Source organism: Acinetobacter sp. IRS14, from assembly GCF_034650275.1.
GTDB lineage: Bacteria > Pseudomonadota > Gammaproteobacteria > Pseudomonadales > Moraxellaceae > Acinetobacter > Acinetobacter oleivorans.
This window is the reverse complement of record NZ_JAOVFN010000025.1, coordinates 1-42,609: the sequence shown is the minus strand read 5'-3', so window position 1 is coordinate 42,609 and position 42,609 is coordinate 1. Positions and strand designations below refer to the sequence as shown.

46 protein-coding genes and 2 pseudogenes are annotated in these 42,609 nt (G+C 39.4%); 16 read left to right on the top strand and 32 right to left on the bottom strand.

Annotated elements, in window-relative coordinates; all coding sequences use genetic code 11:
- Positions 1-192: 192 nt before the first annotated feature.
- A pseudogene (locus ODQ17_RS16885) lies at positions 193-763 on the bottom strand (TetR/AcrR family transcriptional regulator).
- Between the two features lie 88 nt (positions 764-851).
- On the opposite strand from ODQ17_RS16885, the pseudogene ODQ17_RS16880 reads away from it, so the two are divergent.
- Positions 852-2,066: pseudogene (locus ODQ17_RS16880) on the top strand (oxygenase MpaB family protein).
- 70 nt (positions 2,067-2,136) lie between these two features.
- Here the strand turns inward: ODQ17_RS16880 and ODQ17_RS16875 are convergent.
- The 4 genes from ODQ17_RS16875 to def all read right to left on the bottom strand — a co-directional run bounded on the left by ODQ17_RS16875 (position 2,137) and on the right by def (position 5,584).
- Positions 2,137-2,343 carry a hypothetical protein gene (locus ODQ17_RS16875; RefSeq protein ID WP_049838257.1) on the bottom strand — a complete coding sequence of 69 codons (207 nt, stop codon included), beginning with the start codon at positions 2,341-2,343 and terminating at the stop codon, positions 2,137-2,139.
- Positions 2,344-2,397: 54 nt separating this feature from the next.
- Complete coding sequence (locus ODQ17_RS16870; protein WP_322905057.1) at positions 2,398-4,512, bottom strand: TonB-dependent copper receptor; 2,115 nt, start codon at positions 4,510-4,512, stop codon at positions 2,398-2,400.
- Between the two features lie 72 nt (positions 4,513-4,584).
- Complete coding sequence (locus tag ODQ17_RS16865; RefSeq protein ID WP_005309169.1) at positions 4,585-5,010, bottom strand: DUF2946 family protein; 426 nt, start codon at positions 5,008-5,010, stop codon at positions 4,585-4,587.
- Positions 5,011-5,053: 43 nt separating this feature from the next.
- Positions 5,054-5,584, bottom strand: a complete 531-nt coding sequence (def, locus tag ODQ17_RS16860) for a peptide deformylase (protein ID WP_004795267.1) — start codon at positions 5,582-5,584, stop codon at positions 5,054-5,056.
- 122 nt (positions 5,585-5,706) lie between these two features.
- Here def and ODQ17_RS16855 point away from each other — a divergent pair, with 122 nt between their 5' ends.
- The 3 genes from ODQ17_RS16855 to ODQ17_RS16845 are packed head-to-tail and all read left to right on the top strand — an operon-like array spanning position 5,707 to position 8,634.
- Positions 5,707-6,861, top strand: coding sequence for a LysM peptidoglycan-binding domain-containing protein (locus ODQ17_RS16855; RefSeq protein ID WP_191900723.1), 1,155 nt, complete (start codon positions 5,707-5,709; stop codon positions 6,859-6,861).
- Between the two features lie 20 nt (positions 6,862-6,881).
- The gene (gene dprA / locus ODQ17_RS16850; protein WP_322905054.1) at positions 6,882-8,015 is read left to right on the top strand and encodes a DNA-processing protein DprA; all 1,134 of its coding nucleotides are present in this window, start codon (positions 6,882-6,884) and stop codon (positions 8,013-8,015) included.
- 49 nt (positions 8,016-8,064) lie between these two features.
- On the top strand, positions 8,065-8,634 hold the full coding sequence (locus ODQ17_RS16845) for an L-threonylcarbamoyladenylate synthase (RefSeq protein ID WP_013199176.1): 570 nt from the start codon (positions 8,065-8,067) through the stop codon (positions 8,632-8,634).
- Positions 8,635-9,025: 391 nt separating this feature from the next.
- On the opposite strand, the gene ODQ17_RS16840 is transcribed toward ODQ17_RS16845, so the two are convergent.
- Both ODQ17_RS16840 and ODQ17_RS16835 read right to left on the bottom strand, forming a co-directional pair.
- Positions 9,026-9,946, bottom strand: a complete 921-nt coding sequence (locus ODQ17_RS16840) for a DMT family transporter (RefSeq protein WP_322905052.1) — start codon at positions 9,944-9,946, stop codon at positions 9,026-9,028.
- Between the two features lie 111 nt (positions 9,947-10,057).
- Positions 10,058-10,711: a TetR/AcrR family transcriptional regulator gene (locus ODQ17_RS16835; RefSeq protein WP_322905050.1), complete on the bottom strand. Its 654-nt coding sequence runs from the start codon at positions 10,709-10,711 to the stop codon at positions 10,058-10,060.
- Between the two features lie 135 nt (positions 10,712-10,846).
- Between ODQ17_RS16835 and ODQ17_RS16830 the strand changes: the two genes are divergently transcribed.
- The 4 genes from ODQ17_RS16830 (at position 10,847) to ODQ17_RS16815 (ending at position 14,254) form a co-directional block, all read left to right on the top strand.
- Positions 10,847-12,061: an MFS transporter gene (locus ODQ17_RS16830; RefSeq protein WP_198308392.1), complete on the top strand. Its 1,215-nt coding sequence runs from the start codon at positions 10,847-10,849 to the stop codon at positions 12,059-12,061.
- A 21-nt stretch (positions 12,062-12,082) separates the two neighbouring features.
- A complete protein-coding gene (locus tag ODQ17_RS16825) occupies positions 12,083-12,847 on the top strand; it encodes an AraC family transcriptional regulator (protein WP_322905046.1) in 765 nt (254 codons plus the stop codon).
- 121 nt (positions 12,848-12,968) lie between these two features.
- The gene (locus ODQ17_RS16820) at positions 12,969-13,514 is read left to right on the top strand and encodes a glutathione peroxidase (RefSeq protein WP_322905044.1); all 546 of its coding nucleotides are present in this window, start codon (positions 12,969-12,971) and stop codon (positions 13,512-13,514) included.
- 143 nt (positions 13,515-13,657) lie between these two features.
- A complete protein-coding gene (locus ODQ17_RS16815; RefSeq protein WP_322905042.1) occupies positions 13,658-14,254 on the top strand; it encodes a hypothetical protein in 597 nt (198 codons plus the stop codon).
- A gap of 57 nt (positions 14,255-14,311) precedes the next feature.
- Here the strand turns inward: ODQ17_RS16815 and ODQ17_RS16810 are convergent, their stop codons facing one another.
- From ODQ17_RS16810 to ODQ17_RS16765, 10 genes are all read right to left on the bottom strand, one after another.
- Positions 14,312-14,731 carry a F0F1 ATP synthase subunit epsilon gene (locus ODQ17_RS16810; RefSeq protein ID WP_004795288.1) on the bottom strand — a complete coding sequence of 140 codons (420 nt, stop codon included), beginning with the start codon at positions 14,729-14,731 and terminating at the stop codon, positions 14,312-14,314.
- A 17-nt stretch (positions 14,732-14,748) separates the two neighbouring features.
- On the bottom strand, positions 14,749-16,143 hold the full coding sequence (gene atpD / locus ODQ17_RS16805) for a F0F1 ATP synthase subunit beta (protein WP_004795290.1): 1,395 nt from the start codon (positions 16,141-16,143) through the stop codon (positions 14,749-14,751).
- A 30-nt stretch (positions 16,144-16,173) separates the two neighbouring features.
- On the bottom strand, positions 16,174-17,043 hold the full coding sequence (atpG, locus tag ODQ17_RS16800; RefSeq protein ID WP_002114131.1) for a F0F1 ATP synthase subunit gamma: 870 nt from the start codon (positions 17,041-17,043) through the stop codon (positions 16,174-16,176).
- A gap of 77 nt (positions 17,044-17,120) precedes the next feature.
- Complete coding sequence (gene atpA, locus ODQ17_RS16795; RefSeq protein ID WP_004795293.1) at positions 17,121-18,665, bottom strand: F0F1 ATP synthase subunit alpha; 1,545 nt, start codon at positions 18,663-18,665, stop codon at positions 17,121-17,123.
- Positions 18,666-18,711: 46 nt separating this feature from the next.
- Positions 18,712-19,248 carry a F0F1 ATP synthase subunit delta gene (locus ODQ17_RS16790; RefSeq protein WP_004795294.1) on the bottom strand — a complete coding sequence of 179 codons (537 nt, stop codon included), beginning with the start codon at positions 19,246-19,248 and terminating at the stop codon, positions 18,712-18,714.
- Positions 19,249-19,260: 12 nt separating this feature from the next.
- Positions 19,261-19,731: a F0F1 ATP synthase subunit B gene (locus ODQ17_RS16785; protein WP_004795296.1), complete on the bottom strand. Its 471-nt coding sequence runs from the start codon at positions 19,729-19,731 to the stop codon at positions 19,261-19,263.
- Between the two features lie 38 nt (positions 19,732-19,769).
- Complete coding sequence (gene atpE, locus ODQ17_RS16780; protein ID WP_000424060.1) at positions 19,770-20,015, bottom strand: F0F1 ATP synthase subunit C; 246 nt, start codon at positions 20,013-20,015, stop codon at positions 19,770-19,772.
- A gap of 84 nt (positions 20,016-20,099) precedes the next feature.
- Positions 20,100-20,975 (bottom strand): F0F1 ATP synthase subunit A, encoded by an 876-nt coding sequence (gene atpB / locus ODQ17_RS16775; RefSeq protein ID WP_004795298.1) that lies wholly within the window; start codon positions 20,973-20,975, stop codon positions 20,100-20,102.
- 104 nt (positions 20,976-21,079) lie between these two features.
- A complete protein-coding gene (locus ODQ17_RS16770; RefSeq protein ID WP_004795299.1) occupies positions 21,080-21,478 on the bottom strand; it encodes an ATP synthase subunit I in 399 nt (132 codons plus the stop codon).
- Between the two features lie 170 nt (positions 21,479-21,648).
- A complete protein-coding gene (locus tag ODQ17_RS16765) occupies positions 21,649-22,488 on the bottom strand; it encodes a metal ABC transporter solute-binding protein, Zn/Mn family (RefSeq protein ID WP_215903578.1) in 840 nt (279 codons plus the stop codon).
- A 127-nt stretch (positions 22,489-22,615) separates the two neighbouring features.
- Here ODQ17_RS16765 and ODQ17_RS16760 point away from each other — a divergent pair, with 127 nt between their 5' ends.
- From ODQ17_RS16760 to znuB, 3 genes are read left to right on the top strand one after another with little or no spacing between them, the layout of a single operon-like run.
- Positions 22,616-23,113: a transcriptional repressor gene (locus ODQ17_RS16760; RefSeq protein ID WP_005309148.1), complete on the top strand. Its 498-nt coding sequence runs from the start codon at positions 22,616-22,618 to the stop codon at positions 23,111-23,113.
- Positions 23,086-23,874, top strand: a complete 789-nt coding sequence (gene znuC / locus ODQ17_RS16755; RefSeq protein WP_322905038.1) for a zinc ABC transporter ATP-binding protein ZnuC — start codon at positions 23,086-23,088, stop codon at positions 23,872-23,874. Before ODQ17_RS16760 ends, znuC begins: the two co-directional genes overlap by 28 nt.
- A gap of 3 nt (positions 23,875-23,877) precedes the next feature.
- Positions 23,878-24,687, top strand: a complete 810-nt coding sequence (znuB, locus tag ODQ17_RS16750) for a zinc ABC transporter permease subunit ZnuB (RefSeq protein WP_004795302.1) — start codon at positions 23,878-23,880, stop codon at positions 24,685-24,687.
- A 1-nt stretch (position 24,688) separates the two neighbouring features.
- Here the strand turns inward: znuB and ODQ17_RS16745 are convergent, their stop codons facing one another.
- Entirely contained in the window at positions 24,689-25,315 is a 627-nt protein-coding gene (locus ODQ17_RS16745; RefSeq protein ID WP_199943899.1) for a LysE family transporter, read from the bottom strand.
- Positions 25,316-25,474: 159 nt separating this feature from the next.
- Between ODQ17_RS16745 and ODQ17_RS16740 the strand changes: the two genes are divergently transcribed.
- Positions 25,475-26,389 carry a Dyp-type peroxidase gene (locus ODQ17_RS16740; RefSeq protein ID WP_322905036.1) on the top strand — a complete coding sequence of 305 codons (915 nt, stop codon included), beginning with the start codon at positions 25,475-25,477 and terminating at the stop codon, positions 26,387-26,389.
- A gap of 53 nt (positions 26,390-26,442) precedes the next feature.
- On the opposite strand, the gene ODQ17_RS16735 is transcribed toward ODQ17_RS16740, so the two are convergent.
- On the bottom strand, positions 26,443-28,140 hold the full coding sequence (locus ODQ17_RS16735; RefSeq protein WP_013199187.1) for an NAD-dependent malic enzyme: 1,698 nt from the start codon (positions 28,138-28,140) through the stop codon (positions 26,443-26,445).
- A gap of 496 nt (positions 28,141-28,636) precedes the next feature.
- Between ODQ17_RS16735 and argS the strand changes: the two genes are divergently transcribed.
- Together argS and ODQ17_RS16725 are read left to right on the top strand one after the other, a co-directional pair.
- Positions 28,637-30,427, top strand: a complete 1,791-nt coding sequence (argS, locus tag ODQ17_RS16730; RefSeq protein WP_322905033.1) for an arginine--tRNA ligase — start codon at positions 28,637-28,639, stop codon at positions 30,425-30,427.
- Positions 30,428-30,581: 154 nt separating this feature from the next.
- Entirely contained in the window at positions 30,582-31,196 is a 615-nt protein-coding gene (locus tag ODQ17_RS16725; RefSeq protein ID WP_322905031.1) for an SPOR domain-containing protein, read from the top strand.
- A gap of 39 nt (positions 31,197-31,235) precedes the next feature.
- Here the strand turns inward: ODQ17_RS16725 and ODQ17_RS16720 are convergent, their stop codons facing one another.
- The 7 genes from ODQ17_RS16720 to guaA form a co-directional block, all read right to left on the bottom strand.
- On the bottom strand, positions 31,236-31,904 hold the full coding sequence (locus ODQ17_RS16720) for a glutathione S-transferase family protein (RefSeq protein ID WP_322905029.1): 669 nt from the start codon (positions 31,902-31,904) through the stop codon (positions 31,236-31,238).
- Positions 31,905-32,016: 112 nt separating this feature from the next.
- Complete coding sequence (locus tag ODQ17_RS16715; protein WP_005309135.1) at positions 32,017-32,424, bottom strand: OsmC family protein; 408 nt, start codon at positions 32,422-32,424, stop codon at positions 32,017-32,019.
- The gene (locus tag ODQ17_RS16710; protein WP_322905026.1) at positions 32,421-33,368 is read right to left on the bottom strand and encodes a pirin family protein; all 948 of its coding nucleotides are present in this window, start codon (positions 33,366-33,368) and stop codon (positions 32,421-32,423) included. The genes ODQ17_RS16715 and ODQ17_RS16710 overlap by 4 nt, the downstream gene beginning before the upstream one ends.
- A gap of 161 nt (positions 33,369-33,529) precedes the next feature.
- Positions 33,530-33,835, bottom strand: coding sequence for a DUF3861 domain-containing protein (locus ODQ17_RS16705; RefSeq protein ID WP_016144037.1), 306 nt, complete (start codon positions 33,833-33,835; stop codon positions 33,530-33,532).
- Between the two features lie 21 nt (positions 33,836-33,856).
- Positions 33,857-34,246: a transcriptional repressor gene (locus ODQ17_RS16700; RefSeq protein WP_322905024.1), complete on the bottom strand. Its 390-nt coding sequence runs from the start codon at positions 34,244-34,246 to the stop codon at positions 33,857-33,859.
- 13 nt (positions 34,247-34,259) lie between these two features.
- Positions 34,260-34,787 (bottom strand): PadR family transcriptional regulator, encoded by a 528-nt coding sequence (locus ODQ17_RS16695; protein ID WP_322905022.1) that lies wholly within the window; start codon positions 34,785-34,787, stop codon positions 34,260-34,262.
- Positions 34,788-34,975: 188 nt separating this feature from the next.
- Positions 34,976-36,544 (bottom strand): glutamine-hydrolyzing GMP synthase, encoded by a 1,569-nt coding sequence (guaA, locus tag ODQ17_RS16690; protein WP_004795322.1) that lies wholly within the window; start codon positions 36,542-36,544, stop codon positions 34,976-34,978.
- A 385-nt stretch (positions 36,545-36,929) separates the two neighbouring features.
- Between guaA and ODQ17_RS16685 the strand changes: the two genes are divergently transcribed.
- A complete protein-coding gene (locus tag ODQ17_RS16685) occupies positions 36,930-38,147 on the top strand; it encodes a DUF445 domain-containing protein (RefSeq protein WP_171056882.1) in 1,218 nt (405 codons plus the stop codon).
- 64 nt (positions 38,148-38,211) lie between these two features.
- On the opposite strand, the gene ODQ17_RS16680 is transcribed toward ODQ17_RS16685, so the two are convergent.
- Entirely contained in the window at positions 38,212-38,649 is a 438-nt protein-coding gene (locus ODQ17_RS16680) for a DoxX family protein (RefSeq protein ID WP_004795325.1), read from the bottom strand.
- 194 nt (positions 38,650-38,843) lie between these two features.
- Between ODQ17_RS16680 and ODQ17_RS16675 the strand changes: the two genes are divergently transcribed.
- Positions 38,844-39,491 carry a DedA family protein gene (locus ODQ17_RS16675; protein WP_322905020.1) on the top strand — a complete coding sequence of 216 codons (648 nt, stop codon included), beginning with the start codon at positions 38,844-38,846 and terminating at the stop codon, positions 39,489-39,491.
- Here the strand turns inward: ODQ17_RS16675 and ODQ17_RS16670 are convergent, their stop codons facing one another.
- From ODQ17_RS16670 to ODQ17_RS16650, 5 genes are all read right to left on the bottom strand, one after another.
- Positions 39,492-40,082 (bottom strand): LysE family translocator, encoded by a 591-nt coding sequence (locus ODQ17_RS16670; RefSeq protein WP_004795327.1) that lies wholly within the window; start codon positions 40,080-40,082, stop codon positions 39,492-39,494. It abuts the gene before it with no gap.
- 214 nt (positions 40,083-40,296) lie between these two features.
- On the bottom strand, positions 40,297-40,683 hold the full coding sequence (locus ODQ17_RS16665) for a hypothetical protein (RefSeq protein WP_004795328.1): 387 nt from the start codon (positions 40,681-40,683) through the stop codon (positions 40,297-40,299).
- Between the two features lie 10 nt (positions 40,684-40,693).
- Positions 40,694-41,536, bottom strand: coding sequence for a ParA family protein (locus ODQ17_RS16660; protein WP_322905018.1), 843 nt, complete (start codon positions 41,534-41,536; stop codon positions 40,694-40,696).
- 76 nt (positions 41,537-41,612) lie between these two features.
- Entirely contained in the window at positions 41,613-42,005 is a 393-nt protein-coding gene (locus tag ODQ17_RS16655; RefSeq protein ID WP_322905016.1) for a SirB2 family protein, read from the bottom strand.
- A gap of 11 nt (positions 42,006-42,016) precedes the next feature.
- On the bottom strand, positions 42,017-42,325 hold the full coding sequence (locus ODQ17_RS16650) for a BolA family protein (protein ID WP_000051228.1): 309 nt from the start codon (positions 42,323-42,325) through the stop codon (positions 42,017-42,019).
- Positions 42,326-42,609: the final 284 nt, after the last annotated feature.

The following is a 42,609-nucleotide window of genomic DNA, read 5'->3' as shown; positions in this document are numbered from 1 at the left end:
ACTGTTTTTCAACAAGTTCTTATCTGCATCACCGCCGATGGATGTGCATTATAGAGGATTAAGAGCCCTTTGCAAGCGAAAATTAGAAACTTATGACTTGAGCGTTCACTTTTAAATCAACAACCAATTTAACCTATTGTTTTATATCAATAATTATTTTAATTATTTATTTTTGACTTAAATAAGCCAAGATCATGCTCGACAATTCGCGCTTAAGTTGTTGTTCTGATATAAGAAAATTATTCTGACTCACATATCGCATCATCGTAAAAAGCGTACTATTAATAATTACAAAGGATTTATGCTTCACCTGTTCGAAGTCCCACTGATGAGGATTTCTACTAAATGTATATAGCCCTACTTCAAAAAAATGCTTTTCTAAAATCTGAGCAGCTTGCGAATGGCTATAGTTATGCCAATGTTTCAGTACTTCTATAAAAAATCCATGATCGGCTCTTAATGCATTAAACCCTAGCTCTATCGCCAAGGGGATGAGCAGGTCTAAAGGAATATTTCCTTGCTGCATAACTAGCTCTTTAAGTTGATGTCCTAATAGTTCACTTTTACGGCGTAATAGTTCTTCTATGATTTGATCTTTATTCTCAAAGTATTGGTAAATCGAACCTACACTTACTCCAGATTTCTCTGCAATTTTAGGAGTCGTAGTATGTAGTAATCCATATTGGGCAATACAGTGCTGTGTCGCCTCTAAAATATGGTCAACAATAATTTTTGAACGCTGTTGCTGTGGAGCTTTTCTCATCAGTTGTTTATTCGTTAAATGCGAATTGAATGCGAATAATTATTCATATTAGCCTATTTATTATTCAGTTCAATAAGTAAGTAACGATATGCAAACGATTAGCCCAACTCGACTTGCTTCTTTTAATGACATGCAAGACAGTAATTTTTTTACGCAGTTTTTAAATGTCTGTTGCGAAAAACCAGCTCAACCGAGCTATACAGAATATGTATCTTTACAACGCGCTCTTTGTGAAGGGGACGTTGAAATGGATAAGGTGATTGATTGGGTTATGCAAAACCCCAAAGATCATCGCATGATTTTTGAAAAGATATTATTTCAAGGCCGCAATGACCTCTCTGAGCCGATACCTACTGATTTGGAAAATTTCTTTAATTACGTTGAACAAAAGCCCGAATGGTTAGACCAGCGCCAAATTGATGAGGCTGTTAAATTTACTCATCGTTTAGGAGTAAATAATGGTTTTATCCTTAGAGATTTATCTTTAATGGCAGGATACTTATATCCGGGATTTAATCAGCCCCTAATTTTAACGGGCGCATTAAAGAAACAGGCGGGTACTCGTTTAGCAGAAACTACAAAATGGTGGGTTGATATTACTGAACCTCAGGGGTTTTCTCGTTTAAGCTCAGGTTTCACGTCAACGATTTATGTTCGCTTTATTCATGCACTTGTTCGTCGACAATTAAAAAAGTCTGATCGTTGGGATAGTGAAATTTGGGGAATTCCACTTAATCAATTTGATTTAGCAATGACTAATTTGGCTTTTAGTAGTGTAGTTTTACTTGGTATTAGAGCTTTAGGTGTATGGCCAACGAAACAAGAAGCTAAGAGTTTTTTACATTTTTGGCGTTATGTTGGGTGGTTAATGGGTATTAATGAAAAATGGCTTATTCAATCTGAATCCGAAGGTTGGCGGTTACTTTACTGGATGCAGTTTGCTCATCCTCGCTCTGATCACAGCAGTGTTGAATTAGGATCGAGCTTATCTAAAGAGCCTTTTGAGAGAAAATATCTGCATTTACGCTCTTTGCAGCAAAAACTTGCTTATCGATAACATTTAGAACTTACCCAATTTTTTATTGGTAAGAAAAGAATGAAACTACTTGGATTGCCTCAGCAGTCTGCTTCATGGTTTGCTTATTATTTGATTGTGCGTAATTCACTACTTTATAGTGGTGCGAAGCTTTCACCAAAAGTTGAAAAGTTTTTATCCAAATCAGGTCGCAATATACAAAAGCTTGGCTTAACGCTTTATCAGAATCAAGGTAAGGCAAAAACCTTAGCAAGTATGCATCAATAATTTTTAGAACCTAAAAACAAAAAATGGAAGCCCCGTTATCCAGACTTCCATTTTTCAAATATTAAGGAACTTATTGAGATGATGAACTATGCATTTCAGCGTGATTCATTTGCTCAGGTGTTTCCATCATTTGCTTATTTTTTTGACTTGGCATGTAGTCAGGCTCATTGTTAATCGCCAAGTAAAAAATAATCATAAACAATAAGCTCAAGATACAAGCCACAATAAGTGACTTCCATCCCCACCATGATTGTTCAGGCGATAATTTATTTGTCATTTCATTTCTCTCATTCAATTAATATTTTCAGTTCATTTCATTCGCTATAGCTTATTAAAACTTCATGCTCATACGAACCCAGTAATTTCTTCCGATATTATTGAATTGCTCTTCACTCGCAAATCCAAAACCTGCACTACCCGCTTTGTTTAAGTGTTCGGTATAGGTTTTATCTAATACGTTATCAACGCCAACAGAGACATCAATATCTTTACGAAGGTTGTAACTTCCGTTTAAAGAAAGAGTTGAAAAACCTTTACTTGGTTTGAGGTCATACCCCACGATGTTACCTTGATGTAGACTCACGCGGTTTTGCTCAGCAACAGCTCGCCATAGCAGACCTAAATTATATTTGTCAGCTACATAGCGAATATTTAAACGACCTTCTAAAGGGGAAATTTGAGGTAGCGGTTTGTCATCTGTGGTGTTTTTACCCCACGCATACATAGCACTCAAATCTGCCTGAATATGATCGGTAAATTGATATCCAATACCTGCTTCTGCACCAGCAATGGTTGCATCAACATTTTTGGCACCTGCAGTAATATCATGGCTCATATCATGCCCATCCATTCCCATACTTGGGTGATGGTGATAACTCATTAAAATGTAGTCATCTACTAAGCCCGCATAAGCAGAAGCCCATGTATTTAAAGCACCATGTTGCTGCTGGAAGCCCATATCCAACTGTAATGTTTTCTCAGGATTCACACCGTTAAAAGTATTGGTTGAGCCAGCATTACCGTGTTTAGGCGAGAAAAGCTCCCAATAATCAGGCATACGCTCTACATAACCCAAACCGATATAGCTTTTTAGGTCATGCTCAGGATGTTGGTTTTCCCAGCGTACAAATGCACTTGGTAAAGTCTTTTCAAGTTTAGTATTAAAGCCTTTTGCCTGAGAATCGGCGCGCTCATCTTCAACTGTGACTCGATCTAAACGCACACCTGTGACCAGTTTGTTGAGATCGTTCCATTGATAACCAAGTTCACCAAAAGCACCGTATGATTGAAAACGCATATCTTGACGATATGGAACATTCATAGAAGGCATATTTGGCGATGACATGCTACCGCCATGTTTATTGAATTGAGAATCTACACCTGTAATCAAACTCCACTTATTCCATTCAGAAGTCATGGCCAAACGTGAGTTTAATGTACGGCGCGTTACCTGCATTGCCATCGCGTTCGGCATCAACATGGTCATACCACCATGATTCATTTCAACTAATGGCGGAGTACGTAAGCTAAAGTTATCCATAATATGGTCGTTATAGCTGTAGTTCACCTGCCCTTCAATTTTCTTAATGACATCAGTGATGTTTTTCTTTTCAAAACGTAGCCCTAAGCTTTCACGCGCAAACTGAGAACCATCCATTGAACGTCCAGCATAAAGCGATTCACCATCCGATTTCCCACCAGTGAGTTCGATCCAAGTGTCTTCATCTGGAGTGAAGCCAAGTGCTACATCAGCATTCCACTTTTTCCATGCTGAAGGCACGGTATTGCCATCACCATCTTGATAACTATTAGACTCTGAACGGTTAGCATTTAAACGAATATATTTCTTTTCATCACCAATTGCCGCCTCAACGTTATGGTCAATACGTCCATATGAACCTAGCAAGACACTCGCTTGCCCACGATAAGGTTTTTCAGAGGTGAGTTTCTCAGGCTGACGTTCAAAAAGGACTGTTGCAGCAGAACCTGTATTGGCATATTGAACAGTTTGGGGACCTTTAATGACAGAAATACGATCATAACTTTCTGGAGAGATATAAGAAGTTGGAGCATCCATACGGTTTGGACATGCACCTAGGTTTTCTGTTCCATCTGTCAAAATTTTGATACGTGAACCAAACATGCCTCGGAAGGTCACATCACCATTTGTTCCACCGCTTTGTATTGAGTTAAAACCCATAATACTTTGTAGATAATCTGCCCCATCTGTAGCAGGTACTGGCTGAATGGGCTGTTTCGGGTCGGCATGTACAATCAGACCATTTGCATCATTGCCTTGCTGTGCTGTAACAACAATAGGTGCTAATGAGTGAAGTGTTTTGGTATCAGCATCATTTCTTTCTGAATCAGCAAAAACTAGACCCGAATGAGAGACAGCAAGCATCGCAACCCATAGAGGCTGTAATAAGAATTTAGAATGTGGCATTTTTATACGCTCTAAAACATAAATAAAGTGATATTGAAGTCAGTTAAGACCCCAACAAAAAATTGCTTTTATTTATGCAAATAGAGGCGGTGCGCGCCCTTGCGGGAGTAGGAAAAGTCGCTGTAGCGCAAAGTAAACATGTCGAAATGCTTGTTGATAGGCAACTAAGCGGACTTGTATGCGGACTAAAACTTCTTTTACACCAAATTCAGGTGGTAAAACCAGATTGGCATAGACGGTACAATATTGACACTGGTGATTTGCATCATGATGATCATGTTGCCCAGAAGCTTGTGCCTGTTCAATATGATGTTCATGATGTGAATGCATGGTATGTGACATGGTTTCCATTTGTGCTTTAGGTTTAAGCAAAGCACGAGTAATAGTTTCACAGACCGGAGCAATTTGATATTGCTTCGGTAATAGCGGCTGTAGAAATACCGCAACCTGTAAAAATACTGCTGCACATGCAAGCAGTAAACCACTACGAAAAACCAAAAATCACATCCACACTATATTAATGTTTCAAGAATAGAAATTTTTAACGTTTTACTGCAACTTTTTCACGCTCACGTTGACGAACAACTTTTTCGACTTTTTCTCGAGCACGCTGACGTTTAAGTGGCGACAAATAATCCACAAATAATTTGCCATTTAAGTGATCCATTTCATGTTGGATACAAACAGCGAGAAGTCCATCAGCTTCTATCTCAAATGCTTGACCTTCAAGGTTAATTGCCTCAATTTTCACACGTGACGGGCGCTCAACTTTGTCGTATATTTGTGGCACCGATAGGCAGCCTTCTTCGTACTGCTGCTTATCTTCTGTCAGTGGAGTGATTTTGGGGTTAATAAAAACCAAGGGTTCATCTTTAGCTTCAGATAAATCTATAACGATTAACTGAATATGACGATCTACTTGTGAAGCTGCTAAACCAATACCGGGTGCGGCATACATGGTTTCAAGCATATCTGCTGCAAGTTGACGAATTTCATCAGTAACTTCTTCAACAGGCTTAGCAATGGTACGAAGACGGGGATCAGGAAAACTTAAAATAGGTAATAAGGCCATACTGACGTCCTCACTTATGCCATTGATTGAAAAACCAAATGAAGGAAATACTTCATCGAAAAATTGTGTGTTAGCCGCCTATTATAACGCATCTGCACGCATAATTTTTAGGAATTATCATAATGAAAAAGGTTTTTAACGGCATGGTTGAATTTCATGCTTTGGGGATAAAAAAGCATTTACTTGCTTTCGCACTTTTTACAGGGGTTGCAATGGGTACAGTAGCAGAGGTTCATGCTGCTAGTCCGAACCATAATCCACCCTCTCTAAAAAGCAATGCACCACATGTCTACGTTGTAAAACGCGGAGATACGCTGTGGGATATTTCCGGTCATTTCTTAAGTAAACCTTGGCGCTGGCCAGAAATCTGGGCAAATAATCAACATGTCAAAAATCCACACTGGATTTATCCTGGTGACCGCTTGTTGTTATGCAGTTTAGCGGGTCGACCATTGATCGGTAAAGATGAGGGAGATGGTTGCGTTGGTATTATTCGTCGCTACACAGGCCAAATGACAAACTTGCAACCTCAAGTTCGTGTGGAATCGCTTAACGACAATGTGCCTGTTATTCCACTTGAACATATCAAGCAGTGGTTAGAACACAGCACAATTTTGCCAGCCGATGCAATTGAACACACTCCTTATATTGTGGGTACTGCTGATCAACGCGTGCTTGCCGCAAGAGGTCAAACCATTTATGCGCGTGGACAAGGTTTAGTTAATGGTCAACGTTATGCAGTCTACCGTGAAGGCGAACCTTATTATTTCACAGACAGTAAAGGTAAAAAGCATAGTCTAGGTATTGAACTGCAACAAGTTGCTTCAGGGATTGCGATCTCTTCTGAAAAGGACATAACAACGCTTGAGTTAACTGATAGCTACAATTCCGAAGTACGCCGTGGTGATCGGGTTATGCCAGAAGAAGAAGCTACATTACCTACTTTATTTTATCCGGTAGATGCCACTCAAGTTACAGATGCTGGCAAGATCATTCGTGTAATGGGTTCAATTGGCAGCGCTGCAAAAAATAGTGTGGTGACTTTGGACCGAGGTACAGCACAAGGGATTCAAGTAGGACAAGTTTTTGATATTACTCAAAAAGGTGAAACCATTCGAGACCCTAAAACCAAAGAACCAATACAGTTGCCTGGACAACAGATTGGTAGTCTGATGGTTTTCAGAACCTTTGATCAGCTTAGCTATGCCTACGTATTAGAAAGTGACCTACCTATTAAAGTTGGTTCAAGTATTCAGCCACCTCGTTTTGATGATTAACGCTGGATATACCATTTACAATGCTTACTCAACTTTCTTCACACCATTACCACACGCTTAAAGTGTGGTATTTGGTGCAACACTCCTTAGTTAGCTTCAAAAAAATTGTCAATTATTTTGGTAGCTGTGAAAAAGCGGTCCAACCTGCTGGGTTATCTCAATGGTGCAATCTCGGGTTACATACTAATCATTTAAAACGCGTAGATGAATTTCAAACTGCTCAGGGTCAGGCTCAGTTTGAAAAACTAATTGAGCAGATCCAGCAATATACCGACTTTATTTTAACGTCAGAAGACCTTGGCTATCCTACGCAATTACTACCTTATACAGACCATCCACCCATCATATTTGGGAAAGGCCAAGCGCAAGCTTTGTTACAACCACAAATTGCGATTGTAGGTAGTCGAAAACCAAGCCCGCATGGTCGTCAGGTTGCTTATGATTTTGCCTATTACTTAAGTGAAAAAGGATTTTATATAAGTAGTGGTTTGGCATATGGGATTGACGAAGCTGCTCACCAAGGAGCTTCAGCACATCAACGCACGATCGCTGTGACAGGGACCGGTTTAGACAGTACCTACCCTGCCCAAAATAAAAAACTCGCAGAACAGATCTTGGCTCAAAACGGCGCCATCATTACTGAGTTTTTGCCCGGTACGCTACCATTACAGCAGCATTTCCCTCGTAGGAACCGAATTGTCAGTGGTCTGAGTTTAGGTGTGTTAGTGGTGGAAGCTACTTTAAAAAGTGGTTCTCTCATTACTGCGAACAAAGCTGCTGAGCAAGGTAAAACCGTATTTGCCATTCCTGGTCACATTTACAGTGAGTTTCATCAGGGCTGCCATCAACTTATTCGTGAGGGAGCCATTTTAGTCGATCATCCTGAACAAATTATTGAAGATCTTGCTTTACCTACTCAATGGCAAAGTCAGCAACAAAACTCAACTGAAGAGGTCGTGGTTTCTTGTGCCCCAGAAATTCCTGAACATTTGATTAACCTTTATCAGTCTTTAGACTGGGTCGGACAAAATATTGATCAGCTTGTCATACACCACTCACAACCTGTGGCAGAACTCACCTCTTCACTCATGGAACTAGAACTACTTGGTTTATGTATGCAACAATCAGGGCTGTATTTACGTTGTCGCTCTTAGTGCTGGAGCGCAATAGCAATTCTGTTTGATTGAAAGGAAGAGTATTACCATGATTACCACCTCAGTTACCGAAGCAGCCGAATGTTTACAACAAGGTCAAGTTTTGGCATATCCAACTGAGGCAGTTTGGGGGTTAGGTTGCGACCCTTTTAACGAACAGGCTTTTCAAAAGATTCTTGAGTTAAAGCAAAGGCCTATTGAAAAGGGAGTGATTTTATTAGCAGGTCATATTAGCCAAGTTGAGCATCTACTAACTTCGCTACCTCAAACAACCCAACAAGAAATTATTGATTGTTGGACGAATCATCAACCTTCAGAAAGAGCCACAACTTGGCTATTACCTGCTGGCGAACATATTCCTTCATGGATTAAAGGTGAACATCCACTTGTTGCTGTTCGAGTCACCACACATCCTTTGTGTGTGGCATTATGCAATGCTTTTCATGGTTTTATTGTCTCGACGAGTGCCAACCCAAGTGGGCAAGAACCTGCTCATTCACTACAAGATGCCTGCCAATACTTTGGTTCACAATTAAACTATCTCAATGGTGACTTAGGCCAAAGTCAACAACCAAGTAGAATTATTAATGCTCTCACTGGAGAGATTATTCGCGCCTAATTTCAGACAAAAAAAAGCTCAGTTATATAGGGATAACTGAGCATAAAAAAGGATGGGTATATACCGCATCCAGAGGGTTTGGATATCTCTGCAACGAAAGATAATTTGCAAAAAAAGCACGTCTTTCGTAGTGGTCGCTATTATGTAGTAAGAGATCAAATGAGAGAAATATATTATTTCTCTAAAAAAAGCATGAAAAGTGTAGGGAATTTACGAATTTTCGCTTATAAATTAAAATTATATTAATATTTTTACTCGGCTTTTTTAATATTTATATTTCAATCTATTCTTATAAACTATTTATAAATCATATAGAAAAACTTTAACTAAGAAAAAAATGGCATATTTTCATCAGTTTTTTTCAAAATATGCCATAGTTTTTTTAACGACTTTAGTTTTGCTCTTGCATTAAGCTGTTCTTTTTAGGACTGACTTTTTTCTGAGCCATAATGATACCAATTAAGATAACAATCCCACCTATTGTGTGATAGATGGTCCATTGCTCAGACAACCAAATGCTTGCAATAATTGCTGTAAAAACAGGAACCAAATTCATAAAAATACTTGTTCTATTGGGACCCAATTGTTGAACAGCCAACATCCAAACTAACGGTGCAATGAGTGAAGCGAATACACCTGCATAAATAGCACTTGGCGCATTTTGTGCATTTAAAGCATCTAGTCCGAACCAAAAAATTAAAGGCAGATGAAATATTACAGAGAATCCAATCTGAACATATAAGCTTGTCATGATTGGAAGTGGAAGCTGCCATTTTTTAAGGAAAACCCCATAAAATGCGTAGAAGAATACGGCAATAATCATCAATGCATCACCAAGATGCCCGCCTCCACTTAATAAGTGGCTAATATTTCCTTGGGACATAACATATAGCAAACCAGCGAAAGATAAAATGCTGCCAAAAACTGCAAATCGATTAGGCACATCTTTTAAAATCGCAAGCGAAACAAAGATTGTAAAGATAGGAATAAATGCATTCACAATTCCCATATTGGTTGCACTGGTATAATGGGCAGCCGTATAAGCAAGTCCTTGATAAAGCACCATCCCAAATGCACTTAACACAGCCAGCTTAGGTAAATATGGTATTAATAATCGTCTTTGTCTCCAAACAGGTAAGAGCATAAACGGTGTTAAAATAATAAAAGCGATTAACCACCGATAAAAACTAATACTTACCGGAGAAATATAATCCGAAACATAGCGGGTGACTACAATGTTTAAAGACCAAATCAGTACTGCCAAAATGGGAAAAATAAATGCCCATTTGTGATATTTCATGACCTGACTCATAGTAATACACCATCTACAAAAGAGATTTTATTTTGAAGAATGTCTTAATAAATTGAAATATCGTATTTCCGACATTGATATTGAACTTAGGACATCATCTTTTTCTAGAATCTAAAATAATGTCCAAGCTTTCACCGCATGACCTACCACTTTATGTAATTGCTCGCTACTCGCACCATCTCTCGCTTGAATAGTCAGCCCTTGAATGACAGTGGTATAAAAATCAGTCATTTCCTGTAAAGGAGCATGAGAAGATAAATCCCCCTGCTCTACACCTTGCTGAAGGCGTTTTAATAATTTTTCTTTTGTCTTTATGCGCTTATCTAATAGATTTTGCTGTACATCTTGAGTTGCATCAGAGCAATTCATAGCAGCAACGACCACCATACAACCTGCTGGCTTATTCGGCTGAACCAATCTTTTAACAATGTCATAAAGATATAACTCAACAGCAATTTTTGTAGTTTTTGCTTCTACAAATATAGTGTCAATCGGACATCCTTCATGAGCTAAATAGTAATCAACACATCTGTAAAACAGCCCTTCTTTGTCGCCGAAGGCACTGTATAAGCTAGGTGCTGTAATTTCCAAAGCTTGTGTTAAATCACTAATAGACGTTGCTTCATAACCATGCTCCCAAAACAGCAACATTGCTTTTTGCAAAACCTGTTGTTCATCAAAGCATTTAGGACGTCCACGCTTTTTTTTCAGCGCGTCTTCTGTAACAGCTAAATTCGTTTCATGCCTATTTGTCATAAAGATCACATCTATTTTTATAACAATCGTTATTAAATTAATTGACGTTCGATTTTTTATCAACTATTTTATTTTCATAATGATCGTTAGTTAATTAATAAATTGCCTTTCTTCACTCTAAATTTAGCCAAGTAAGGATTTCCTATGGACCAATCTTCTATTTCTAAAGCGCGACCCACGACCTCCCCTCAAGGGAGCTGGTTTGCCATTTTGGCCGTTGCGATTGCAGCGTTTGCATTAGTAACAAGTGAATTTTTACCTGTTGGTGTTTTAAATAGTGTTGCAACAGATTTAAATATTTCTGTAGGTACAGCCGGTCTTATTATTACTGTACCCGGCATTATGGCAGCAATTGCCGCCCCTCTATTACCTGTATCTGTGAAACAACTTGATCGGCGTTATGTGCTTATCTTGCTGACAGCCATTATGGTTATTGCCAATACCATTACAGCCTTTGCAGAAAACTTCCATATTTTATTGCTCAGTCGCTTAATTTTAGGAATTTCGATTGGGGGTTTCTGGGCGACAGCAATTGCTTTAAGTGGGAAATTAGCTCCTTCACATCTTCCTATTGCTAAAGCAACAGCTGTAGTAATGGCTGGTGTAACTTTTGCGACAGTTTTAGGGGTTCCGATTGGAACATGGTTAAGTGAATTTTATGGTTGGCGCAGTGCTTTTGGAATTACAGCAGGCATTGGCTTAGTTGTTTTAATCTTACAGTTAATCTTTTTACCTAAACTTGTTCCAGACTCCGCAATTCACATAAGAGATTTGCCAGCACTATTACGCACTCCTAAAGCACGTAGTGGTATGTTGATTGTTTTACTGATTGGACTTGCTCATTTTTGTGCTTATAGCTATTTAGCACCTTTCTTCAAAAATATTGCAGGCTTTAACGGCACAACAATTAGTTCATTACTATTGCTCTATGGAATTGCAGGTATTTTCGGAAATGCGTTTGCCGGCTATAGCGGCAATTTAAATGTCCGATATACACTTGCTTTTGTTAGCGCTTGCTTTGCAATTGTATTTTTTGGATTCCCACTTTTTGCCATTCATGAATTTGGTGCTATTGTCTTAACAGCTTTATGGGGCTTCGCATTTGGCGCTTTCCCTACCTCAGCAAATATTTGGATGTTTGTACATGCACCAAATGCGGTTGAAAAAGGTATGCCTCTTTTTGTAGGTATGTTTCAGGTGATGATTGCGACAGGTTCATTATTAGGTGGATATGTAGTTGATCATTTCAATGAAAATACTTTAATTTATGGTGTATTAAGCTTTGTTGCCCTAGCATTACTAAGTACATTTACCTTAGCAAAAGGTTTAAATAATCCTAAAGCGACTTGTGAAAATTAAAATATTATTCAGAGTAAATAAATGAAAAATGAGGACCAACAATTTTCTTTATTGAACAGTATAGAAGTTCATGAATTTCTATATCAAAAAGAAGATATTGTTCGTCCTCATGCATCCCTCTGGGGAGATTTTAATTTCAGTTTGAATGGCATTTTGGAAATGCAAGTAGAGGAACAAATCTACTTATCTCCTCCAAGCTATGGGCTTTGGATTCCTCCTCAAACAGTTCATCAATCTACTCACATCGACCATGAAATTCATTATATCTGTATTCGACTACACCCTAGCCTCTGTTCTATTTTAGGAGACGTCTGTAAATGCTTTAGTATTCAGCCTTTCTTTCGAACCTTAGTTTTACAAATTCTCGAACAGCAAAAACAAACTGGAAAACCTGAATATTTAGAACATCTTTTACAAGTTTTATTCGATCAACTTAAACAAGCTCCTGCATATTCACACTATTTACCTCAAACGCGTCATCCTGTTTTATTGCCTATTCTAGAAAAACTCTCAGACCCATTACTTTTTGATCACTCTTTACAGCAGTTACTACAAAATTTCTCGGTCAGTGATCGCCACTTATTACGTTTGAGTCAACAAGAGCTTCAGCTTTCGTTATCGGAATGGCGTAACCGAGCCAAAATTGTTTATGCCATTCATCAGATCCGCCAAGGGACATCCATTAAGCGTTTAGCTTACGATTTAGGTTATCAACATAGCTCAAGTTTTATCGAGTTTTTTAAACGTTATACAGGGCAAACACCTATCCAAATGAGAAATAACTAAAATTCAGTTTATCTTTTAAAATCTTTTTCTTTTTAGAACACGAATATTATTGCACTGCCCATCAATAGCAGTTAAAACAAATGCGTTACTTGATATCAATTACAATCTTTAGGAAAGACTCATGACACAATCTGTATATCACATTCCAGTAAAAGCCATTTCAGGCGAAATGGTTGACCTCGAACAATACAAAGGGAAAGTTTTACTTATTGTAAATACTGCTTCTAAATGTGGTTTAACTCCACAATACGAAGGCTTAGAAAAGCTTTATCAAGCCAAGAAAGATCAAGGTTTTGAAATTTTAGGTTTCCCTGCAAACAACTTTAAGGAACAAGAACCAGGCTCTGATGAAGAAATTCAGCAATTCTGTTCATTAAATTACGATGTTCACTTCCCTTTATTTTCTAAAGTATCTGTTGCAGGTGAAGATAAGCATCCACTGTATGCAACTTTGACATCAGCTCAACCAGAACGTAATGGTGAAGGACCTTTCCGTGAACGCTTAGAAGGTTTAGGTATTCCAACTAATCCAGCTCCAGAAGTTTTATGGAACTTTGAAAAATTCTTAATTAATAAAAATGGCGAAGTAGTGGCTCGTTTTGCTCCAAACCTAACTGCAGATGACGAACAAATTGTTAAAGCCGTTGAAGCAGAATTAGCAAAATAACGTTTTTAAAAACGTGAAAAAGAGCGTTTTATACGCTCTTTTTTATTATCTGCTCAAAGTGTTGTTTGTTTGCAAAAATACAATCTTTCTCCATATTTTATGCCTATAGTACCTATTTGCTTTATTTGATGTTGTTTGTAGTTATGAAAAAAGTTTTACAGGGTGCATTTCTTCCTTTTGTAATTTTTGCCTCAGGCATGCTTTTACTCGGGTGTGATCAAGCACGAGATCATGCTACTGAACAAGAAAATACTGAAATAAGTGAACAGGCATCTGATCAAGCTATTGAACGACAAGAATCAGATATTGTTCCAAGCAAAACTGAACTCAAAAGCGGCAATATTTTTTATATGGTTCGAGATGCTGCTAATTTACAGCTTAAAGCTGGAGATTATGTTGAACAGCTTAAAGACACTCAACTTGACGTTGAACAAGCAATTCAAGATAAGAATCAAAGTGAATTAAAAACAACTGTTTCAACTTTAAAACAGCAATTACAAGGTTTAAATCAAGCCCTTCTCACCTTAGATATCAAAAGTCAGGAAATTGAGAATATCCGCCAAAGTTTACTACATGCCAATCAACAAGCTCTTAGTATGCCGTTATTAAATGGGAAATTAGATCAAATCAATTTTGACCAAATTGAAAAACAGCTAAATACTATTCAAATGGATATGGTGAAGCTTGCTGCCATGATTATGGCTGGAGATGAAAAATCAGACTCAAAATCTGAATCTTAAAAATTAACTTATAAAAAAAGCCACCTTACGGTGGCTTTTTCAATCTCGAACCGCGTCTTATTGAGCGCGGTTTTTGATTTTACGGATTGTTTCAAGCTGGCCTGAGATCTCTGATAGAGATGCCAAAGCAGCAGCTGAGTCCAAATCACTCTTTTGGTTCGCAAGCAATTGTTCAGCATTTTTACGTGCTTCTAAAATTGCAGCTTCATCCAAATTGTCTGCACGGATTGCAGTATCTGCAAGAACCGTTACAACATGAGGTTGAACTTCTAAAACACCGCCAGATACATAGACGATTTCTTCTGTACCATTTTCCAACTGAACACGAATCGGGCCCGGTTGAAGCAAGGTTACGAGTGGAGCGTGTCCTGGTAAAATACCAAGCTCACCACCAGCACCTTTCGCGATTAACATCGTCACTGCGCCAGAGTAAATAGACTCTTTAACACTTACGACATCACATTGCATAGTCGCCATGAGATGATCTCCTTAAATTAGAGTTTCTCAGCTTTAGCAATCACTTCGTCAATACCACCAACCATATAGAACGCTTGTTCTGGGATGTGATCGTATTCACCAGCTAATAGACCTTTAAAGCCACGAATCGTTTCTTTAAGTGGTACTAATTTACCAGGAGCACCAGTAAACACTTCAGCTACGTGGAATGGTTGAGAGAAGAAACGTTGGATTTTACGCGCACGGTAAACAACCAATTTATCTTCTTCAGCTAACTCATCCATACCCAAGATTGCGATAATGTCTTTAAGCTCTTTATAACGTTGCAATACGTTCTGTACAGAACGAGCAATTTCATAATGCTCTTGACCAACAACTAATGGGTCTAACTGACGTGAAGTTGAGTCAAGTGGATCGATCGCTGGATAGATACCAGAAGATGCGATGTCACGGCTCAATACTACTGTTGCATCTAAGTGAGCAAATGTAGTTGCAGGCGATGGATCTGTTAAGTCATCGGCAGGTACATATACTGCTTGGATCGATGTGATCGAACCAGATTTAGTAGATGTAATACGCTCTTGAAGAACACCCATTTCTTCTGCAAGTGTAGGTTGGTAACCTACCGCAGATGGCATACGACCTAACAATGCTGATACTTCAGTACCTGCAAGTGTATAACGGTAGATGTTGTCGACGAATAATAATACGTCACGACCTTTACCATTTTCGTCTTTCTGATCACGGAAGTATTCAGCCATAGTCAAACCAGTTAACGCTACGCGTAAACGGTTACCTGGTGGCTCGTTCATCTGACCGTAGACCATTGCTACTTTGTCAAGAACGTTAGAATCTTTCATTTCGTGATAGAAGTCGTTACCTTCACGAGTACGCTCACCAACACCAGCAAACACAGATAAACCTGAGTGAGCTTTCGCGATGTTGTTGATCAACTCCATCATGTTAACGGTTTTACCAACACCCGCACCACCGAATAAACCAACTTTACCACCTTTCGCAAACGGGCAAAGTAAGTCAATTACTTTAATACCAGTTTCTAAAAGATCAGTAGAAGCTGCTTGTTCAGCATAAGAAGGTGCTTCACGGTGAATCGGCAAACGCTCTTCAGTCGCTACAGGACCTGCTTCATCAATCGGGCGACCCAAAACGTCCATGATACGACCAAGCGTAGCTGGACCTACTGGAACAGAAATCGGTGCATTTGTGCTGGTTACGTTAAGGCCACGTTTAAGACCTTCTGTAGAACCCATTGCGATGGTACGAACAACACCATCGCCAAGCTGTTGCTGAACTTCTAATGTAGTTTCAGTACCGTCAACTTGGAGAGCGTCATAGATCTTAGGAACGCTATTGCGCTCAAACTCGACGTCGATAACCGCGCCGATGATCTGAATGATACGACCGCTACTCATTGCTGTCTCCTCAATTCAAACTTAATAATGTTAAACGGCAGCGGCACCGCCAACGATCTCGGAAATTTCCTGAGTAATCGCGGCTTGACGCAGCTTGTTGTAAATGAGTTGTAGGTCTTTAATCAGTTGTCCTGCGTTGTCTGTCGCTGCTTTCATCGCGACCATACGAGCTGACTGCTCACATGCAACGTTTTCAATCACACCTTGATAAACCATAGACTCGATATAGCGAACCAACAAACCATTTAACAATTCTTCTGCTTCTGGTTCGTAGATATAGTCCCAACCATAAGTACGGTTGAGATCATCGCCTTCTTCTGCTGGTGCTAAAGGAACAAGTTGTTCTACTTTAGGCTGCTGAGTCATTGCATTAACGAAGCCATTTGATACGAGGTAGATACGATCTAATTCGCCCTTATCAAATGCATCAAGCATAACTTGTACTGAGCCAGTTAACTGTTCCAAACTCGGCGCATCGCCAAGTTGGGTAGTTGCACCAAGCACTTTACCGCCGTAATTCTTAAAAAACGAAACCGCTTTTTGACCAATTAAAGCAAATTCAACTTCAATTGACTGCTGCTGTTGTGCTTTGACATGCTGCACAACTTTCTTGAACAAGTTAATGTTCAAGCCACCTGCCAAACCACGATCTGAAGACACTACGATATAGCCAACGCGCTTAACTGGGCGATCAACCATATAACGGTGTTTGTATTCAGGGTTTGCTTGGACCAAGTGAGCAATTACACGGCGCATATTATCGGCATACGGACGGCCCTGAGCCATGCGCTCTTGCGCACGACGCATTTTAGAAGCAGCTACCATTTGCATCGCGCGAGTAATCTTTTGCGTGCTCTTGATACTAGCTACTTTGGCGCGAATTTCTTTTAAATTTGCCATACGCTTAACCTAGTATTCGAAAGCTCTTTCGAGCTTCCGAAGGTTGATCCGTGAACCAAACTTAACTAAAACTGAACTTAGTAAGTTTGAGTCGCTTTAAAGCTTTCAATACCTGCTTTGATTGCTGCTTCGATGTCTTTGTTGTAATCACCAGTTTCATCGATTTGTTTCATCAACGGAGCATATTCTGCGCGGAAGTAAGAAATTAACGCAGCATCAAAGTCTACGATTTTCTTAACTTCTACGTCAGCCATATAGCCTTCGTTAGATGCATAAACAGAAACAGCTTGGTCAGCAATTGAGTAAGGAGCATATTGCTTTTGCTTCATTAACTCAGTTACACGTTGACCATGTTCAAGTTGCTTACGAGTTGCTTCATCAAGGTCAGAAGCGAACTGAGCAAACGCAGCCAATTCACGGTATTGTGCTAAAGCAGTACGGATACCACCAGACAATTTTTTGATGATCTTAGTTTGAGCAGAACCACCAACACGAGATACAGAGATACCCGCGTTCACAGCAGGACGAATACCTGCGTTGAATAATGATGTTTCTAAGAAGATCTGACCGTCAGTAATCGAAATTACGTTCGTTGGTACGAATGCAGATACGTCACCTGCTTGAGTTTCAATAATTGGCAATGCAGTTAAAGAACCAGTTTTACCAGTTACTGCGCCATTAGTGAATTTCTCAACGTAGTCAGCAGATACACGAGAAGCACGTTCAAGAAGACGTGAGTGAAGATAGAATACGTCACCCGGATACGCTTCACGACCTGGTGGACGACGTAAAAGTAATGAAATTTGACGGTAAGCAACTGCTTGCTTAGACAAATCATCATAAATAATAAGAGCGTCTTCACCGCGGTCACGGAAGTATTCACCCATTGTACAGCCAGAGTACGGAGCTAAGTACTGCATTGCAGCAGGATCAGCAGCCGCAGCAGCGACAACAGTTGTATACGCCATAGCGCCAGTTTCTTCTAGCTTACGTACAACGTTTGCAATTGTTGATTGTTTTTGACCAATCGCAACGTATACGCATTTAATGCCAGAGTTTTTCTGAGCGATAATCGCATCGATCGCCATCGCTGTTTTACCAGTTTGACGGTCACCAATAATCAACTCACGCTGACCACGACCCACAGGAATCATGGTATCAACTGATTTGTAACCAGTTTGAACAGGTTCGTCTACAGATTGACGCCAAATTACGCCCGGTGCTACTTTTTCAACAGCATCAGTTAATTTTGCATCAATTGGGCCTTTACCATCAATTGGGTTACCCAAAGCGTCGACAACACGGCCAAGAAGTTCCGGACCAACTGGAACTTCAAGTACACGACCTGTACAACGAGCTTTTTGACCTTCTTGAAGGCTTAAGTAGTTACCTAAGACAACGGCACCCACTGAATCCTGTTCTAGGTTCAGTGCCATACCAAATAAGCCGCCGTCAAATTCGATCATTTCACCGTACATTGCATCAGCAAGACCGTGAATGCGCACGATACCGTCGGATACCATAACAATGGTACCTTCGTTTTTAGCGGTCGCGCTGGTGTCCAGATCGCTGATACGCTGTTTAATGAGCGCACTGATCTCGGATGGATTCAGTTGTTGCATTGCGCTATTCCTCAATCTTTTATTAGTTCAGTCTTCATCATTTGCATTATGCAAGAAGACGAGTACGCATTTTTTCAAGCTTGTTAAGCGCAGAATCATCTATCACTTGATCGCCTGCACGAATTACAACACCTGCAATAAGCTCAGGTTTAACTTCAACTGAAACAGTTACAGTACTGTTGAAACGCTTTTCTAAAGCAGATTTCAACAATTGCTCTTGTTCAGCAGTTAATGGGAAAGCCGATTCAATCACGACATCCACATTGTTGTTATTCTGTGATTTAAGCTGTTCATATTCTGCTTCAATTTCAGGTAACAACATTAAACGATCGTTATCTGCAAGAAGTGTCAAAAAGTTAGACACTGCTTGAGATTGACCTTCACCTAAAACTTTAGCAAAAAGCTTCACTTGCTCCACAGGAGTAAGTTCAGGGCGATTTAAATAAGCGGAAAATGCTTCGTCTTGCACCGCAGCACTGAGCACTTGTAACGCATTCGACCAATTGTCTGTTGCACCTTGCTCAGAAGCATAAGCAAATGCTGCTTTGGCATACGGACGTGCCAACGTCAAGAGTTCAGCCATGATTCGCCTCTCTTAAAGTTTAGCAGCCAGCTGAGACAGCATGGCATTATGAGCTTCTGCGTCAACTTGCTGGTTCAGGATTTTTTCTGCGCCAGTTACTGCCAAAGCAGCTACTTGTTGACGTAATTCTTCGCGAGCAGAATTGATATCTTGATCAACAGCTTCTTTAGCCTGTTGACGAATACGCTCACCTTCAGCCGCAGCTTGAGTACGAGCTTCTTCGATCAATTGTGCTGCACGACGGTTCGCTTGTTCGATCAATTGAGCCGCTTGTGCTTTAGCTGCATCAAGCTCTTGCTTTACTTGCGATTGTGCATCGGCAAGATCAGCTTTCGCTTTTTCTGCTGCATTTAAGCCATCAGCAATTTTACGCTGACGCTCACTAATCGCATTGATTAGTGGTGGCCAAACAAACTTCATGCAGAATGCAACAAAGAATGCAAACGCAATCGCTTGACCAATCAATGTGAGGTTGATATTCATTGCAATTCCTCAAATAGTGGATTTAGGAATTAAGATGATTAACCTACAAATGGATTAGCGAAGATGAAGAACAAGCCAATACCAACACCGATCATAGGCACAGCATCAAGAAGACCCGCGATTAAGAACATACGAGTTTGAAGTTGTGGAGCCAATTCTGGTTGACGAGCAACAGCTTCTAAAAAGCGACCACCCAAAAGACCAAAACCAATCGCAGTACCTAAAGCACCGAAAGCGATCAAGATAGCAGATGCAATTGCAACTAGACCTAAAGTGAGTTCCATGAAAAATTCCTCAGAGGTTAGGTTATTACCAAATTAAATTAAAAAAATTCAGCCCAACCATCGTTTGATAGTTAGGCAATACCATTAATGTTTTTCGCTTGCCATGCTCAAGTAAACGATGGTAAGCATCATAAAGATGAATGCCTGCAACGTGATTACAAGAATGTGGAAGATCGCCCAAGGCACAGACAACGCCCATTGAATCCAGAACGGCAATAAAGCAATTAGGATAAAGATCAACTCACCGGCATACATGTTACCGAATAGTCGGAGAGCTAATGAAATCGGACGAGCAAGGAATGTTACCAATTCCAAAATCAAGTTCACTGGAATAAGCAACGCTTTTGCAACTGGATTACTTGGGTTAAATGGGTTAAGTGCCAATTCACCAACGAAACCACTAACACCCTTTTCGCGGATGCTGTAGAACAAGATAAGTACAAATACAGATAAAGACATACCTAAAGTAATGTTTGGATCTGTAGATGGAACGATCTTGAAGTAAACGTGGTGAGGGTCCATACCAAATACGTTTGCACCTACAAACGCTGCAACTTGAGGAATCCAGTCAACTGGGATCAAGTCCATTAAGTTCATGAGGAAAATCCACACGAAAATAGTGAGTGCAAGCGGAGCGATTAAACGTGATTTGCCATGAAAAGTATCACGGACACTTGAGTCAACAAACTCGATGATCATTTCAATTGCAGACTGGAATTTAGTTGGAACACCTGCATTAGCAGCTTTCGCAACGATCCAGAACATCAAACAGAAAATAACACCAAGGCCAATTGACCAACCCATTGAATCCAAGTGAATTGCAGTGAACCCCATCGAATGAGCTTCTTCAGCAGTCTCAGCCAATTTCCATGTACCGTCTGGCATTTTGCCATAGGTCATATTGGTCAAGTGATGCTTGATATACTCTGTCGAAGTGAGGGCATGTTCTTCAGCAGCCATAAATCACACCTGGTCAATGTCAATTACTAAAAAGAAGGGAAACGAACATCGGCGCACTGTCGATATCTCGCTACCCTCCAAAAAATCTTCAATTCTTCTTGTTTCTACACCCGCTTTTGTAGACGTGACACCCAAAACGGAGCGACCCACGACATTGTCTGAACGAGAATAAAACCAAACAGCAATGCTAACGGTGATAAAGGTTTAACATTGCTCAAAATCAAAATAAATCCAACGATCATGATTGCAAATTTGCCTAACATGCCCCTATACATGTTAGACAGCACTTGTTTTGATGCTCTCGCACCTGCTGTTCTGAAGGATTGCCACGAGAAATAACTCATAGCAAGCCAGCAAACCAGTGCACCAAGTGCCGCACTTAATGCTGCTGTCATGTCTTTTATGCTCCACGCCACTAGGGCGGAAACAGGGATCATACATGCTTGTAAGAAGACCAAAGCTTTTGCTAATCGTCGGTCAATCAAGCGACTAGTTTGGCTCATTATTTATCCACTCACAGCATAAATGCTTGACAAGTTTAGCTGATGATCGCTTTTAATCGCAGGCATTATAGAGTTACACCCCTGAACATGCAATCTTTTCCCGACTTTAGTCGGGGTTTTTCATGACAGGTGGTGCTGACGCTACAGTCAGCCTTTGTTTATTTTTTATCTTACTTTTGCGTACTTAATACACATTTATCTGTTTTTATAGCCAGTTTCTTCCATGCAGTGACGAAATCATCCTCGTTATTCATGCTCTCGTCTACGGGTTGAAAAGTAATGTTACCTAATTTTTGATACTGACTTTTAGTGGTAAAACTTTCCGCTAACAAACACATCTGATCTTTTGGTCGATTATCATTAAGATACTTAATTTGAGCTGCTGTTGGTGCAACATGAGGATCATCTGTCAAAGCGCCTGCGAACTTTAAATTTAAAGAGCGTTCTAAATATTGATAGGCATCATGATATGACCAATATGGCTTACCATTACTTGTACTGTCGTAAGCTTGTGCTGCCTGAAACATTTTGCGAGCAAAGAGATTAGCATTATTCCAATATTTAGCCTTATTTTCAGGATGCTGCTGAGAACGTAAAGCTGCAATAAAGAAACCGATTCGAACTGCATTGTTTGGTTCTAACCACACATGAGTATCTACTGTATTAGGCAAAGCTACACCGCGGGTACTACGCAGGGGTAAAACAGAAACTATGCCACTATCTAATAAGGCAATCGCTTTCTTATTATTACCTAACAATTTATTTAGAGGTGCTTCATGAGCCTTACCCAACCAAATGACCAATGATGCATCATTAATTGCTTTACGGTGCGCTGGGGTTAATTGTACGTCATGCCCAGTTTGTCCCTTTAATAAGAGTTGTGGTTCCTCAATACCTTGAGTGACTTCTTTTGCAATCAGATAGATCGGGTGTGTAGAAACCACCAAACCCTGACTCCACCCTAACGTACTCAAAAGAGAGAACATACTGAAAACAAAAAAACGGAACATGACAGACCATCAATTTAAATTAGCTCGAAGCATGTTATAATATAACAAAGTTACAAAAATACCTAAGATTAATCGAATGAAGCATCGCTTCATGCTAATATTCCGTTAAAAATTCGAGGTTATTTCTATGAGTTCCTGCTCGCATGAACATCATGATTCTTTGCATGGTGTGCATGATCACCATAATGTCGCAAACCGTTTAGCTGAAGCAGAAAATTTATGTTCTGCGACTGGCGCACGACTTACGCCTTTGCGCAAAGAAGTTTTGGAACTCATTTTAAATGCTTCGGGTCCAATGGGCGCCTATGACTTACTCGCACGTATAAAAAGTCAAACTGATCGTCCGGCTGCTCCTCCAACTGTATATAGAACTTTAGATTTTTTATTAGAAAAAGGTTTGATCCATCGCCTAACTTCTATTAATGCCTATATTCCCTGTTGCCACCCTCGCGAAGGCCATCAAGCAGCATTCCTAATCTGTACCGAATGTCACATGGTTAAAGAAGCCTCTTCTCAAGGTTTAACTCACCAGCTTGACCAACTTGCAGCGTCAGATGAGTTCGTGGCTCAACACAGCATTATTGAAATTTCGGGGAAATGCCAACAGTGCCGCACAACTCGTTAAATCCTGTATTAATTCAACTTGAGCAGGTTTCTGTTCATCGTGATGATCGGGAAATTTTAAAAAAAGTTGATTTTGCTCTACATCAAAATGAAATTGTGTCTTTAATCGGACCAAATGGTGCTGGTAAATCAACACTGATTAAAGTTCTACTTGGTATTCTCCAACCGAGTAGTGGACGCATTGTTAATTATAAAAAACTCAAAATGGCGTATGTGCCACAAAAATTCAATCCTTCACACAGCCTGCCTTTACGTGTTCAGGATCTACTTGATTTAGAAAAGTGCAGCCCTACCCTTCGTCAAGAAATTATTCAAGACACAGGTATCTCCAAGTTACAACAATCAAAAGTACAACAACTTTCCGGGGGGGAGCGCCAACGCGTATTACTAGCGCGCGCCCTACTTCGTCAGCCAGATATTTTAGTTCTTGACGAACCGATGCAAGGTTTAGACATTCAGTCAGAAGCTGAACTTTATGAATATGTCCGTAGTCTGCCAGAACGATATGGTTGTGCAATCTTAATTGTTTCTCATGACTTACAATGGGTGATGGAAGGAACACACCGCGTAGTTTGTTTGAATAAACATATTTGCTGTAGTGGGTTACCCGAGAATATTCAACAACATCCTGAATATCAGGCTATCTTTGGAACTCAACGGGTTTTCTATCAACATCATCATGATCATTGCGCTCACGGTGATGCAGCACACCCCTGCCCTCATAATGACCGTCCTCACATCCACCCAGAACCGGAAGCTTAAGCCATGATGGAATGGTTACAATTATTGTTGCCCGCATGGATTATGGGAACCTTGCTCGTGTTTTTAACTGCCCCTCTGGGTTGTCTAATGCTTTGGAGACGCATGTCTTTTTTTGCTGACACTATGGCACACGGAACACTACTTGGGGTTGCTATCGCAGGTGCTTTAAGCCTTCCTCTTTGGCTTGGTGTTGCAGGCACTGCGGTTTTACTGGTCGCAATTTTATGGGCCCTACATGACAATCGCTTACCCAATGATGCGCTCTTAGCCTTATGTTCAGCGACTTTACTCTGTAGCGGTTTATTATTTATTCAACATGTTCCAAGTTTAAGACCTGAGCTTTTAAGTTACTTATTTGGTGACTTGCTCAGCATTGATTGGCCCGACTTGCCTGTTTTCACTTTAATCATTGCGCTATCACTCGCAATTCTTTACCGCTTTTGGCAGCCACAAATACAATTTGCAATTGATCCAGACATTGCAATTAGTGAAGGGGTAAATGCGAACTGGCAACGTCTTATTTTCATGCTGTTATTGGCTTTATTTACTGTATTAGCCTTACGTGCGGTAGGTTCTTTGCTTATGGGTGCATTACTCGTAATACCTGCATTAAGCGCTCGCCTACTAGCAAACTCACCAAAGCAAATGGTCGTTTGGGCATTTGTGTTAGCTCAGCTTGGGGTGAGTGTGGGATTATGGTCAAGCGCAGCACTCAACATCTCTACAGGCTTAAGTATTGTTTTATGCATGGCCTTAACTTTCGCCGTTATTTTCATAACTCAAAAGCTAAAAAATCAGACACAGGCGGCCTAAATTAGGACGCCTGATGAACTGTACTCAATAATAAAGCCGCACAACTAAACATCACAGCAAAACCTCGATTCAAATATTTTTGCTGTTTAGGGGAGCGAAGTAATCTTAGAACCTTTGATGCTAACCCTGTATATCCAGCCATTACAATCAAATCAATCGTAATCATTGTTACAGCCATAATCAGGTACTGTATCCATTGAGGCTTACCCAAATCTAGAAACTGGGGTAAAACAGCTAATAGAAATACAATCGCTTTGGGATTACTAATATTGACCACAAAGCCATTTAACAATAGCGCGAATACAGATTTATCTCTTTTTTCTTGTTGAATTTCTATATCTTTTATAGGCGCTGTCCACTGTAAGTAAGCAAGGTATAACAAATAAATCACACCAAACCATTTAACAAACTGAAAAGCCAAAGGTGTCGTTGCAAATAAAACCCCCACACCTGCTGCCACCACTAAAATTTGAAGTAGCAAAGCGATTTGCAAACCAATCGCATTCCAATAGCCATGCCTAAAACCATAGTTTAGACCACTCGACATTGAAGCAATTGCTCCTGCACCCGGTGAGATACTAATAACCCAACAGGCCAACATATAAGCGAACCAAACTTGCAGAGACATAGCAAAAAATAGACTATAAAAGTGGAATTATACTGTTTTATAAAGCTATCTTAGTCAGAATTCAAACAATAAAATCAAGAAATAGACTACTAACGGCTCTTCGCATCAGGCACAATAATTAAAGCTCATACTAAATTATAATTGAGGAGATACCTTCCAATGACTGCTCAATCTGTCATTTTGCCATTGCCATCAGATCATGCTCGCTTCATTGTTCTTCGTTTAAAAGACTTATCAATTGATGAATTAAAAAAACAAATTGGAGCTTTATTTGAAGCACGAGACCGTCTAATTACTCAGCATTCTGATGCTCAAATTAAAACAGCAGTCGCTTTTGGTCCTGAACTATGGAAACAGCTCTATTCGCAAACTCCTGTAGGATTTAAACAGCTTGAGCCAGAACAAGGTGCATTCAACATGCCATCTGTGCCAGCAGATGTACTCATTCATATTGCCAGCATGCGCTCTGATATTTGTTTTGCATTAAGCCAAGCATTTTTTGAAGGTATTAAAGATAAAGTCGAAGTTCTTGATGAGCGTGTTTGCTTCCGTTATTTCGATGGTCGAGATATTACAGGTTTTATAGACGGTACTGAAAACCCTCAGTTCCCAGATGATCGTGCAGAAACAGCTCTTCTACCTGAAGAGGCTGGAGTATTTGCCGATGGTAGTTTCATTTTCGCGCAGCGCTATGCTCATGATTTAGAAAAATGGAAAAAATTGAAAGTTGATGCGCAAGAAAATGTCATGGGTCGCACCAAACTTGAATCTATTGAATTAGATGATGATGTTAAGCCAGAAAATGCCCATGTTGCCCGTACTGTTGTTGAGGATGATGAGGGCGAAGAAATGGAAATCTTGCGCCATAGCCTACCTTATGGCGATGGCCGAGGTGATCAGGGCTTATTTTTCATCGCCTATACTAAAGACCTGAGTATTATTGATGCCATGTTAAAGCGTATGTTCGGCACAAGTGGAGATGGTATTCATGATCGTTTATTGCACTTCGTGACACCACTTGATGGTGCTTATTACTTTGCACCAAGTGAAGAATTGCTAGAAGAAATTCTATAGAAGACTAAATATAAAAAGAGGAGCATAAAGCTCCTCTTTTTATATTCTAATTCTTAGAAAGGAATACGCTTATATTTGCGGTATTCAGGTTTCCAGAATGATTGATCAATTTTCTGTTTCAACAAATCATCACTAATCGTTACAGCTACACCATCCGCCATTGCAGCTTTCGCAACTTCAAATGCAATAACTCTAGACACTTGTTGAATTTCACCCAACGGCGGCAATAAATCAGCTTGTGGATCTTTAAGCAATGGAGAGCAATTTGCTAAAGCACTACTTGACGCCATTAACATATTTTCAGTAACGCGTTTAGCACCCGATGCCACCACACCTAAGCCAATGCCTGGGAAAATGTATGAGTTATTACACTGAGAAATATTATAAAGTTTGCCATGATGATTCACTGGAGCAAACGGACTACCTGTTGCAATTAATGCTTTTCCTTCAGTCCACTCCACAATATCAGCAGGTACAGCTTCAACACGTGAAGTTGGGTTTGACAGTGGCATGACAATTGGACGTTCACAATTTGCCGCTAAGGTCTTAATGATTTCTTCGGTGAATAAACCAGGTTGACCAGAAACACCAATTAACACTGTAGGCTTCGCATTTTTAACAACATCAAGTAGTGAAATCACTTCTTCAATATTGCCCCACTGATCAACCACCTCAGCTTTTTGTGCTAACTTACGTTGGAAGTCGAGCAAGTTTGGTTGATTCTCAGTGATCAAACCAAAACGGTCTACCATATAAACGCGAGCACGCGCTTCTGCATCGGTTAGACCTTCAGCAACCATTTGAGCAACAATTTGCTCCGCGATACCACAACCCGCCGAACCTGCACCTAAGAAAGCAATTTTTTGATCTTTTAATTGCTTACCCGCTGCACGACTCGCAGCAATTAAACTACCAACCGATACCGCCGCTGTTCCTTGAATATCATCGTTAAAACAGCAAATTTTATCGCGATATTTTTCTAAAAGTGGCATCGCATTTTTTTGTGCGAAATCTTCAAACTGAATTAATGCTTTTGGCCAACGACGCTTCACAGCATCAATCACCATATCTACAAATGCGTAATATTCATCGCCGCTAATACGCGGCTGACGCCAACCCATATAGATCGGATCATTTAACAGTTGTGGATTGTTCGTTCCAACATCAATTGTGATTGGTAATGTATAAGCTGGACTAATCCCACCACAAGCTGTGTAAAGCGAAAGTTTTCCAATAGGAATCCCCATTCCGCCAATACCTTGGTCACCAAGACCTAAAATACGTTCACCATCAGTGATCACGATGACTTTTACATTATTTTTATTTACGTTTTGCAAAATATCATCAATCACATCACGATCTGGATATGAAATAAAAACACCACGATGACGACGATAGATATCAGAGAAACGCTGACATGCCTCACCTACTGTTGGGGTGTAAATAATCGGCATCATTTCTTCAAGATGATTTTCGATTAGATGATAGAACAAGGTTTCATTAGTATCTTGGATATTACGCAGATAGATATGTCGGTTAATATCATCAGTGAAAGCGCAATATTGTTGATAAGAGCGCTGGCTCTGCTCTTCAATAGTTTCAATAATATGGGGGAGTAAACCGTGTAAGTTAAAGTTACTTCTTTCTTCTTCAGTGAAAGCAGAACCTTTGTTTAGAAGTGGTAACTCTAAAAGTGTAAAACCTGCATATGGGATATAAAGGGGATGTTTACTTGGGTGTCCTGATATCATTGCCTATCTCATTTTCCAGCTTAGAGTAGAGAAAAACACGTTTTTGTATGGTCTCTAAAACTCTTTGTGCGTATAAGCTTAAGCCTAATTCGTTCAAAATAGATATTTTAAACTGTGATGTTAAAATTGAAGACTATTTAGTTAGAACATGTATAAAATTAAACAATAAATATCAGCAACTTAATTATTTTATGTTTTTAAAAAATCTTTTATTATTTTAATTTTAGCGGCCTAAACCATATATTTTAATACTACCATATATTTCTCCAAGAAATAATAGTAGGTTTTTAGTGTCATTTACTTATTAGAAAATCACAGAAGGCTTGTATTTATTTGTTTTTAGAATAATGAGACAGTTCACCCTGCAATATTCATTTAAAAAATAATACTCGGTAAGTGACACAAAAAGAATTACTCGAATATTAAATCCACTCCCCTAACTCCAAGGAAATTTGCTATATTTGACGTTTTTCTGCGACATCTATTTTCGATTGATATGAATACGGCAATACAAGCAGCTCTCGACCATGCAGTGCAAACTCTTCAACAAGAAGGGGTGCTTCCTTCCGACTGGAAAAACACAAGCAACTTAACACGCACCAAAGACCGAAGCCATGGCGACTTTGCTTCTAATATTGCCATGATCGGCTCGAAAGCTGCTGGTATGAAACCACGTGATTTAGCTGAGAAAGTTCTAACTGCATTACCAGAAGTTGCAGATATCAGCAAAGCCGAAATTGCAGGACCTGGTTTTATTAACTTCTTTTTAAATGCAGACCAGCGCTTTGCTATTCTTGACCAGATTCAAGCACAAAAAGAAATCTTTGGTCGCAGCCAAGCGAATGCGACGAAAAAGATCCAAGTTGAATTTGTTTCTGCAAACCCAACGTCTAGTCTACATGTAGGGCATGGCCGTGGTGCTGCATATGGTATGACTGTTGCCACGTTACTTGAAGCAACAGGTGCTAAAGTTGACCGTGAATACTATGTGAATGATGCTGGCCGTCAAATGGATATTTTGGCGACTTCTACTTATTTACGTTATTTAGAATTACTTGGTCAAAACCTTGTATTTCCAAAAAATGCTTATCAAGGTGATTACGTTAAAGAAATCGCACAGACTATTATTGATAAAGATGGCGATGCCTACCTTCGTGAAGTGGCTGATGTCTATAAAGATGTGCCAGAAGACGTACAATATGCAGAAGAACTAGATAGCGACGGCAATAAAGTCGTTTTATCTGGCGACAAAGAAAAACATATTGATGGACTTATTGCCAATTCACAACAGTTGTTAGGTGAAGGCTACCGTGTATTCCACCAAGCTGCTCTTCATGCCATTTTAGATGACATTAAAGATGACCTTGCTGACTTCGGTGTAACTTTCAATCAATGGTTTAGCGAAGCGTCTCTTAGTGCAAAAATTGATGAAGCGTTAGAAACACTTGATCAACGTGGCTTCCTTTATGAAAAAGATGGCAACATCTGGTTTAAATCAACTGAATTTGGTGATGAAAAAGACCGTGTTGTTAAACGTCGTAATGGCCAAACTACATACTTTGCATCAGACATTGCATATCACTTGAATAAATTACAACGTGGTTATACGGACCTAATCGACATTTGGGGTTCTGACCACCACGGTTATATTTCTCGCGTAAAAGCGGCAATTGATGCGATGGGTTACGACTCTAAAAAATTAACTGTACTTTTGGTTCAGTTCGTAAGTCTATGGCGTGGTGGCGAGATGGTTCAAATGTCATCTCGTTCAGGTCAGTTCGTGACTTTACGTGACTTGCGTAAAGAAGTTGGCAATGACGCGGCTCGTTTCTACTACGTAATGCGTAAGAGTGAACAACACATCGACTTTGACCTTGACCTTGCTGTGTCACAGAGTAAAGACAATGCTGTGTATTACATCCAATATGCACATGCACGTATTTGCCGTATGTTAGAAAAAGCAGCAAGCACAAACTTACAATTCGATGTAAACACTGCTCGCCCGCATGCGGCACGCTTGTCTCTTGATGCTGAGACTGAAATTCTTTCTAAATTAGCAGCTTATCCAGATGCGGTGTTGCGAGCTGCAAATGCGTATGAACCACATCAGTTGGGTAACTATTTGAAAGAGTTAGCTGCCTTGTTCCACGGTTGGTACAATGAACATAAAGTATTAAGCGATGATGCCGAGCTTACACAAGCACGTTTATTACTTTCAATCAATGTACAACAAGTGTTGCGCAATGGTTTAGAATTGCTTGGTGTATCTGCACCAGAATCTATGTAAAAATTATATTGCATGACAGTAAATAAAGGTCATGCAATATATAGTAAGCAGTGGTTTGTAGAGTTAAAATAGCTGATACGAACCACTGTTTCAGCATCGTAATACGAGACTCAAACTCGAATTAAAACAATCAAAATACAGAGGAATAATCCACGTGTTTGGCAAAACGCAACGCGGTGTATCTGAAAGACCTAACAAGCCTAAAAAGCCCCTAATTCCTAAATGGTTAGGGACACTTGTCGCTATTTTGGCGGTCTTATGTATCGCTGTAGTGCTTATGCTTTGGAAACCTTGGCAACCTGTTCCCGCAAAAAATCAGATTACCTCTGAACACTATCAAGAAGAAGATACCAATAAAGATTATCGTTTCTACGATCTATTACCTCAACAACAAGTAACACCTATTCCGGAGCAAGCAATTCCGGAGAGCAAAAATCAAGGTACAGCCATGATTGTTGAGGCACCAAGTGCAGCTCAACCAGCAGCTTCAGAAAGTGCAGGAATTGATGCTAATCCATCAGCCACTACTCCTCAGCAGCCTACCTATATTTTACAGGTTCGCAGCTATAACGATCCCGATCAGGCTGACGCTCGCCGTGCAGAAATCATTTTGAATGGCTTATCTGCAGATGTAGTCAAAAGTAGTGAAAATGGGCAAATATGGTACCGTGTTATTTCAGGCCCTTATGACTCCCAAGATGCTGCATTGGCCGCTCAACAAACCTTACAACACAGTGGCATTGATTCTATCGTGATCAAACGCAAGTAAACAGCAAATAAAAAGGAACAAATAATTGTTCCTTTTCTTTTAAATATCAGCACAATTCCTTTCATTAGTACCCATTCCCTTTTGTTTCGCTTTCTGAAATGCGGATCTTTGCTGAATACGATGTAAAAAAGCCTGAATATTAGGATATTTCCCTTGCAAACGTGATTGCAAAGCTTCCAGTGGGAAACTCATTTGAATATCAGCAAATGAAAAATCGCCTGCGAAATATTCATGCTCTGCCAAATAGTTTTCTAAAAAACTAATATGATCTTTCATACGTGGACGAACAAAATTTGCCTTCACCCCTTCTGTGATTCTTTTTGCTACGGGTTGAATTAACCATGGCACATGCTTATTTACACTATTCATGACCAAAGTCATGACTAATAAAGGCATAAGTGAACCTTCAGCATAGTGCATCCAGTAAATATACTGCTGTAAATTTTGGGGCTGTGTAGGTTTAAATTGCTGCTTTTGATCATAACGCTGCTGTAAATATTCCAAGATCACAGCAGATTCTGCGATGACTTGCTCATCATCAGTCAAAATCGGAGCTTTACCTAAAGGATGAATACATTTCAATGTTTCTGGAGCGGAATAGTTAGGTAAGCGTTGATAATAATGAATATCATAATCTAAGCCTAATTCTTCTAAAGCCCATAAAATTCGAAACGATCGCGAACATTCCAGGTGGTGTACACTAATCATATTAATGCCTGCTTTTATTTTTCTTTTTACATAAAAAACAGCATGTGAACATGCTGTTTTATTCCATTTGTGGAATGGATATAAAATCATCCACCTCCACAAAATAGCATTTTTACACTGTAACAAGCACAGTATGAATGTCTAAACTACGTAACAAAGTTTTAGTCACTGGCGTTTTACTACATACCGTTAAGATTTTTTGCTGAAGTTCTTCATCTGGTAAGTCTTTAAAAACAATACGACGTTCTATATGTTCTTCATGCTCTCTATTGGTATGAAAATCAATTTCAACCGAGAACTCACCAAAATCATAACCCTTATGCTTCGCGTACATTCTTAAAGTAATAAGTGTACACGCGGCTAAACTTCCGGTGAGCAAATCATAGGGTGCTGGGCCTTGGTCCTGCCCTTCAAGTTTTTCAGGCTCATCACAAAAATATTGATGACGTCCACTGGTAATTTCGCCCTTCCATTGTTCAGCAAGGGGCTTTGCTTTACTACTTGCGATTACTGCTGTCATTTTGATGCTCTCATTTGATCTGGAAGAACAGGGGCTTCTAAACGAGCACCAACATAATCTGGAATTTCACCAAAACGCGCATCATGGTTAATCCATTGCTCACGCGCTTCTTTTAAATCATCCATTGTACGTGCAACAAAATTCCACCAGAGTAAAATTGGCGTTTCAAACGGTTCACCACCAATCAAAAGAATACGATTGCCTTTTTTTACTTCAATCTCAATTTCACTCAGTCCAGTATCCAAAACAACCATGTTGTCAGCAGTTAACTCATGACCATTTACATGGGCAACACCTTCTAATGCCATAAAGCCATATTCATAATTAGGATTTAATGGAATACGGGTTTTAGTATCTTCGGTAGCAATTAAGTCGACACCCACTAACGGCGTATGAACCACTACTGGAGAAGTCGTTGCCAAATATTCACCTACAAGAACAGTAAATTCTAGACCGTCTTTTTCAACAACAGGTAGCTCTGGGTAATGTTCAAATTTCGGATCCATATTGCGCTTTTGATCTGGCAAAGCAATCCAAAGCTGCGCAGCGTGCATTTGAGTTTCTGTATCAGGTGCAACTTCTGTATGTGAAATGCCATGACCCGCCGTCATTAAGTTCACTTGCTTAGGTCGAATAAGTTGTTTTGAACCCAAGCTATCGGTATGCATCATGGTCCCTTCAATCATCCAAGTGAAAGTTTGCAAACCAATATGAGGATGAGGACCAACATCTAAACCATCACCCGCAAGAAAGGTTACTGGGCCTGCATGATCTAAGAAACACCATGCTCCAATCATTCGTTTTTGTCGGCTAGGTAAAGCCCGCTTAATGACTGTCCCCTGTCCAATTTCAGCAGAGCGAATTGGAAATTCCTGAATAAACTGATTGGCAAATTTCTCGCAATCCTTTGAATCAGAAATATCGTAATCATTATTATTGCTCATGATATTACTCTCTTTTACCTATGCTTTTGCAATGAGTTGTTCTAATGATCTTAACAATACACTCATTATTCAATATAGTCTTTTAGTAATACACAGGGTGTTATGAATGAGACAATCAATTTTTTTTAATTATAGAAAATAATAAAGCTGCATTGAGCAGCTTAAGATGATTGAGTTTTAACGAGCTGTTTTAAGTTTTTCATAAATTGCCCAAATTGAGGAAAAAACTCTTGAAATAGTGGATGGTCTCGATTTTCTAACATGACTTCACTAAATAACTTCAAGCCAACACCAAAAGATTTTGTAGTTTCATCGTCAAAAAAATCTGCTTTTTTTAAGCGCTCGACAATTTCAAAAATATCGTCATGATTTCCCGCATAGAACTCAAGACGTTCAGTATAGGTAGAGGCTTCTCCTTTCGCATTTTTTAGATGTTGTACAGTGACATGATATTGATGTTGTTTCATATATAAATTCTCTATTTAAAATTAATGACTTTGAATAATTTCAACCTGTTTAAGGTGGACTTGAAACTCTGTAAATACTGACTGTAAAGACGCTAAAAATTCGTCTTGTTTAGCGTCCGTTAAATCTGTACAACGAATTTGCAATAATTGATCATTCTCGACTGTTGGCAAATTAAATTTAGCTTCATCCCGTTGTGGCTGACGATTTAAAATTAAACCTGCTCCAACTAAGTCGTTCACTACCCGATAAACTGTGGCTAAACTTAATTTCTGTTTTTGGGTATATAACTTTTGGTAAATCTGTTTAACAGTTAAATCTTCTGCTTGCTGCTGAATTAAAGACAAAACAGTAAGTCTTGGATGAGTGACTTTTAGGCCCGCTTCTTTGATTTTATGCTGTAGGTCTAACATTTCGATTTCCAACCTATAACCGCCCAATTGCAACCGCAGCTTGATCAATTTTTTCGGCAATTTGATAAATCTGCTCTTGCTGCAAACCTGCCGAGTTCAACTTCAATCGCAAGGCAGTCTTTAAGTTTTCCATTGCACGATGAATTTCGATTAATTCATCATTACTGTGAATTTCACGTCTAAGGCGTAATTTTTCTAACAGCTCGTTCAACTTATCTTGTTGTTCAGTTAAGTAAGCCTCTCCGACTTCTGTGATTTGATATTGCTTACGCTCTACGTCTAGCAAATTAATTAAATTCATTTCTTCAAGACTGGTTAGCGTTGGATAAATGGTTCCTGCACTTGGCGTATAGCCATCACCCACCAAATCACTTATTTCTTTAATAATTTCATAGCCATGCTTTGGGCTTCGCTGAATGAGATGAAGCACTAAAAGTTTCATGCGTCCAGCTTCAAAAAGTCTTCCACGGCGCCCCGAACGGTGATGTTCTCGGTGATGCTCATTGTGTTCAGCATGATGATGTTCTGATTGTTGTTTCATCTTTTAAAACCTAAAAATGATCAATTTATATATATTAAGATATATCTTAATATATCTTTTATCAAGTATAAGCAATAAGAATAGATTTATCATTTTGATAGTTATTAAAATTAATTTTAGTCTTTAAAAGTTAAGTAATAAAAAAGGACGCTAACGCGTCCTTTTCTTTACCAACTAATAGGGAAAGATTATTCCCACTCAATCGTTGCTGGTGGTTTAGATGACACGTCATATACAACACGTGATACATCTTTAATTTCATTCATAATACGTGTTGAGATTTTATCAACTAGTTCGTATGGTAAATGTGCAAAACGAGCTGTCATAAAGTCAACTGTTTCTACTGCACGAAGTGCGATTACCCATGCATAACGACGACCATCACCTACTACACCAACTGACTTAACAGGTTGGAATACGGCAAATGCTTGAGCTGTTTTGTCATACCAACCGCTGTCGCGAAGCTCTTGCATAAAGATGTCATCAGCAAGACGAAGAATATCTGCATATTCTTTTTTCACTTCACCCAAAATACGAACACCTAAACCAGGGCCCGGGAATGGATGACGGTAAATCATGCTGTGTGGTAAGCCAAGTGTCGTACCTAATTTACGAACTTCATCTTTAAACAAGTCACGTAAAGGTTCAACCAACTCAAACTCTAAATCGTCTGGTAAGCCACCCACGTTGTGGTGCGATTTAATAACGTGTGCTTTACCTTGTTTGCTTGCAGCAGATTCGATTACGTCTGGGTAAATCGTACCTTGTGCTAAGAATTTCACGCCATCAAGTTTACGTGCTTCTTCAGCAAAAACTTCAATAAACTCACGACCAATGATTTTACGTTTTTTCTCTGGATCAACTTCACCAGCCAATGCAGTTAAGAAACGTTGTTCAGCATCTGCACGAATAACACGGATACCCATGTTTTCAGCAAACATTTGCATTACTTGGTCACCTTCGTTTAAACGAAGTAAACCGTTGTCAACAAATACGCATGTTAACTGGTCGCCAATTGCTTTATGTAAAAGCGCAGCAACGACAGATGAGTCAACACCACCAGAAAGACCTAAAAGAACTTTTTCATCACCGATCTGTTCACGTAGTTGTTCTACACGCAAATCAATGATGTGCTCAGGTGTCCAAAGACCACCACATCCACAAATTTTATGAACAAAATTTGCAAGTAATTCTTCACCTTTTGCCGTGTGCGTTACTTCTGGGTGGAATTGCACACCATAGAAACGGCGTGTTTCGTCACTTACAGCAGCAACAGGACAACTTGGTGTGCTTGCAGTAATGCTAAAACCTTCTGGAATCTGGCTCACTTTGTCGCCATGGCTCATCCAAACATGAAGTTGGTCTTCACGATCTTGTAAGTTGCCAATCAGTTGGTCACGTTTAACGATATCAACTTCGGCATAACCAAACTCATGTACAGTACCCGGCTCAACTTTACCGCCTAACTGTTCAGACATGGTTTGCAAGCCATAGCAAATACCCAATACTGGAACACCCAACTCAAACACTACTTGTGGTGCACGTGGGCTGCCTTCTTCATGCACACTCTCAGGTCCACCTGACAAAATAATGCCATTTGGCTTAAAAGCGCGAACGTCTTCTTCAGACATATCAAAAGCATACATTTCAGAGTAAACGCCGGCTTCACGTACACGACGTGCAATGAGCTGGCTATATTGAGAGCCGAAATCCAGAATCAGGATACGATCTTCAGTAATTTGAGTATTGGTAGTCATGACAAACCACTAAATGGCAAAAGAATTAAGCGCGCCATTTTAACATTTTTCACGCTTCGGCGCACCGCAAATCATCATATATCTTATTTTTTTCATTTCTGAATCATTTCTATCGTTGAATTCTTTGACATAAATCAATATTTACTTATATTTATCAAACATCTGGATTAGTCTTAAAAACTACATACGTATTGATAAATTCATCACATTCTATGCAACATCACCATGAATTTGATGTTAAGATGACCCGATAAAACAGGCATTACCATGGAAAGGTAAATACCATAAGCGATATTTGTCTGTGCTTAAACAATTATCCATTTTTATGGCTTGTTGCCCCCTATCAAAATCAATAGAAATCTAAGGAACAACAATGCTTCAAACTATGATTGCAGATTTCCAGCAACATTTTTGGTTGTATATCTCTATTCCTTTTATGAGTGGTTTAATTGGCTACATCACCAAGGTGATCGCCATTCAGATGATGTTTTCGCCACTTGAGTTTAAAGGCATTAAACCATTTCTAGGTTGGCAAGGCATCGTGCCACGCAAAGCCGAGAAAATGGCAACAATTGCTGTTGAACTCATGACAGCCAAGCTCATTAAACCTGAAGAAATTTTTGCACGCCTAGATCCTAAACGTATTGCCAAAGAAATAGAAAAACCACTGCTTGCTGCAGCTGAAGATATTACCCGTGATGTTGCACAAGAGTATCAGCCTGGGTTATGGGAAGGCATGCCAGAGTTTGCGCGTCAAAGACTCATTCGTCGTGTGCAGTCAAAAGCGCCCGAGATTGTTGAACACATCATGAGTGAAGTACAACGTGATGTGAACCGATATTTTGATATTAAACATCTTGTTATTAGCAACTTGCTTAAAGACAAACGCCTACTCAACAATATTTTTAAACGAGTGGGCAAACAAGAATTTAAATTTTTTAGTAATGTCGGATTTGTATTTGGCTTCGGTATTGGTGTGATTCAGATGCTGTGCTGGATTATCACGCAAGGTAAATACCCTTGGATGCTGCCAATGTTTGGTGGCTTTGTGGGTTTTTTCAGTGACTGGATTGCATTACAAATGATGTTTAGACCACTTTATCCTAAGAAAATATTGGGCTATACATGGCAAGGTTTGTTTATTAAACGTCAAAATGAAGTTGCCGCCGACTACGCAGCGTTAATTTCCAAACAGCTTTTAACTTCTCGCCACATGATGGAAGAATTATTTTCTGGTACACATTCTGCACGTGTTATTGATCTGGTTAACCGTCATGTCAAACAAGAAATTGATATGCAAGCAGGTGTAATTCGTCCACTTGTTGTTTACGCAATTGGCGGAGAAAAATATCAAGATATGAAATCGCAAGTTGCTGAACGTATTATGCAACGGCTTCCAGAGACGATGAAATACGTAGAATCTTATGCAGAAGATGCTATGAATATTCGCAGTACTTTAATTGAACGTATGCAAAAATTAACACCATCTGAATTTGAAGGTATGTTGCGCCCTGCGTTCAAGGAAGATGAGTGGGCACTCATTGCAGTAGGTGCAGTACTTGGTTTTGTTGTTGGGGAATTACAAATCCAGTTCATGCTCTAATTTTACGTCCCTAGAAATAAAAACCGGATGAGTTGATCATCCGGTTTTTATTTTGTCTTGAATATTATTTCTCGATTGCATGATCCAAACTAATACGTCCAGCGCCATGAAGCATCAGGAAGAATAAACCACCTGCCATTGCAAGGTTTTTCATGAAATGGATGCCATTGTTATATTGCGCTGCTGCATCAGCACCACCTTGGTGGAATAAAAATGCAGTAAGAATACTAAAGATTCCAAGTCCAAAAGCCGCAAAGCGTGCTTGGAAACCAAATAACAAGGCTAAACCACCACCAAACTCAACCAAGATCACTAAAGGAAGAATTCCTGCTGGAACCCCCATTGCTTCCATATACCCAGCAGTTGCTGCATAACCAGTAATTTTCCCCCAACCTGCAACAAGGAAGATATAGGCGATAAGAAGACGCGCAATAAGGCTAATGAAACTGTCTGCGCCTGATTGCGTTACGATATTTTTGACCACTACATTTGGATTAAACATATTGCCACCTTTATTTAAATGCTTATTTATTGATGAGCTCATTCTAGGTTTGGGACATTGATAATTAAATACTCAAAATCCATATATATCGTTGCATAAACGAGATGATCAATTTGTATTTTTTTGATGCTTTATACTGACTTTCTATAGGCTCACTGCTAGGATTTGAACACGGTTTACCACTTGCTCTTATCATGGAACTTATTGATTTTATTCTACACGTTGATCAACATCTCGCCGAATTTATTATAAATTACGGAACGTGGATTTATGGCATTCTATTTTTAATTATTTTTGTTGAAACCGGTCTAGTGGTTATGCCGTTCTTGCCGGGAGATAGTTTACTATTTGCAGCTGGTGCTTTAGCAGCATCTACAGGTGCGATGGATCCATGGGTACTGGGCACTCTACTCTTCATTGCTGCCGTTTTAGGTGACACAGTAAACTACCATATTGGACGTTTTATCGGTCCACGTGTGTTTGAAATGAATTCCCGATTCATTAATAAACAGCACTTAGTTAAAACTCAAGAATTCTTTGCTCGCCATGGCGGCAAGACGATTATTTTTGCTCGCTTCGTTCCATTTGCCCGCACCTTTGCGCCTTTTGTTGCTGGGGCTGGTAGCATGAACTATAAGTTTTTCCTAACTTATAACCTGATTGGAGCATTGTGTTGGGTCGTTTCTTTTGTAACTTTAGGCTATTTATTTGGAAATATGCCAATCGTTAAAGATAACTTTACCCATCTTATTTTCGGCATCATTATTATTAGTGTTTTACCAGGCATCATCGGATTTATACGTGAAAAACTCAAAAACCGAAAAGCCAATGTTCGAGACTAATTAGAAGAAACGGAATACCACCGGAAGCATACATAAAATGAGCAACATGGCCGATCCTTTATATAAATGATCGGCTTTTATTTTTTTGATTGGACCCGCTAACAACGCTCGTCCAAAAAGCATCCAGAAACTTGCTGCCGGAATCAGGATTAATGTAAAAACACCAAATACAATAAGAAAATTTTCAGGTGAATTCCATGCTTCAGCAGGAAAGATACCGGCTGCAAATAGCAAAGCTTTAGGATTCTTTAAGGTTGATAAGAATAATTGACGTGGTCGAATATTGCGATGACTTTGACTGAACTGTTGTAAATGGGTGTTCTTCCATAAGTGAAAAGCAAGCCAGAATACATAAAGTACACTCGTAATATGCAAAATGAGCAGTAGTGCTGGCCAAATTGGAGCAGCTAAATGAATAAATACAGCCCAAAAGCTAATACCGTAGGCATAGCCTAACCATTCCATTGGGATAAGCCAGAATGCTTTAGATAAACCTTGAGAATGAGCAGCGGTTGCAAGTAAAGCATTTGTCGGCCCAGGAATGAGCAAAACAGCCAACATTGCCAATACAAAAAACCAACTCTCAATCATAAAATTTCCACAACATCCAAGATGGGGCCACCTTAAACGAAATAGGCAAAATATAGCAAGTTTGTGAGGGCTTTTGATTATAGAAAATATAGAATTTATTAAGCTTTAAAATTTAAAATACATTGATTTATATTAATTTTATTATGAAACATTTTGCTAAACTTTATTCATCACAATATGCCTTAATTAGCATATTGTGATGCAAAATAGACTATTAATTCGTCTTTTTTCGAACAATAATTGGGCAATTTTTAAACTGAGCAGCCTGAACGATTGCTTCTTGCTGACCTAAAACACGTGAAAGTTCGGTATTTTTCGTTGAAGAAGATTGTCCCATATTTACAGAGATAGATGGACCGAATCCCCAACCGCCTCGTCCCCAACCACCGCCGAGTCCAAGTCCAACACCCATACCGGTACTTTTCGGAGTTTGTACGCCATTATCGATATATTGTTGGATACGGTTATATTCACTTTGTAGCTGCTGACAGCCCAAAGATTGATATTGAGTCGGAGACACGTAAGTCGGTTTTACCGTCGTAGCACAAGCGCCGAGTAATAAAGTGGCTGCCACCAAAGGCGCAATATATAAGCCTTTCATCATTTTTCTCTTATCGTTTTGGCTCAATTTCACCAAACAATGTCTCATAAGCTTGAGTCAATTTATGTTCTGGTGCCAAATGAGCCAAAGGTAAATTTTTCTGATGTGATTCTTTCATTAAAACCGAAGGCGGTAACATGCTATTTAATACAGGCAACCCTTCATTTTTCAACTGCTGAACCACTTCCCGAGGTAATTTTGCTTGAGCTTGAAATTGGTTGACGACAATTCCTTCAATTTCCAAGCGATCATTATGATCATCTTGCGTTTCGAGAACATTTTCAATCAATGTTTGTAACGCGCGCTTTGAAAAGACATCACAATCGAAAGGAATTAAGACTTTATCTGCTGCTATGAGTGCCGATAAAGTAAAAAAGTTAAATGCAGGTGGTGTATCTATATAGATACGATCGTATCGTCCAATTAAGTTTTGAATTGAATCACGTAATTTATAAATTTTATGTTTACTTTCAAGTGCATGTTCAAGAGCACCAAGTGTTGGGCTAGCAGGAAGCACATCTAATTTTGCAAAGGGAGTCGAGTGTACAAAGCTATCAATATCTTTATTTCGTGGGGCTTTTAAAATCGAACCTAATGCATTACCGATTAAACCCTTTTGTTGATTGTTTCCCAACACATCATCAAAGAAATTTTCGATATTTGGTTCTAAAATTGATTTTTCAGCAGAATAGGTTGCGTCATCCCCTAAAAGGTATTGACTAGAGTTGGCTTGAGGATCAAGATCAATGACCAACGTCCTTAAGCCATGTTTGGCACTAATTGCGGCCAAATTTACAGTAATACTTGATTTCCCTACACCGCCTTTTTGGTTAAACACCACACGAGTTAACATGTTTCCCTCTGCATATTTTTTTACTGTACGCAGTTTAACCTAGAGCTTAAGCAAAAAGGCAAAGAATGTAGAACAATTAAGCAAAAACAGGTTTCACAATCACTAAAATAATAATAGCAATAAATGCGATCGCACTAATGATTAAACCCGCCCTACGTTGCGCCAATAAAAGAGTGTCATCTTTTTTAAAGGCTTTCATCAGAGAAGATAACAAGACTAAAAATAGAATAATTTTAGCGTAAAACCACGGCTGTACCTGAAAGTCTTTCATGACCAATAAAATTGCGCCACTAATAAAAACTACGGTAAACGACAAATGTTGTAAGGCAACTAATATTTTACGTCCCGCGGGGTTTGGTTGCTCCCCTTGCACGCCTACAAACAGAGTTGAAGCGCGTAAGACAAAAACCATAAGTGCGGCAGCCACCGCAGTCATATGAATAATTTTAGTGAGTAAATGTGCATCCATGAAATTAGCCCTTAGCTTTTAGGTGCATGTGCACATTCTGGGCTAGCAGGCGCCTGACCTTGCCACTCACTTGGTAAATAGGCATGAATTGCTAAAGCGTGAATTTGACCTGGATTCATTAAGTCTGAAGCTAAGGCATAAACTTTTTGATGACGTTGAACTAAACGTAATCCGTTAAATTCTTCACTCACTACAATCACTTTAAAATGTGACTCTTTACCTGGGAAATAACCACCATGTCCAGCCGACTCATTAATAACTTCCAAATGGCTGGGTGCAAGGGTTTGTAACCGTTCAATCAATTGTTGTTCAAGGCTCATAGCTTTTCCTTTACGATTATTCGTATATTTGAACCTAGTATACCCTGTCTACACACAAACAAAAGTTGCTCTTGTATGCTTTGGCTTCAAACAAAATGTCTATTTATTCGGCAACTTAACGATAAAAATACATCTAATTGCTCATTTCTGTTTTTATTTTATGCAATCAGCATATTTATTTGCATAAAGTTGTTGACCCATGTTTCGCTTAATGTATTATAAGCGGCACGCGGGAATAGCTCAGTTGGTAGAGCATAACCTTGCCAAGGTTGGGGTCGCGAGTT

Coding starts and splice junctions, on each gene's coding strand:
- ODQ17_RS16655 (WP_322905016.1), bottom strand. CDS start 42,005: ATGGATGCACATTTACTCACTAAAATTATTCATATGACTGCGGTGGCT.
- argS (WP_322905033.1), top strand. CDS start 28,637: ATGAATACGGCAATACAAGCAGCTCTCGACCATGCAGTGCAAACTCTT.
- znuB (WP_004795302.1), top strand. CDS start 23,878: ATGATGGAATGGTTACAATTATTGTTGCCCGCATGGATTATGGGAACC.
- ODQ17_RS16695 (WP_322905022.1), bottom strand. CDS start 34,787: ATGAAACAACAATCAGAACATCATCATGCTGAACACAATGAGCATCAC.
- ODQ17_RS16700 (WP_322905024.1), bottom strand. CDS start 34,246: ATGTTAGACCTACAGCATAAAATCAAAGAAGCGGGCCTAAAAGTCACT.
- ODQ17_RS16770 (WP_004795299.1), bottom strand. CDS start 21,478: ATGAGCCAAACTAGTCGCTTGATTGACCGACGATTAGCAAAAGCTTTG.
- atpA (WP_004795293.1), bottom strand. CDS start 18,665: ATGCAACAACTGAATCCATCCGAGATCAGTGCGCTCATTAAACAGCGT.
- ODQ17_RS16720 (WP_322905029.1), bottom strand. CDS start 31,904: ATGATTAGTGTACACCACCTGGAATGTTCGCGATCGTTTCGAATTTTA.
- ODQ17_RS16870 (WP_322905057.1), bottom strand. CDS start 4,512: ATGCCACATTCTAAATTCTTATTACAGCCTCTATGGGTTGCGATGCTT.
- ODQ17_RS16785 (WP_004795296.1), bottom strand. CDS start 19,731: ATGAATATCAACCTCACATTGATTGGTCAAGCGATTGCGTTTGCATTC.
- ODQ17_RS16675 (WP_322905020.1), top strand. CDS start 38,844: ATGGAACTTATTGATTTTATTCTACACGTTGATCAACATCTCGCCGAA.
- ODQ17_RS16710 (WP_322905026.1), bottom strand. CDS start 33,368: ATGAGCAATAATAATGATTACGATATTTCTGATTCAAAGGATTGCGAG.
- ODQ17_RS16650 (WP_000051228.1), bottom strand. CDS start 42,325: ATGAGCCTTGAACAACAATTGATTGAACGGTTACAAACCCTTGCACCC.
- ODQ17_RS16715 (WP_005309135.1), bottom strand. CDS start 32,424: ATGACAGCAGTAATCGCAAGTAGTAAAGCAAAGCCCCTTGCTGAACAA.
- ODQ17_RS16820 (WP_322905044.1), top strand. CDS start 12,969: ATGACACAATCTGTATATCACATTCCAGTAAAAGCCATTTCAGGCGAA.
- ODQ17_RS16680 (WP_004795325.1), bottom strand. CDS start 38,649: ATGTTTAATCCAAATGTAGTGGTCAAAAATATCGTAACGCAATCAGGC.
- ODQ17_RS16735 (WP_013199187.1), bottom strand. CDS start 28,140: ATGATATCAGGACACCCAAGTAAACATCCCCTTTATATCCCATATGCA.
- ODQ17_RS16875 (WP_049838257.1), bottom strand. CDS start 2,343: ATGACAAATAAATTATCGCCTGAACAATCATGGTGGGGATGGAAGTCA.
- dprA (WP_322905054.1), top strand. CDS start 6,882: ATGCTTACTCAACTTTCTTCACACCATTACCACACGCTTAAAGTGTGG.
- ODQ17_RS16855 (WP_191900723.1), top strand. CDS start 5,707: ATGAAAAAGGTTTTTAACGGCATGGTTGAATTTCATGCTTTGGGGATA.
- ODQ17_RS16670 (WP_004795327.1), bottom strand. CDS start 40,082: ATGATTGAGAGTTGGTTTTTTGTATTGGCAATGTTGGCTGTTTTGCTC.
- ODQ17_RS16745 (WP_199943899.1), bottom strand. CDS start 25,315: ATGTCTCTGCAAGTTTGGTTCGCTTATATGTTGGCCTGTTGGGTTATT.
- def (WP_004795267.1), bottom strand. CDS start 5,584: ATGGCCTTATTACCTATTTTAAGTTTTCCTGATCCCCGTCTTCGTACC.
- atpE (WP_000424060.1), bottom strand. CDS start 20,015: ATGGAACTCACTTTAGGTCTAGTTGCAATTGCATCTGCTATCTTGATC.
- guaA (WP_004795322.1), bottom strand. CDS start 36,544: ATGACTACCAATACTCAAATTACTGAAGATCGTATCCTGATTCTGGAT.
- znuC (WP_322905038.1), top strand. CDS start 23,086: ATGCCAACAGTGCCGCACAACTCGTTAAATCCTGTATTAATTCAACTT.
- ODQ17_RS16760 (WP_005309148.1), top strand. CDS start 22,616: ATGAGTTCCTGCTCGCATGAACATCATGATTCTTTGCATGGTGTGCAT.
- ODQ17_RS16665 (WP_004795328.1), bottom strand. CDS start 40,683: ATGAAAGGCTTATATATTGCGCCTTTGGTGGCAGCCACTTTATTACTC.
- ODQ17_RS16825 (WP_322905046.1), top strand. CDS start 12,083: ATGAAAAATGAGGACCAACAATTTTCTTTATTGAACAGTATAGAAGTT.
- atpB (WP_004795298.1), bottom strand. CDS start 20,975: ATGGCTGCTGAAGAACATGCCCTCACTTCGACAGAGTATATCAAGCAT.
- ODQ17_RS16830 (WP_198308392.1), top strand. CDS start 10,847: ATGGACCAATCTTCTATTTCTAAAGCGCGACCCACGACCTCCCCTCAA.
- ODQ17_RS16840 (WP_322905052.1), bottom strand. CDS start 9,946: ATGAGTCAGGTCATGAAATATCACAAATGGGCATTTATTTTTCCCATT.
- ODQ17_RS16810 (WP_004795288.1), bottom strand. CDS start 14,731: ATGGCGACTATGCAATGTGATGTCGTAAGTGTTAAAGAGTCTATTTAC.
- ODQ17_RS16790 (WP_004795294.1), bottom strand. CDS start 19,248: ATGGCTGAACTCTTGACGTTGGCACGTCCGTATGCCAAAGCAGCATTT.
- atpG (WP_002114131.1), bottom strand. CDS start 17,043: ATGGCAAATTTAAAAGAAATTCGCGCCAAAGTAGCTAGTATCAAGAGC.
- ODQ17_RS16685 (WP_171056882.1), top strand. CDS start 36,930: ATGATTGCAGATTTCCAGCAACATTTTTGGTTGTATATCTCTATTCCT.
- ODQ17_RS16660 (WP_322905018.1), bottom strand. CDS start 41,536: ATGTTAACTCGTGTGGTGTTTAACCAAAAAGGCGGTGTAGGGAAATCA.
- ODQ17_RS16705 (WP_016144037.1), bottom strand. CDS start 33,835: ATGAAACAACATCAATATCATGTCACTGTACAACATCTAAAAAATGCG.
- atpD (WP_004795290.1), bottom strand. CDS start 16,143: ATGAGTAGCGGTCGTATCATTCAGATCATCGGCGCGGTTATCGACGTC.
- ODQ17_RS16815 (WP_322905042.1), top strand. CDS start 13,658: ATGAAAAAAGTTTTACAGGGTGCATTTCTTCCTTTTGTAATTTTTGCC.
- ODQ17_RS16845 (WP_013199176.1), top strand. CDS start 8,065: ATGATTACCACCTCAGTTACCGAAGCAGCCGAATGTTTACAACAAGGT.
- ODQ17_RS16765 (WP_215903578.1), bottom strand. CDS start 22,488: ATGTTCCGTTTTTTTGTTTTCAGTATGTTCTCTCTTTTGAGTACGTTA.
- ODQ17_RS16740 (WP_322905036.1), top strand. CDS start 25,475: ATGACTGCTCAATCTGTCATTTTGCCATTGCCATCAGATCATGCTCGC.